We start from the raw sequence: 57,671 nt of genomic DNA on the forward strand, positions 1-57,671 counted from the left end.
TATTATCCTGATCGTTTCCGTCATACACAGGAATTCTTGTGTACATATCCTCTTTGAATACGCGCATCACCTCTGTATAATCGGCATCCGAACTCACACAGCTCATATCAATCCTGGGAATCATTATGTCTTTTGCAAGCGCATCGCTGAAATCAAAAAGGTTAAAGATAATCTTCTTCTCATCACTTTCGATAACGCCGTCCTCATGGCTTACATCAACATACGTCTTAAGCTCATTTTCGGTCACCTTCTGTTGCTTGTTGGTATCAATCCTGAAGATCTTAAGTAATGCAGTCGCTATCCCATTGATAACAAAGCTGAACGGAACCATAAGGATCATAACGGTCTCTATGAGCGGTTCATACAAAAGAGCCATGTTCTCCGCATATGCCTTGGCTATTGTTTTCGGAATAATCTCACCAAATATTAGAACTACCAAAGTAAGCGCTCCGGTTCCGAGCCCTATGTAAAGATTGCCCCACATATCCGTGACAAACACTGTCATAAGCGCAGAAGCACTCAAGTTTACAATATTGTTTCCGATAAGGATCGCAGAAAGCATCTTCTGCGGGTCGTCATATATAGCAAGGATCCGTCCCGCCTTTTTATTCCCATCATCTGCAAGAGCCTTGATTCTGACTCTGTTGATCGTCATGTAAGCTGTCTCCGCGGATGAAAAAAATGCAGACAACAGAACCAATAATACCAAGGTGATTATTCTGACTAAGTGGGTGTCCAATCACATTCCTCCTCTAAGAACCCGGGCCGCTCTGCCTGTCTTATTCAAGCGGCTTGTCATAAAAGTCCCTGAACTCCTCATATCCCTGCTCTGTAAGGCTCTGCTTCTGGAACTTCTTGTTCTTATTCATACGTACAACAAGAACCTGCTTTCCTTCCGCTCTCTCCTTCTGCGCTTCGGATATGATCTCCGCAAGTCTGTCGCCCTTTATACCCTTTTCGATAAGGAAAGCAACTTTTGTGCTCGCGCCGGGAATCTTGAATCCTTCGTCCATCATTATCATGATGATTCTCTCAAATCCGATTGAGAAGCCGCAAGCAGGTGTATCCTGTCCAAGGAACTTTCCTACCATCTTGTCGTATCTTCCGCCACCACCGCAGCTTCCGCCGTACTGAGGCATGGATACTTCGAAGATTGTTCCCGTATAATACGACATTCCTCTTACAAGCGTGGGATCGAATACCATCTCAAACTGTGCCGACTTTGTCTTCTCAACACTGTCGATGATCTCGGTAAGACCTTCACTGACCTCAGCGTCAAGATTATCACTGATCTTGTCTGCAACGGCCTTAAGAGCATCAATTCCACTCTTTCCGCTTATAAGTTCAAAAAGCTCGATATACTTATTTACAGAATCGGCATCATAACCGTCCTTAATAAGCTCTTCCTTTACTCCGTCAAGTCCGATCTTATCCATCTTATCAAGTGTGATGAATACGTCATCGTACTTCTCCTCAGGGAATCCGCTGTATGCAGCCATTGCCTTGAGAATCCTTCTGTCATTGATACGGATCTTAAAATCCTTGAATCCGAGATTTCCGAGCGTTGTGGTTGTCGCAAGAATAAGCTCTATCTCAGCAAGATTTGAAGGCTCTCCCAATATATCAATATCGCACTGCATGAACTGACGGTATCTTCCCTTCTGAGGTCTGTCGGCTCTCCATACATTTCCCATCTGAAGTGCCTTAAAAGGAGCCGGAAGCTCATTTGCATGATTTGCATAAAAACGAACAAGAGGAACCGTAAGGTCATAGCGAAGTCCTGAATCCGTAAGGTCGTTCTCTTCCTTCGCCGTAGCCAGGTTAAGCTTTTCTCCTCTCTTCATTACCTTGAATATAAGCTTCTCGTTCTCTCCGCCCTGCTTACTGTTGAGGTTTGCAAGTGACTCAACACAAGGTGTCTCTATAGATGTGAAGCCAAATTCAGCATATGTCTTCTTAATAATACCTATACAATAGTCTCTAAGTTGCATCTCGGAAGGAAGAATGTCCTTCATTCCGGTAACCGGTTTCTTTATCAGTGCCATACTTTACCATCCTTAAATTATAATCAAGCATAAATTTTACACTCACTAAGCCCCCATTGCAAGGAAATACTGATCAAGTAAGTTCCCCTCAATTATTATTCTGCAGGAACTCAATGAACTGGTCCCTTGGCATAGGTCTTGCATAGAAAAAGCCCTGAATATGGTCGCATCCAAGCCTGATTATCTGCTTTGCCTGCTCTCCGGTCTCAACTCCCTCAGCCACTATTTCTTTTCCGAGGCTCTTAATTATCTTTATCATATTATACATGATCATGTATGAATTCTCTGATTCAAAGGCCGCCTGAACGGTACTCTTATCAAGTTTAAAGATCTTGACCGGCATATCGGCAAGTCTTGAAAAATTCGAATATCCCGTTCCGAAATCATCCATGGAAAAAGTGATTCCCGAACTCATAAGTTTGCTGATATTCTGATCGATCACGGATGTAACATCTTTATCCCAAGTCTCCGTTATCTCAAGATTTATCCTCGAAGGTCCTATATTATACGCTTTCAGAATTTTAAGAATACTCTCTGCAAGATTGGTCTGAATGCAATCGACAACGGAAAGATTGACTTCGACATATTCGAGGCCGTAACTTACCGCCTTCGTAGTTGCCAGCATCTCACATACAGATGAAAGTACAAATCTGTCAATTCCAAGAACCGTTCCGTTCTTCTCAGCTATCGGCATAAATACAGCAGGAGAAATATAGCCCGCCCTCGGGTCCTTGAGCCTTATAAGTGCCTCACATGAAGAAAACTTTCCGGTAACAGGCGAATAGATAGGCTGATAATAAACTTCAAGCAAACCGTTATCAAGAGCATGGCGCACAAGATTTCCGATCTTTTTATCATATTCGATATGCTTAAGATTAAGGTCCGACACCCTGAGCACATATTTACTGTTCCTCGAAAGTGCCTTGTACATCATATTGCTTATCTCATCAAACCGCTCTATCGTTTTGAAATCATCCGGAAATCCTATCGCGCTTGTACTTACATCAAAGCCAACTTCCAAATCTCTTAATTTAAAAGGCTCTTTAAACCTCGCCTTTATGGCATCCGAAAGCTTGTCGATATCCTCCGAATTTGATTTTACATCAGGGATGAGCAGGGCAAAAAAGCCGTCTCTTGGAAAAAATACTTCCGCTCCGAAACAGGACTTTTTCAAAAACTCGGTCATCTGCCTCAAAAGATCGGAAGCCGCTTCCACCGACTCACTTCCGATTGTTATGGGAAGTTTATCCACTCTTATTTCCATGAGTGTGAACGTCTTCTTTTGTAGAAGTTTTGTATATACTGCGAAATTCAGGGCATTTTTTGTACCGACTCCGGACATCCTGTCCACAAATTCACTCGGATTCTGGAAAGTAAAGACGCACAGCAAAAGAGAAATCGCAACGCTGAACTCGAACACAGTCCCCGTCCTGAATATGATCCTCATGGGAACTCCAAGGAGCATCAGAATGTAGTACGTATAGATAGCCATCGTTTTTTCGCTCGCCAGAACTCTTCCGTATTTGATCATCAGATATGACGCAAAGATAAGATACAGAACTATTCCGATACTTACAAGAATCTCATTTGGGAAAAAATAGATAATCTCACCGTTATGATCGAAGTAATAGAAAAAGTCGGTAAAATATCCCAACATCAAAATAAGGATTGTAAACACCGTCGGCAATATTATGACAAGCTTTTTCCACAACTTGTTTAATTGCATACCAAAAATAGCCATCAGATACAGGATGGAAAAGAATGCAACAAGATACGACATCACTTTTTCCACCATGACCACAAGGCAATTCATTTCGTAAGTCAGGCAATCTTTCATCCACCTGTTGTTCACCCACAGAATATGAATTAATCCCATCACATTAAGAATCGTTCCGACTATGATCAATACGCCAAAGATACGACTCTGCTTTCCGTAAGAGAACTCTTCCGAAGAATATATGATTATGATAACTGCCATCAGCACAAGTGCCGATATCGATAAGCAAGCATCATAGCTGTTCGGATCGGTTAAAAATCCCATCAATACCCCTTTTCAAAATACTCATCAATCCTGTTCACGTATGAACTGTCATTTACCGGTTTTCCCATGTAGTTACCTATAAGATAATCGCACCCGATTTCTTCCGCTATATCCTTGTCCTCAGCTGTATCCACTCCTGAAGCACACACAAACAGACTGATATCGTGGAACATATTGACCAGCCCGCTTATAACGTTCATCATCCGCTTTGATTTCCCCGCCATTTTGATCAGGCTCTTTGCAAAATTTATCTGAACCACCGGAAGCGAGATTATTCTCTCGATATTTCCGTATCCGTTTCCGTATTCGTCAACTATAATATTGACATTGATATCACCGAGCATCTTAAGATTTCTTTCAGCCACATTATTCATTGTTGTTATCGCTGTCTCTGTGAGCTTTAAGCTGATCCAAGATCCTTCAACTTTTTCTTCTTTGAGAAGTGCCTTAAACCACCTTAAAAAATCTGTTCTTGATATTCCCGCCTGTGACATCGGGATAATAGCTCTGTACTTACCGTTCTTATCTCCGGCATTCCAAAAAGACAACACTCTCAGAGTATTTTTTAAAACATACTCATCGATGTCGATAATAGTCTGAGTAGATCCGGTATCTTCTATATACTTTCTTACCTCAACCTCTCTCTCGTTATCGTCATATATATAGCAGACCGCTTCGGCCGTGTAATCGATCCTGTAAATTTTGGAAAGAATAGGTCTGAATTTAACGATTGCCTTTTTCTCGGCAATATTTTTCTTTGCAAGTACTTCATAGTCATACGCGCCAAGCTTTTTCTTGAAATCTATCTTATCAATATCGATCACGGCATCTGACCACTGTGCCACATCATCGCTTATAAGCTCAACTTTCGACATAAGCTCCGCAAGATTGCCATACCTGTCGGGATAGCTCATCATAAAGCAATGGCACTCGGCCTTTATGGTCATATCCATATAATTCCAGGGTTCACGGATTCTGGTCGCAATCTTATACATAAGAGACTCGGCTCTTTTTTTATCATTTGTATTTACTGATATCGCAAAGATATTATCACTGTATCTGTAAACATATGTGACAATATTCAGCTCTCTGCTTCCCACTTTTTTAAGATAACCGGCAATTGTCTTGATAACGCCGTCAGCCTGATTATTACCGATCTCGGAGCTAAGGGCTCTTACATTGTCTATTGTCACAAAAACTATATAATGCGGAGTTTTCTTTTTTATCTTAAGACCAAGTGACTCGAAAAAGGCTCTTCTGTTAAGGACATTTATCCTTCCGTCCACCATTTCACCCGGATTCTGAAGAGTTATAAATACCAGGGTTATACTGATCGTGCTGAGGAAATTTTCTATAAGAAGCTGCGGATAGCGGTACTGCAGATAGATTCCCAAAGCAACAAAACCAACATGAGTAAGAATGATCACCTTGGTCTTTAATCTCATCAGATTGCTGTATTTCAGCGTCAAAGTAACTCCATACACAATGTAATAAAAAGCGATCAGATAAAATCCGACTATGAGACTGCCTCTAAAATATATTCCCTTTTCGTCATATCCAAACAAAAGCGGGCTGAACCAGTTCATTATGACCGTTATGATTCCCATGACATAGCCGAGATACACAACAAAGAAGCCCTTAACGGATTTCGTGTCATAAAAAATATCAAGAACAGCCATTATGTACAACAGATAGCAAAGTCCCGATCCCAGATGCGCAAGAAAATAAAAACTTCCGCAGACCATCTCCGCATAGTGATACCATGCTCCCTCATACGGATTCATCTGCAGGAAAGTCTCTATTCTCTCAAAAAGAGTTGACATAAATACAGCAAAAAGAAGCAGCGAATAAACTTTCTCTCTCGATGACGGAACTCTTTTTCTGGACAGAGAGATTATTCCAATCGTTGCCAGTATACATAACGCACATGTGTCAAAGTAAAAATTGTATTGCATGGAAAACTCCGTAGCTTCTATTTTTAGATAAACACAACAGATAATATTATTATACGTCAAATCGTAATATTTTCATACGATATACAATAATTAGCCAAATTTCTTCATGTAATATGAACCCGTCTGAGTGATAAGCCCCTTTCCGCACATATCAAACAACTCCTTAAGAAGGTCCGGAACAGCGATATCTATGCCAACCATGCTAAGCTTGTCAGCTATGTAGGAAAAAGAAACAGGCACAGCGTCAAGCAGATCAAGAATCGCTTTTTCTATATGCGATGCACAGGCTCCGCTCCGGTCTTCATCAAAGCTGTGCGGATCCGCCAAAGAATCTTTTCTGTAATTCCATGACGCAAGTCTTTCTATCACGTCATCAACATCAAGCACAACTCCCGCCCCCTGACATATAAGGCGGTTACATCCGTCACTTAGCCTGTCCGTGACTCTTCCCGGTACCGCAAGAACCTCTCTTCCCTGCTCAAGCGCAGTATCTACAGTTATCTGCGTTCCCGAATGAAGTCTTGCTTCCACAACCACAACAATGTCGGACAATGCGCTTATTATCCTGTTCCTCATAGGGAAAAAAGATGCTTTGGGCATAGTTCCCGGCGCATACTCCGAAATAATTCCTCCGTTTAGTGAAAGTTCCTCGTAAATTTCCCTGTTTTCATCGGGATAGCATATATCCGCGCCGCACCCTACAACAGCATAGGATTTTCCTCCGGCGCACAATGCCGCTTTCTGACTTACGCCGTCAACGCCCTTTGCCATTCCGCTTATAACCTTAACTCCCGCAAGCGCCAATCCTCTACCGAGCTGCCTTGCCATGTACCTGCCGTACTCTGAGCAAAGCCTCGCCCCTATTATTGCAACCGACGGACTGTCGTCTCCCGGAAGTTCCCCTTTTACATAGATAGCAAAAGGTGGATTCGGGATATTCTTTAGCTTCTCGGGAAAACGCGGATCAATCCTTGATATAAACTTTATGTCGCTCTCTGCAAGTTTCTTTTTCTCCTTAGCAAAATCCCAAGTGTATCTTGTATCCAAGACCGCCGAAACCTGCTTCGGTCTTAAAAGTTTCTTAAGCTCCGCCTCTCCCATCTCATATATTTCCCTGCATGTCCTTCCTCCGCATAAGAGTCTGTCAGCAGAGACATTTCCTATGCCCGGAGTTGAAAAAAGCCAGTGAGCATAGTCATTTTCCGTTATATTCTCTGATTTATTTTCTGATACTTGTGCTTTTGCTGTCTGCATCAGCCTTCCTCCTGTCTCCAATATTTTCCGTCTGTCATCCTGTAGCTGACAGCCTCCATCAGATGTATCTCTTTTATCATCTCCTCGCCTTCCAGATCGGCTATTGTCCGCGCAAGCCTGAGAACCTTATGATAGGCTCTGGCGCTCAGATCCATGGAACAAAAAGTCTTTTCCAAAAAAGCTCTCTCCCTCATACCAAGCTTGCAATATTTTCTTATATCCGCAGGCGTCATCTCGGAATTGAACTTGAGGCTCGTTCCCCTAAACCTCTCTTCCTGTTTCTTCCTTGCCAAAAGAACTCTTTCTCTCATGGTCTTACTTGATTCATTACAGGTATCGCTCTTCCCCGAAAGCTCCCTGATATCGACTTTGGGTGCTTCTATGCAGATATCGATCCTGTCCAATATCGGCCCCGATATTCTGCCAAGGTACCTTCGAATCTCATTTGATGTGCACTTGCATTTATTCCTGTCGGGATAATACCCGCACGGACAAGGATTCAGCGCCCCTATAAGTTGAAAGTCCGCAGGGTACATGAAAGTTCCTCTGTTTCGCACGATATGAACCTTTCTGTCCTCAATTGGTTGCCTTAGCATATCAAGTTTTGTTCTGGGGAATTCAGGCATTTCATCCAGAAAGAGAATGCCTCTGTGTGCCAAAGAAATAGCACCGGGTCTTGGAATCGTACCGCCTCCGACAAGCGATGCTTCGGTTATAAGGTGATGCGGACTAACAAACGGCCTCTTTGTTATAAGCGCCTTGTTCTCGCCCATCATTCCGGCAACCGAATAGATTGTTGAAACTTCAATACTTTCTTCAAGAGAAAGACACGGAAGTATCGTAGGAATGCGCTTTGCAACCATACTCTTTCCCGAACCCGGAGGTCCTACGATCAAAATATGATGAAAGCCAGCCGCCGCTACCATCGCCGCTCTCTTAACGGCTGATTGCCCGTTGATATCTGCAAAATCCATGCCTTCACTACTTTCTTCATCTTCAGAAAAAATCTTATCAAGGTTAACCCTTGTTGGCTCTATAAGCCCATCCCTTTCTCTTTCGGGCGTCGAAAGATACATGATAACTTCTTGAAGCGATGATACTCCGACAATCTTCATCCCGCTTACCACAGCACCTTCTCTGGCATTTTTGATAGGAAGGATAACTGTCTTGTATCCTGCTTCTTTTGCCTTTGTAACTATGGGGAGAACCCCTTTTACTTCTTTAATATCTCCGTCAAGTCCGACTTCGCCGAGCACGACCGTATCATCGGCACATCCCGGGCCGACCTCTCCTATTGCCTCCAATATTCCGACGGCAAGCGGAAGATCTACCACAACGCCTTCTTTCTTGATATCTGCCGGGGACAGATTGACGGTTATCTTTGATGCGGGAATCTTTATACCGGCGTTTCTTAAGGCAACTTTTACTCTGTCACCTGCCTCTCTGACATCGCCGCTCATGAATCCCACCATGTTGAATCCGGGAAGCCCGGAAGATACATCCACTTCGATCTGCATCAGATAAGAAATAATTCCTCTGACGCCACCGGATGTAATAGAACTGTACATTTTTCCTCTTTTCCGATATGAGCATAAACAAAAATAGGAAATTATACGCACAACGACCTGCTGATTATACAGCAGGCCGTTCTATAAAGTCTTTAAGATTTTCTTAGTATTTCCTTAAGATTTTATGTAGTTGATTTTATCTTAACTTTTTGCCCCGACAATTATTATCTGAGCATTTTGTTCTGCATTGTCTCAGGATCCTGAGCAAACTGAAGGGCAGCTTCTCTTGTGATCTTCTGCTGCCTGTACAGCTCAATGATAGCCTCATCCATGGTTATCATTCCCTGTTTCCTGTATGTCTGCATGTATGTAATGAGCTGATGATTCTTACCCTCACGAATAAGGTTTCTCACAGCGCTGTTTACATGAAGAACTTCAAATGCCGCAAGTCTTGATGATCCGTCAGCCGCAGGAAGAAGCTGCTGTGAAATAACTGCTTCAAGCACGCTCGCAAGCTGTATTCTCACCTGTTGCTGCTGATGAGAAGGAAATACATCTATTAGTCTGTCCACCGTATTAGACGATCCGATCGTATGAACGGTAGAAAGAACGAGATGTCCCGTCTCCGCTGCCGTAATAGCTGTACTTATGGTCTCAAGATCTCTCATCTCTCCGACAAGGATAACATCGGGATCTTCTCGAAGTGCCGCTCTCAAAGCATTGGCATATGAATTCGAATCGGTTCCTATTTCTCTCTGATTGACTATCGATAATCTGTGCTGATAAGTAAACTCTATGGGATCCTCAAGTGTAATTACATGCGCTTCCCTGTTGTTATTTATCATGTCGATAATGGAAGCAAGTGTTGTAGACTTACCGCTTCCCGTAGGTCCCGTAACAAGCACAAGACCTCTTTTTTTCTTATAAAGATCAATAACAGTCTCAGGTATGCCAAGGCTCTCCGCTGTGGGAATCTCTGTTGCAACAACTCTGAAAGCCATCGCTATGGAGCCTCTTTGCTTAAAGATATTAAGTCTGAATCTGCCAACTCCCATGATAGCGAAGGACAAGTCGTGTTGACCGTTCTCCTCGAGCATCTGCTTCTGTTTATCATTTGTAACTTCATGTGCGATTTCCTGAGTGTCGCTCGGCATCATCTTGCCATAGCTTTCCATGGCTATAAGTTTGCCGTTAAGTCTCATCTTAGGCGGCACACCGACAGTAATATGAACGTCCGAAGCGCCTTTTAACTTTGCTTCCTTCAGGATTTCTTCAATTTTAGACATATACTTCCATCCCTGTTCTGATAAATTCTATTTGTATGTGTCGCAAGTACAGCTATACACCACAGCATAATCCGCACTTTCACACATACTCAGGCTCTTCCACGACAATACCGAGGCCTTTGACTTTGGACAGATCCATCATATATCTGTTATCCATAGTCTTCATAATATCTATAATCTCAATATCACCGTATGCCCTTCTATTCGAAAGGTCGATAATGCTGTTATCCTTAAAACTCAAAACAGTCGGACGCAGGAAATCAAGATCGTTAGTCTTGATAACCAGAGCTTTTTCACCGGTGTTAAGCTCAACGCTGACTCCCGGAACAAGAATGTTTATGGAATCAACAAGTGCCTGAACCACTCTCGGGTCAAAAACATCACTTCTCTGCATCATCCTTCTGATAACAAGAACTTCGGAAATAGGCGCATCATCTACTCTCGCAGCCGTTTCCTTATCAAATATTCCCGCAACTATAAGAATCCTTGCAGATAAAAGAGTCTTGGAAATGTCCACATCATTTCCTTTTCTGTAGTCAAGAAGTACTTTTCTTGCCTGATTACATGCTCTCTTTACATTCGGCAAAGAAGAAAATGCATCGTCAATGATAGGATAGCCCGCCATCTCATGGGCATCTATCGTATTTATCTCTTCAGGTGTACACTTAAGTTTGGACTGAAGTTCCGCAGAAAGAGTAAGTTTTCCGATATCATGTATAACACCGGCCATTACCGCTTCGTTCTGATCGGAAAGCGAAGCATTCAACGAATGTGCGATCATCGCCGAAATAATTCCCACATTCAGGCTGTGTTTGTATATATAATCCTCAGTACTCCTAAGTCCCTGCTGGAAAGTAATCTTCTTTTTTAGATTACCGTAATTCTTTATAATCTGGGCACAAATATTAGGAAACTTCTCCTGTTTGTGCACCTTAACAATATGAGCAAGTTCCTCCATGATATCGTGATACATAACGGTCTGAAAACGCTCAAACTCAATATCGTCCTGAGTCATAGGCGGAACAGGCTCTGCGGGTTCAAGAATAAACACGCCAATAAGCCCAAAGTTCCTGATATTATCAATACTTTGCTCATCCTTAAGGACATGGGCCCTGTCATATAAAAGTGCGCCTTTCCTACTGTATATCGGTCTTGCTAGTCTCATCCCCGGTCTCAGTTCATCACACTTAATAAAAAGCATGGTAAATATTTCCTCCCTATATACAAAGCATAACACCCCAATTTATACACTAATTATCGCGCTATCATGCGGAAAAATCAATAAATAAAGTCTTAAGTTAACTCATCCAAAGTATTTCCGTAAGATGAAAGGAACTCATTTACAAAATCAAGAACCTCGGGAAGCTCCATATACAGGCTTCTCACGGATTTTTCAGTGCTCTCCTTCGCGGTTCTGAACTCATTGTTGCCGGCACTTGTTTCTGCCATACACTTGATAAGTGCGGATAATTTGTCTGCAGCTTTTACAAGACGTCTCATATAGCGCTCATCTTCGCTGTCATCCGCCTTAAACACCTGTTCAAAAGAAGGCTTAAGATCGTCGGGAAGCTTTTCAAGCAGCTTATCATCTGCAATCGCCTCAACCTGCTTATATGCTGTTTTTAATTCCTTATTGTAATATTTTACGGGAGTCGGCAGATCTCCTGTAATGATCTCGGAAGCGTCGTGATAAAGTCCGACAAGAGCCGCCTTATTGGCATCGAGATGCCTTCCGTACCTTGTATTTCCTATAACACAGAGAGCATGAGCTATCATCGCAACCTCCATTGAATGCTCACAAAGATTTTCCTGCCTTGTATTTCTCATAAGTGCCCATCTGTCTATATATTTCATTCTTGAAATAAGTGCAAAGAAATTGTAATTCATTTTTTATTCTCCCAAGTTATACATTCAGAATAAATATATCATCAAAGTAAAAAGTCCGCCATTACCGTATTGCAAACGTCAAATCCCCTCTCGGACAATCTAAGATATGCCGCCTTCTTTTTATCACAGGTGATATTCATATCCTTATCACGAAGCTCAAGAAGCGACATCATAAGATATTTATCGATAACTTCGTCATAGACATCAAATACTGTCTTTCCGAATTCTCTATTAAAATCATCCGTTCTTATGCCTTCCGTAAGCCGAAGCCCAAGGAACATAAACTCTTCCGTCTGTGCCCTTACGGAAAGTTCTTCTCTTTCTCTTTTTATCCCGTCTTTAGATAAGCTTATGTACTCTGCCATGTCACGGGTGTTACTAAAACGCACATTGTCTACAAGAGAGGCAGCACCAAGTCCCAATCCAAGGTAGTTTTCCCTTTTCCAATAAACCTTATTATGCCTGCAATCAAATCCGTCTTTGGCATAATTTGATATTTCGTATCTGTGATATCCGTACTCATTAAGGATTTTGGCGGTCTTGTGATACATATCCCTGTCTGCATCTTCTCCCGGAAGGTCAAGGTCCATGTCAAAAAACGGTGTTCCCTCCTCAATAATAAGGCTGTACGCCGAAATATGCTCAGGGTCTAACTTTACCGCTTTATTAAGAGTATCAATGTAAGATTCCACGCTCTGCCCCGGAAGCGCACTCATTATGTCGATATTTATGTTGTCAAAGCCCGCTCTCACCGCATCTTCGTAGGTTCTAACCGCAGTCTTTGAATCATGTATTCTTCCGAGTCTTTTAAGTTCTTCATCGTTAAAAGACTGTATGCCTATACTTAATCTGTTAAATCCTACATCCCTGTAGCTTCTCATCTTGTCAAAAGAAGCTGTTCCGGGATTAAGTTCAAGACTTATTTCCGCATCTTTGGATAAAATATAATTCTCTTTTATATCGGCTAAAATATTACAAATATAAACCGCATTAGGCAAAGAAGGTGTTCCTCCTCCGAAGAACACCGTTTTTACCTCTCTGTCTCTATAATCGCCCGCACTTTCCTTAAGCTCTTTTGAAAGTGCCTTAAAGTAATCATCCATAAGGCTTTCCTTATCACCAAACGACAAGAAGTCGCAGTAAAGACACTTCCTGACACAAAAAGGTATGTGCACGTATAAAGATAGTTCGTTATTCATTTAGTAATGCCTCATAAAACTTTCAAACAATAAAACCTGATTTTTGCATCACATCAGTCTGTACTGTCAAGCTTAAGAACGCTTAAGAATGCTACCTGCGGAACTTCTACGTTACCGATCTGGCGCATCTTCTTTTTACCCTCTTTCTGTTTCTCAAGAAGCTTCTTCTTACGGGTAATATCACCACCGTAGCACTTGGCAAGGACATCTTTTCTATAAGCCTTTACTGTCTCTCTTGCTATTATCTTGCCGCCAACAGCAGCCTGGATAGGCACTTCGAAAAGGTGCCTCGGTATCTCTTCCTTGAGCTTCTCACACATCTTGCGTCCACGCTCATACGCACCGTCCTTATGAACGATAAATGAAAGCGCATCGACTTCTTCTCTGTTGATGAGAATATCAAGCTTAACAAGATCCGATCTCTCATAGCCCTTGAGCTCATAATCAAATGAAGCATAGCCCCTTGATCTTGACTTAAGCGCATCAAAGAAATCGTAAATAATCTCATTGAGCGGAAGTTCGTACTTAAGAATCGCTCTTGTCTGCTCAATGTAATCCGTACTTATATATTTGCCTCGTCTCTCCTGACAAAGCTGCATTATAGCTCCGACATAATCGGTAGTTACCATGATCTCGCCGTTTACCATAGGCTCTTCCATGTACTCTATCTCTGTAGGATCGGGCAAATTGGAAGGATTGGTAAGATCAAATACTGTTCCGTCATTCTTATGCACCTTATACACAACGCCGGGCGCTGTAGTAACGAGGTTAAGGTCATACTCTCTCTCAAGTCTCTCCTGAATAACTTCAAGATGGAGGAGTCCCAAGAATCCCGCTCTGAATCCAAATCCGAGAGCCTGTGAAGTCTCCGGTTCATAGAATAAAGAAGCATCATTAAGCTGAAGCTTTTCAAGTGCATCTCTAAGATCTGAATAATGCGCCGAATCTGCAGGGTAAAGTCCGCAGTAAACCATCGGCATAACTTTCTTATATCCGGGAAGCGCCTCTGCGCAAGGGCTTGCAGAATCAGTTACCGTATCACCGACTCTGGTATCCTGAATATTCTTGATAGAAGCCGTGAAGTATCCGACATCTCCGGCTGTGAGCTCATCGTTCGGAATAAATCTTCCGGGTCCGAAATATCCAACTTCAACTACTTCGGATTCTGCGCCGGTAGCCATGAAACGTACCTTCATGCCCTTCTTAAGAACACCGTCTCTTACTCTTACAAATACGATAACTCCTCTGTATGAGTCATATATACTGTCAAAAATAAGCGCTGTAAGAGGCTTTCCTGCATCTCCGTTAGGAGCGGGGATTTTCTGTACGACCGCCTCAAGAACTTCCTCGATTCCTATTCCGTTTTTTGCCGAAATAAGCGGAGCGTCCTGAGCCTCAATGCCTATAACATCTTCTATCTCATCCTTAACTTCCTGTGGCTGTGCACTGGGAAGGTCTATTTTATTGATAACAGGAAAAACATCCAGATCATGGTCGAGCGCCATATACACATTTGCAAGTGTCTGAGCCTCTACACCCTGCGTAGCATCGACAACAAGAATTGCTCCGTCACATGCCGCAAGACTTCGTGAAACCTCATATCCAAAATCTACGTGTCCGGGAGTATCTATCATATTAAATGTATATTCTTCTCCGTCCTTGGCCTTATATATCATTCTTACGGCCTGAGACTTGATGGTAATTCCTCTCTCCCTCTCAATATCCATATTGTCGAGGACCTGGTTCTGCATCTCTCTGCTGGTAAGAACACCCGTCTTCTCGATCATTCTGTCTGCAAGAGTCGATTTACCGTGATCGATATGTGCAACTATACAAAAATTTCTAATTTTACTCTGATCCACAAAGCTACCTCTATTCCTATTCATCTTTCATTACATCATCATATGATACCATGACAAAAGGCAAAAATCTATTGACAGTTTCTTGAAATTCATCTAATATATTTACCGTATGTAGCATTAACTGTCCGTGTCCGGCTTAATGCGCACACGAACTTACAAATAATAATCATATTATTTTTCGGAGGTAACTATGGCAAATATTAAATCCGCCAAGAAAAGAGTTTTAGTTAATAAGAAAAAAGCAGAAAGAAATCAGATGATCAAGTCAGCAGTTAAGACTGAGATCAAGAAAGTTAGAACTGCTATCGATGCAGGTAACAAGGATGAGGCTGCTAAGGCTCTTCTCGCTGCTACATCTGCAATCGACAAGGCTGAGTCAAAGGGTGTTTTCAAGAAGAACACAGCTTCAAGAAAAGTTTCTCGTCTTGCTCAGGCTGTAAACAAAATGGCTTAATTATTTTAAAAATGTGTATATAACAAAACCTCATGTCTTCTCACCGACATGAGGTTTTTTATTTCTTTGATTTTTGTTCTGTTTTTATTTCTTACGAATGTTTGAAACCTTTTCTTTTATTTCTTCCAAGCTAAGCTTAAACTTCTCTGATACCATACCCGGATTTCCCTGAATAGTCTTTTCCCTGTACCATTCAAAGAATCCCTTTATAGGCTCGGGAGTAAGCTTGGACATAAGGATTCTGTACTTTGCATAAAGCTCGGATATCTCATCCTTAACATCATTCACATAGCCTGAAGGATTCACGTTTATCTTTTCCCTTATCTTCTTAAAAGAGCTGTCGAGCGTTGCACTGAGCGCATCAACTCTCGTTTCGATTCCGCCTCTCACATTCTCACTCTTGGATGTAATAAGTGCATCAAGCCTCTTCTGCATCTTTCTCATCTCATCCTTGGCTTTCTCCATATAGATAAGAACATCTCTAAGATCGAGAGCAGTCTTAAATGCTATCATGAAATCTCCGCCAAGAAGGAAAGTAACAATAAGAGTAACTATAGAGAGCACGTGATAAGGAATCGCACGTACCAGATGCTCTATGGGAATCTGGAAAAAGTGCGAAAACACTACCGTCAGAACTCCCCAAAAGAGTGTTGATTCAAGACAGATATGCCCCTTGAAATTAAAAGGCTTATGAGAATAATCCCAGTATCTTACCTTAAACAACGCCTCCATGGTAACTCCGGTGATATATTCAAGCAGAGTTGCTCCAATGCAGCCGGCAATATATACCATAAGTATATTGTTGTAGAAAGGCTTTGATACAACAAGCATCATTACTCCGCCACATCCGTATAACGGCAAAAAGGGGCCTCTCATAAAGCCCCTGTTTACCAACTTTTTCTCTAAAATTGAAACATATGCAGATTCGAAACACCAACCAAAAAAGCTGTAGAAATAAAACAGAAATAACCACTGTATTGGAAGATATTCAAACATATAAGCTCCTGTTTTTACATATATTATTGCTGAGGATTAGAGAAATCAATTACAGGATACTCGGGAGCATCCGTCTTCTCTATGGAAAGCGCCTCAAGAACCGGTCCTTCCCCGTTGTACTCGGGAACAAATTTCTTTGTAACTTTGGCAGTCACAAGAATCCATTCTTTTTCTGTAAGAGTATCTACTTTGTCATACTCACAGGCAAATCCAAGGAACTGCATATCCTCCGCACAACAAGTCATAGCCATTCTTCCCGGAACAAATCTGTTCTTAGGGAACTCAGGCGGTATAAGTACCATCGCCTTGAACTTAACGTTCTTTCCTTCATATCTTTCAACATGCTCAAGAGCATCCAGATAGAACATTCCGTATCCGAAATTATTGAGCTCTATGGGATCTGCGTTAAGGTCAAAAGGAAGATCCTCATCAAGTGTAACATCAACCTCGCCGTTCATATCTTCAAATATGATATCAGCCTTCCGGTTGATTGCTTTTACATTTCTCTTAAACGAAGCAAGATCTCTTATTCCGTCACATCTGTTGAACAAAATGAGGTCAGAACCACGAAGCTGTTCTGCCAAAAGAGACTTCATGTTATTGAAATACAACTCAAAATTGGAAGCATCTATAACAGTGATCTGCTGTTCCAGATTCCACATAACGGGAAGCTTCAGATTCTTATAGTTCCACATTCCGTTGTACTCGATAAGAATACGTTCCGGATTGTACTTGGCGTCAAGTTTTACCAGATTATCGGGATTAAGCTCCTCTTCATCTTCTATCTTCTCAAGAATAGTATTTGTAGACTTAAGAAGTTTCTCTTCATAATCATTCTCACCCTCTTCACACACCAAAAGAAGAGTCTTACCTCTGGTCCTGAAATAAGGCTGAGCTATTGTATAACGGAAAAAATCAGTCTTTCCGCTGTCAAGGAATCCATTGATAATATATACCGGTTTCAATTTCTTTCTCCTTATCAAAGTTTGCGGAAAAGCTGTTCAAGTTTATCTTCGTTAAGACCTGAACCGATTACGCAGATCTTTCCTGTAACATCGGCAGCGCCGCTTCTTACATCAGCTTCGCCGGGAACATAGTCAAATTCAATCCATGTGCCGTCTGTTGCGGGAACAACGCCCTTAGAACGAAGAACAATTCCGTAATCAGAGTCTTCATCAAGCTTCTCAAGCATATCCTTGATCTCGTCAGCCGTATACTTAACGGGAGTTTCCATTCCCCAGCTTGTAAACACCTCATGAGCCGCATGATCGTGATCATGCCCGTGACCATGACAGCAGCAATGATCGTGCTCTTCTTCGTCCTCATCGTCATGATGATGATGGCAACAATGTCCATGTTCTTCTTCATCTTCATCGTGATGATGGTGGCAGCAATGTCCGTGCTCCTCTTCATCCTCATCGTCGTGATGATGGTGGCAGCAATGTCCATGCTCCTCTTCATCCTCATCGTCGTGATGATGGTGGCAGCAATGTCCATGCTCTTCTTCATCTTCATCGTCGTGATGATGTGCTCTGTATACTACAGAACCATCTTCGTTAACCTCTTTGTGGCTTCCGTGATGATGATGGTGATGGTGATGTTCCTCAGCCTCTTCCATTACAAGCTTAAGGAGCTCTGCCTCAAGATTGCTGTTTCCTTCGAATGTATCAAGGATCTCTTTTCCTGTTATCTCATCAAGAGGAGTTGTTATAATGGTAGCCTTCTCATTGTGGCTGCGGATAAGCTTAACCGCCTCCTCGATCTTCTTCTGATCTGCCTTATCTGTTCTTGAAAGAATAATGGTTCCGGCATTCTCAATCTGATTAATAAAGAACTCACCGAAGTTCTTGATATAAACCTTAGCCTTAGATACGTCAACAACAGTAACCGCGCTGTTAAGTTCCATATTGTCATCTGCATCGGCAATATTCTGAATTGCTCTCATTACATCTGAAAGTTTACCAACTCCCGAAGGCTCAATGAGAATTCTCTCAGGAGCATATGTTGTCATAACTTCCTTAAGAGATGTCTCAAAATCTCCTACAAGCGAGCAACAGATACAACCTGAATTCATCTCTGTGATCTCTATTCCGGACTCCTTCAAAAAGCCGCCGTCGATACCAATCTCACCAAACTCATTTTCAATAAGAACAACCTTGGTTCCGTTAAGCGCTTCCTTAAGAAGTTTCTTTATAAGGGTGGTTTTTCCGGCACCCAAAAATCCTGATATAATATCAATCTTTGTCATTTGTACTCCATTCCGCACATGTTAGTCTGTGCTACATCTACTACAACAAAGTATATTCTATTAACACAATATCAAAATGTCAAGGAAACGCTATATCACTGACTTTGATTCCTATTTACTCACCCGCGCCCCGTTCCGGTAACGTAGTCTCACAATCCTCTTTTTCTTCGATACCACTACTCTGTTCAGCATTTCCACTATAATCTGCAGTTTCTTCGCTACTATCCGCCGATGCATCTTCCTTTTCCGGTACATCATTACCATTATTCAGATTTTTTATCAATTCGCTCGCCACGCCTGTTTCCATATTTGATTCAGCCGTTCCTTCTTTGTTACATGTTTTATCATCCGGCTTTTCGCAGACATTTTCGGCAGTTCCTGCGTTCTGAGTAACTTTCTCATCTTCGCTATGTACATCTTCTTTTATACTCTCAGGTGCGGAAATTTCCGGAGAATCTGAATATTCACTGTCGCTACCATCGTTATCTGAAGACTCCTCATAGTCTTTTAATGCATCAATACGTGATTGCATCTCAGAATTACTAAGCCTGAAATCCCCAAAGGGCGCTGTCACGGCTCTTGTAGCTATGTTACTTGTCCTAAGTGACCTCGATGCATTTATTGCAGGCACTGTCGAATTATATCCCGAATACCTGCCATTGAACTTAATGTGAGCCGAAACCACCTGTCCATGAGCAAAACCGCAGGAAGGAGAATACCCTTCAACGTAGCTCTCATTTTTATTACATACCATTATTGTCTGTGAATTAACTCTTACTACAACGCCATCCCTATCCTTAGCTTCATCAAGTGAATAAACAGTTTCTTCATGCCAGCCGTTGGTATTGTTAAACCTTATTCCACAGTGCTTACACTCATACGAAAAAACCGGTGTTCCGTCCGAATAATCTTTTACATGACCGCGTCGCCTTGTATCTTTATTTGTACTGATGACATACACGTTACTTGTACTATAGCACGCATCGGTATGTCTGTGATATACAGGTGTCGTGTAACATCCGCCATATCTGTCCGTTGATACATAATTATCGCCGCAGGTCTGCCCTCTTCCGTCTTTATGATAGTGATAATCATACTCGATACTTGCCGCGGTATCACCGGAATCGATAACAACCTGTGCAGGTATGTTCTCTATGGCTCTTACAAATTCCATAAATGTGGCATCCTCTTTTATCTTTACACCCTTAGTGAGTAATGCGGATGCCAAAAGCTTTTTGCCATTACTCACACGCTGAAAAACCTGGTCGAGCTTGTTGTTTATTCCTGCGGATTTCGCATCGATATAGCCCTTAATACCATCCATATTTGTGCTTATATTTTTGTTTATGTCGGCATTGATATTGGTAATTCTTTGGTCAATCTTATCGCCTCTTGCCTTACTTTCAGAATTGTAGTTTTCTATCTTTTGGCCAAGCGCATCTCCGCGTGCTTTGCTTTCCGAATTATAATTTTCAATCTTCTGTCCGAGAGCATCTCCCATCGCCTTATTATCCGAATTATAATTCTCAATTCTTTGTCCAAGGGATTCGCCTATAGCCTTATTGCCCGAATTGTAATTCTCTATCTTTTGACCGAGAGCATCTCCCATCGCCTTATTATCCGAATTATAATTCTCAATTCTTTGTCCAAGGGATTCACCTATAGCCTTATTGTCCGAATTGTAATTCTCTATCTTTTGACCGAGTGCATCTCCCATTGCCTTGTTATCTGAATTATAATTCTCTATCTTTTGGTCAAGCGCTTCGCCCATCGCTTTATTCTCAGAATTATAATCATCAATCTTTTCATTTATCTCTTTTCCGAGGTTTTCACTCAAAGTTTGAAATTCACTCTTTAAATCCGAAACAGAATCCATATTTCTTTTTTCAAGTTCCTTATCTAACTCTGTAAGCTTCTTTAGGAGCTCCTCATATCTTGTAAGTGAATCCGTTGATATCTTGTCATCGCCATTCTTCACCTCGGTTCTGATCTCATTATCGAGGTCTTCCATCAGCTCTTTATTCTGCTTCTTTACATTTTCATATTCATTTTTTATATTCTCAAGCTCTCTTCCAATCTCATCAAATTCCTTGGCTGCCTTTTCTCTTGTCTCGCCGTTCCCGTTTTCGATAAGCTCTTTAAGGCTCTCAATTCTGGTCTCTGTGCTGTTTACCGAAGTATGAATATCTTTTAGATTCGTACCAAGTCCGGTAACCTTCTCACTGACCGCATCTGTATTTTTATCACCCTCAAGGCGATCATTCCTGGTCTTTTCATAATAAGAATCGATTCCCTTCTGATTCTTAACGATCATCTTATCAATATCCGTCAGGTAATTATGAAGTTCATCAAGCTTCTCAGTAGTCTTTTCGTTATTCTTGTTTTCCTTCTGCACAACCTGATCCCTTGCGCTCGCCGCAACAACGGGAGTACTCATATAGATAAGTCCTCCGCACAAGACAAGTGCAATAACAACCGCCACAGTTACAACAAAAGTGTCGTGTCTTCTAAGTTTCTTCATAAGCAGTTTGACTGAATTATTCTGCTTTTCCCAACGTTCTCTTAAATTCATTTCGTTCCTTTCCATACTCATCAAGCACGGAAAAAAGCAGACTTTTACCGCGCCAAACAGTAATAAATAATATTGATTAAAAAATGTGGAATTATCCCGGATGAATATCCAAGATTTCGTCAGCAGAAAACTGACAGAAATTTATTATACATATAAAAAACAAAAATGCAACCCGTTTTTTCAAAGACGAAAACAATTACCACATTCATAATTGAAATGCTATTTTTGCAATGTTTTCTGATATACTTTAGTGTGAAATTATTTATATGAGAGGCTTTTAGTGGATAAAAAACTATTCAAAAAAAATGATCTTATTCTCATAATCTTTTTAACACTTACTTCAGTCGTCATGCTGATCGGCATCTCTCTTTTTTCCAAAAAAGGTGCAACAGTAGTCGTCAGTGTCGACGGAAAGGAAGTCGCATCTTTTCCCCTTGACGAAGATACCGTTTACAACATCGGCGGATATCACGGAGGCGAGAATATTCTTGAGGTAAAAGACGGAAAGGCTCATCTTACAGATGCATCATGTCCCGACAAGCTTTGTGTCAGCATGGGCTATATCAACAAAAGCGGCCAGTCTATCATATGCCTTCCCAACAAAGTAGTAATCGAAATAAAGGGAAATACCAAAGATAACAATAACTTTGACACCATATCGGAGTAAAAGAATTTATGAATATAAAGACCAAAACAAGTAAAACAGCAATCTACGGCGTACTTACCGCACTCGCAATAATCCTAGGCTATGTAGAAATGCAGCTTCCGGCCTTCTTTGCCGTTCCGGGCATCAAACCCGGTTTTACAAACATCGTAGTAGTAGTCGCCCTATATTCTATGGGTGAAAAGAGCTCACTCTTTATCAACTTCGTCAGAATTGCCATAGTATCCATGCTCTTCGGAACCCTAATGGCTTTCATGTTCTCACTGGTAGGCGGTCTACTCAGCACCATAATCATGATTCTTTTTAAAAAGACCGGCAAATTCAGTCCCATCGGTGTAAGTGCCGTAGGCGGTGTAACCCACAACATCGGTCAGATCATCGTAGCTATGTTCGTAACCGGCACCACCAACGTCCTCTGGTACTTGGTTGTCCTGTGGATTACCGGCACCGTAAGCGGAATCATCGTCGGACTCATTGGTGGGCTAATCTGCAACCACCTCGATATTAGTAAGATATGTAAAAACTGATTTTTGCATAATCCTGATTTCGTTGACAGCCCTGTCCCAAGCTATCCGTTTAGAAACGTAGATATTTCACCATAAGGCAATAAGGCGGATTTTCGCAGTATTTAAGTATGTTGCAATATTCAAGAGCAATAAAAAGACTTAAGCTTTCATTCTGTTCTCGCTCCAACTGTTTGAGCCCATTTATGGGCGAGTTTTGGAGCGAAGAATAAAAGCTTAAGTCTTTTTATGCCTTGAATATCAACATACTTGGCAACAAGAAAATCCGCCTTATTGCCTTATGGTGAAAAACAACCGCCTTCAAACGGATAGCTTGGGACAGGGATCGAGTAAGTAAAGGCTGCCGCACCAAATTGGTGTGACAGCCTTTATATGATTTAATATTTTATGAAGAATACTTATTAAACAATACCCTGAGCCTTCATAGCCTCTGCAACCTTAAGGAAGCCTGCGATGTTAGCACCTGCAACGTAGTTGCCTTCCATGCCATACTTCTTAGCTGCATCATCAATGCTGTGGAAGATGTTAACCATGATCTGCTTAAGCTTAGAATCAACCTCTTCGAATGTCCATGAAAGTCTCTCGCTGTTCTGTGACATCTCAAGAGCTGATGTAGCAACACCACCTGCATTTGAAGCCTTACCACAAACAAAGAGAACCTTGTTAGCCTGAAGATACTCAGTAGCCTCGATAGATGTAGGCATGTTAGCACCCTCACATACAGCCTGAACACCGTTAGCTACAAGCTGCTTAGCATCCTCAAGAAGAAGCTCGTTCTGTGTAGCGCAAGGAAGAGCTACATCACACTTAACTGACCATACACCCTTACCTTCGTGATACTCAGCAGACTTTCTTGCTGCAGCATACTCTGTAAGACGTGCTCTCTTAACTTCCTTAACTTCCTTAAGAAGCTCAACATCGATTCCTTCGGGATCATAAATCCAACCTGTTGAATCTGAACATGTTACAGGCTTAGCACCAAGCTGCTGTGCCTTCTCGATAGCGTAGATAGCAACATTACCTGCACCTGAAACTGCAACCGTCTTACCCTTGATATCAGAGCCGTTGCACTTAAGAAGCTCCTCTGTAAGGTAAAGAAGTCCATATCCTGTAGCCTGTGTACGAGCAAGAGATCCGCCATATGTAAGGCCCTTACCTGTAAGTACGCCTTCGTATACGTCTCTGATTCTCTTGTACTGACCGTACATATATCCGATCTCACGTCCGCCAACACCGATATCTCCGGCAGGAACGTCTGTATCAGCACCGATGTGTCTGTAAAGCTCTGTCATGAAGCTCTGGCAGAATGCCATAACTTCTCTGTCTGACTTACCCTTAGGATCAAAGTCAGAACCACCCTTACCACCGCCGATAGGAAGGCTTGTAAGAGAGTTCTTGAAGATCTGCTCGAAACCAAGGAACTTGATGATACCAAGGTTTACTGAAGGATGGAAACGAAGTCCTCCCTTGTAAGGTCCGATAGCTGAGTTAAACTGTACACGGAAACCGTTGTTAACCTGAACCTGTCCCTTATCATCTACCCAAGGTACTCTGAAGAGGATCTGTCTCTCGGGAGTTACAAGTCTCTCAAGAAGAGCATCCTTACGATACTCGTCCTCGTTAGCTTCAATAACAACACGAAGTGACTCAAGCACTTCTTTTACTGCCTGATGAAACTCAGGCTGTGCAGGATTCTTTGCTACGACATAGTCGTAAATCTCATCTACATATGACATTTTTTGGTTCTCCTTCCTGTGCAAAAGCACATAAAACATTTAATTACTGAGTAAAAACTCATATTAACGCAATTCATAATGTATCTGCACACCGTCTTTTCTTAATAGAAAAAGGGCGTAGGAAACCAGTGGTCTCCACGCCCCATTGCGCAAACATCATTGTCTGAATGGTATTATACGCTTTAGACTTTTAAAGTGCAATAGTCTTTATTACATTAAATCAAAAAAATCTTTCCGTTTTTTTCAAGTGAAGATATTTACTCGTCATCGCTGTCATCCTCATCGTTCGAATCATCATCTGAATCATCGCCATGGTTTTCTTCTTCATTGTTCTCTTCCGCAGGAGCTTCCTGATTCTGTTCAGGCTGTGGCTGCGCTTGCTGCTCCTCTGGCTGTGGTTCTTCCGGAGGTTTCTCCTTGACAACCCACTTGTAAAAGAATGCATGATTACCTACCATGGTGTACTCAGCTATTCCATAATGATCGGCCCAGTACCTTGTCATAAAGAAAAGATAATCACCTGTACGGGCGCCACCCAAAACTGCCTGTGCTGCTTTTAAGCACATAGTATTGGGACCTCTACCCATAATAAGTTCAACTTTACCCGAGCGATATGATGCAAACTGCATATTCTGAGTAATAACACCGACAACATCATTAGGAAAAGCCGAACTCTTTACCCTGTTCATTATAACAGAACCGACACCAAGCTTTCCTTCATAGGACTCTCCGTCAGCTTCCGCCTGTATTGTAGCCGCCAGCCACAAAAGTTCGGAATCCGAAGCGGCATAAGCACCACCTGTATTCTCTTTAGGTCTGTTGGTAAGTCTTTTTGCATACTCAGCCTGTGCGGAAGCAACTTTAGCAGCCAGTTCCTTCTGAAGCTGGTCAAGTCTTGCAAGCTCTTTATCATAGTCCGCAAGCTTTCCGTTTTCGTCACTAAGCGTTTTGTTTGTCGACCGTAACTGTCCGTTGACAGTTGCTGTCAAAGATTCCAATGTATCCTGCTTATTATCAAGCTCATTCTGTATGGACTGAAGTCTTTCTTCTTCATGCTTAACTTCATCGGTCTTCGCTTCTATCTCTCTCTGTAAAGCCTTGTATTCGCTGATTTTCTTATTATCATAGGCAACTACCGCATTTAAGTATTCAAACCTTGTCAAAAAATCACGAAAAGAGCCGGAACCCAAGAGTGTCTGCAATACACCCTTATCTCCGCCTTTTTCATAAGTTGCCTTTATACGAAGCTTAAGATTCTTATAGCGCTCTTCTTCCTGCGCTTTTGCTTCGGAAAGCTCATTTGACAACCTGATTATATTTTCCGAAACCGCATCCATCTCAGCTTCGTTGTTCGATATTTCCTTACTTATAACATTTAATTTGTTGGAATAATCATTGATCTGATTCTGAAAACCTTGTTTTTGATTCTTAAGATTTTCTACGTTCGACTTTGTCTTCTCTTTTTCACCCTGAAGATTTTCTATAGCTTTTCTGGCTTCATCAGTCTGCCTCTGCAGATCGGAGATCTCTCTCTCTGACTCTGCGATCTTATCATCATATTCATCGGCATGACCGGACACAGGAAAACTAACCCACAAGAATATAAATACAAGTGTCCCCAAAAAAAACTCTTTTTTCATATTTCTTCCGCTCAACTGACTTTTTTACCGTTTAATTATAGCTTATTCAAAATCGTCCTCTTCGGCTTCTTCATAAAACTCATCTTCATCTATTTCATCAATTCCTTTCCACTCCCCGGGGAATGTTATATCATTTCTTTTCCTAATAAAATCCATAAATTTGAGCATCATGAGAGACTCAGAATGAGGCATTTCGGAACATTCCGTCAATTTCTGCTGTATAGCCTTCACACAAGCATCAATCTCATATTCGTATCCGGTCTTCTGCCTGTGACGCTTATGATAAGCAACCTCATTGTGATTCTCATCATATACCGAAATTCCTTCGATATTATTGATGTTATCTACGATAATATAGCCTTTGCTTCCATAAATGACACCACTTCTGTCGCTCATAGAAAGCGCAGAAGCATTGAGCACAGCCATCCTACCATCCTTATATTTTATGGTGATGCTGTCATTCATGTCCATTCCTTCATCGTTATAGGTGCAAACGGAAATAATATCATCAACATCATTGCCAAACACCATAGAAGCAAAATTAAGCGTATATACACCAAGATCAAGTAGAGCACCGCCTCCAAGCTCCGGTTTTGTTATCCTGTCTTTATCGGCAACGTTATATCCAAGGCTCGCAGTAAGCATATTGGGCTCACCGATAACGCCGCTCTCAAGTATTTCCTGAAGCTTCTTACGCATAGGATGAAATCTTGTCCACATAGCCTCAGAAAGAAAAATACCGTTTTCCTCGGCGTAATTAAATACCAAATCCGCCTGTTTCTCATTAAGCATAAATGCTTTTTCACATAATACATTTTTTCCGGCTAAAAGAGCCAGTTTTACGTTCTTAAAATGCTCAGAATGAGGTGTCGCAATATAGATAAGGTCTATCTTGGGATCTTTTACCAATTCCTGATATGAACCGTATGCTTTTTTTATGCCTAACTTCTTCGCAAAGCTGTCGGCACTTTCTTTTGTCCTGGAACCAATAGCATAACATGACACATTTCTCATTGATTTGAGTGTCATTGCCATGAGCTCAGCCATCCTGCCGGTGCCCATGATTCCCACCTTAAATCGTCCAAACATTCAACAACCTCCGTATTACTGGTCGATAAATTCACTCTTAATATATCCTGTCTGTCCCTCATATTCAACTTTTGACCATCCGGATGGAAGATTCTCAAGCACTTTAACAGTTGCTCCCTTATCCATGCTGGTCAGAATAGCGGAATCTGTTCCCTGTCCGCTACGAAGTCTGACTGAATCTCCATTTACAGTCTTTGTCTCGCCTTTTCCATCTGATTTGTTATCTTTAGTATCAGTGTTTTTATCATCAGTGTCTTTTTTATCTGACGAACTATCTTCTGCACTGTTATCTGTAGATTCTGAAGAAGCATCATTTGCAGCATCTTCGGATTGCTCATCATCTGCACCGGATCCGTCATCGATAAGCTCAAAATACTCCGACTTTACATATGCTTCAATGGTCTCTCCATTTCTCTCATAAGAGATCTTGCTCCATCCGTTGGGAAGTTTCTCGATTTCCTGATATTCCTTACCTATCTCAGTCTTCTCAATAACTTCTGCCTCTGTACTGTCACTCGCTCTGATATTTACAATATCGGTAGCTCTGATAATACGCACCTGGTGCGCATCAATATTTTGCCACTCTTCTTTCTTTTTCTCATCAGCAATTGCAGCATTGGCCTTTGCCTTATCTTCCAATCCATCTTCCACTTTCTTCTTGATTGCAGTGCTCTTTGCCGCAAGAAACGATGAAAGAGATTCATCAGAATTTAGTATCTCATTATATTCAGATGAAACCTTATTGTTAAGATCGATCACATCTGCCTGGGCATTCAGTGCTTTAACATACTCAATGACTGTCTGATCATCCGTATCACCGCATATGTATAACTCTCCGTTTTCCGTGTTGGTACAAATATACAGCGTTTCCAAACCGGGTAATGCTTCGTCGTAATCAGCAAGCTTTACCAGCTGATATATAAATGCAATATAACTGTTGGGAACGGGACCGGGCTTAGTATATACCCTGATTGAATCATATCTCTCGATGATTTCGCTTAAAGCCTCAGCCTTTATTCCCTGCGAATTATCAAATCCTTTGTAGATACTGTTTACTTCATCCGCATTGCCTTCAATGATAGCAGTATAGTACCTGCTGATAAGATTAATTATATCGGGATCAGTACACTCTTCAAGAGCGCTCTCCTCAATCTGATTTGATCCGCCCATGGAGGCTTTACCGGCCTTAAGTGCAGAATTGGACACCATAAGATTTGCCTTATATGAAACTGCTACAGTTACAAATGCAGCGGCAAAAAATATTATAGGCATAAAAATGTTTTTATTGTCGGAAAAAAACGACCCTTCTCTATGCCTTACATTTCTCACTTCTGCAGATTGATTTTTCTTTTTTCGTTTCATGATCTACCCCTGCCCGACGACGACTTACTTATCAGCCGTCGATAAACTCGCTCTTAATATATCCTGTCTTTCCATCATATTCAACTTTTGACCATCCGTTAGAATATCCCTCGATTACCTTAACAGTTGAGCCCTTATCCATAGTAGCCAGGATAGCTGAATCGGTTCCCTGTCCCTTACGCAGTCTGACAGAGTCACCTTTTATCTTCTTGCTTTCATTTTTGGCTGTCGCATTACCGTCTGCTGAATTCGATGCAGCATCTGATGATGTATCTGCCTGTCCCTCACCAACTTCGGTTCCGTTATCAATTCTTTCAAAGAATTCTGTCTTTACAAAAGCTTCGCCGCCGTTATATTCGATCTTACTCCAACCATTTGGCTGTGCTTCAATCTCTGTAAGTTCATCACCGGCTTCAACCTTACCGATTTCCTCGGCGTCCGTACTGTCGCCTTTTCTGACTTTTACATTATCCTTAGCTTTGATAGTGTGAGTAGTCGGCACCTCAGCGTCCATAGAAGCTCCGTCTGAAGCAGCCTCTCCCGAGTTGTCCGCAGATGCATCTCCTGATGACTGATCAACCATTGCTTCAGCCACCTTAGCCTGAATATCTTTTCTCATGTTTGTAAGCTGTGCCGCAAGATTTTCATCGTCATTAATCATCTCGTTATATTCAGACGCAACCTTATTGTTAAGATCGATTACATCAGCCTGAACACTAAGAGACTTAATATAATTAATGATGGTCTCATCCTCTGAATCACCATTAATATACACTTCTCCGTTCTCATCTGTACATACATAAAGTGTTTCAAGTCCCGGAAGAGCCTTGTCATAATCATACAGCTTAACCATATTATAAACATATGCTATATAACTGTTCTGAATCGGCCCCGGCTTTGTATATACCTTGATTGAATCATATTTTTCGATAAATCTGGATATAGCCTCTGCCTTAAGTCCCTGCGTATTATCAAGTCCTCTGTAGATATTATTGACTTCTTCCTTATTTCCGTCAGCCATAGCCTGATAATATCTGTTAACGAGATCTACTATGTTCTGATCTTGGCATTCTTCCATTGTGATTTCCTGAATCTCATTCACTTCTCCAACCGAAGAATTATCACCCGCCAATGCATCTTCAGAAGCCGTGCGGTTTGCCTTAAATACAATTACTACAGTTATAAGGACCGCAATAAAAAAAATAACCGGCATGAGAAACTTCTTATTATCGGCAAATATCGCCAAAATACCGGTTCTATCATTTCTCCAGCCTGTAACTTGACTACGCTTTCTTTGTTTCATGCTCTACCCCTGATCGTTTCTTAATAGAGAATGCATTACACTCTCAAAGCAAATACACCCGACAGGAATCGAACCTGCATTAAAGGCGTCGGAGGCCTCCGTTCTATCCATTAGACTACGGGTGCATACCCAACAATAATACCATATGGGCATTGCAATGTCCAACCGGAGCGAACTTACAGGTTTAATGATTCCAGCCGATGTGTATATTTTTTAAATCTTTAATTACCTCCGTATCACTGCTCAATAAATTCTGTCTTTACGTAACCTGTCTGTCCCTGATACTCAACCTTTGACCAACCGTTATCGCAATTTTCGATAACACTTACGGTTACTCCCTTGTCAAGGCAAGCAAGTACAGCAGAATCCGTTCCCTGTCCTTTACGAAGATTTACTGCATCATTTTTGATCTTCTTGTTTCCTAATTTTCCATTTGCACTATCTGCATTATTATTAGCTTCCGTTGTATCGGATGAATCATTCTGTCCATCACCCGCCTGCTCATCAACACGATCAAAGAACTCTGTCTTTACGAAAGCTTCTCCGCCATTGTATTCGATCTTACTCCATCCGTTAGGCTGAGCTTCGATCTCTACAAGTTCCTGGCCGGCTTCAGTCTTACCAAGTTCTTCGGCATCTGTGCTGTCTCCTTTTCTGATTTTAACAACTTCTCTTGCTTTAATAGTATGAGTAGTAGGCGCCTCCGGTTCCTGTGATGCCTCTTCAGAAGCAGCATCACCCGCCTCATCTGTAGATGCATCGGCATTTGCCTGATTAACCATGGCTTCTCCCATAGCTGACTTAAGATCATTCCTCATAGCTGTAAGCTGTGCTGCAAGATTCTCATCCGAATTTATAAGTTCATTGTACTCAGACGCAACCTTATTATTGAGATCGATAACATCAGTCTGTACGCTAAGAGATTTAATATAATCAATGATCATCTGATCTTCAGAATAAGCATCAAAATATAAATCCCCGTTTTCATCTGTACAGATGTACAACGTTTCAAGACCGGGCAGAGCTTTATCATAATTTACCAGTTTAACCATATTGTACACATATGCAATGTAACTGTTGGGAACCGGACCGGGCTTAGTATATACAGTAATAGATTCATACTTCTCAATAAACTGTGATATTGCCTCTGCCTTAAGTCCCTGTGTATCATCAAGTCCCTTGTAAATACTGTTTACTACATCCTTATTTCCTTCAGCCTGTGCCTGATAATATGAATTAACAAGATCGATTATTTTCTGATCCTTACACTCTTCCATCTTGATCTCTTCAACTTCTTTTACATCTTCCATGGAAGCCTTGTTTACTTTCAGTGCCGACTCAGATGCCATAGTATTTGCCTTATGTGCTACAGCTACAGTTATAAGAACTGCTACCAAAAAGATTCCAGGCATAAGAAACTTCTTGTTATCGGCAAACACTGCCAATACCCCCTGTCTGTCGTTTCTCCATCCTGTTACTTGATTTCTTCTTTTTCGTTTCATGATCTACCCCTACCCTCTATGCGTTGTTGTGCATAATATTTTGTTGCAAAACAATTAATCTAATTACAATATATATTTTAACATTTAATGAAGATAAAATAAAGTATAATATATATTCAGTATTTATGCACGTTTCAGCGCACACTTATTCACAAACGGCGAGATTTCCTACACTTTTTTCATAGTAATAAATCTTATCGCTCAAAAATTCTTCTCTTGTAAGCACTCCTGCGTTGACTTGGCGCACTATTGATTCAAGCATTTCTGCTTCATTTTCATCGCCTCGTTCCGGCAAAACCAAGACTTCATGCACCGATGCAGGAAGAACATACAGGTTTTTCCCGTATTTATCGGATATTTTCTCAAGTACTCCCGGATATAATATGGCACCTGCTCCATAATTCTGTTCTTTGTTAGAAACTATGATGATATTTTGTAAAAACCCAGAATCGTTAATATATTCTTCACCAAGAAAATCAGACATACTTACCAACTTTATCCGGGATATTTTTGCAGCATTCTCTATAAGGTTTTCCCATAATCTGTCATAGGTTATTCCCCAAAGATCCAGATGCGAATTCTTTATGGTAATATGTCCTTCTCCTATTTCAGCGTTTCTTACCATACATATAGGCACCATTGCAAGATCTTCAAATTTACGGTAGGGAATATCTTCAAGATACTCCAAATTATCTTTAATACCAATTAATTTAAATGACAATTTATCCTCAACGCCATCAAAGCTTCCAAAGAAACTTAAATCAATATTTCCATTATTTACTATAATATTTCTCATTAATATCTCTCCTAAAAATAATAAAAGACAATAGCTTGCGCATATATAAATGCGAAATCTATTGTCTTACATTTGTTTCTTTATAAATTTAATATGACCGTTTTACGTGTCAGTTAGGTATTGTGTCCAGATTATACTCTTGAAAGATACTCGCCGGTTCTTGTATCAATCTTAATTACGTCTCCTTCGTTAACGAAGAGAGGAACTGCTACTGTAGCACCGGTCTCAACTGTTGCAGGCTTTGTAGCACCTGTTGCTGTATCACCCTTGAATCCGGGCTCAGTCTCTGAAATAGTAAGCTCTACGAACATAGGAGGCTCAACTGCGAATACGTTTCCGTTATAAGAGTTAACCTTGCAGATCTCGTTTTCTTTAACGAACTTGAGAGAATCTCCGATCTGATCTGCTGTAAGTCCGATCTGCTCATAAGTCTCGGAATCCATAAAGTTGTAAATATCTCCATCCTGATAAAGATACTGCATATCCTTCTTGTCGATACGAGCTGCAGGGAACTTCTCAGTGGGGCGGAAAGTTGTCTCTTTAACACCACCGTTGATAATATCCTTGAGCTTAGTTCTTACGAAAGCAGCGCCTTTACCGGGCTTAACGTGCTGGAATTCAATAATCTGACATACATTGCCATCGATTTCGATGGTCATACCATTTCTGAAATCACTTGCAGAAATCATATAATAATCCTCCTAAAACTTTACATCAAACAACTAGTTTATATTAAACTATAGGATTTGATTTTTCAACTATTTTTTTCATCTTCTCCGTTATTATCTATATCAAATATTGAGCTGCGTATCATATTTGTATAGAACGGATTCATGCTGTTTGCAGCAATTTCTCTCTGTGTCTGATGCTCCGATACTTTAATTACATCAGTATTAAATCTACTGTGTGAAGCGATATTGTCAGCGATCATGCTGCCTATATCATACTTGGGAAACGGAACGGTTGTATCTATACGCCTTGCACTATCCGATTCAGCTGTAGTTGCTGTATTTTTTGCAGGCGAAATATCTGCCTTATCATAATTATATGGATAAGCTGCCGGGGGATCCATGCTACCAAGCAACGACTTAAATGCGCCTTCACCTGAAATGCCCTCGGTTTTCTTCTGCGTTTCATCAAGCATAGCCTTATTAAGATACTTTTCAAAAAGGCCGCTCAGATTGGGATCAAAAGCCGTCTCGCTTTTTTTCTGCGCAAGAAGCTTATTGGTATCGGATATAGAGTTTAAATACTTATTTACCGATCCTGTAATTGCAGACAGATCAATTTCCATCTCATTTCCCCTCAAAATATTTTAGTGAACGATAACCGCCGTACCTACGTCTATCATATCATACAATTCGTAAGCCGTCTCGGTAGGAAGATTTACACATCCGTGAGATCCGTCGGATTTATAGATATTTCCGCCAAATTTGCTTCTCCATCCGGCGTCATGCAGTCCGACATTTCCCGTAAATTTCATCCATCTGTCAACCCATACGTTCCATGTAGGTCCGACAAGATATTTTCCCGGAATCTTGGTTCTTAAAACAAAACTGCCCTTCGGAGTTGAATTACCCGTGTTTGGATTACCTGTAACACAAGATGATGATAAAACGACCTCTCCGTCTTTGTAAAAGGTCATCGTCTGGTTTGCGATATCAACATCAACATATGTATCGATTGAACAAGAAGCCACGCCTGTTGCCTCTTCTGCAGCATTCTTAAATCTTCCCTCATTCATTCCGAAATTGAGGTAATGACAGTAAAGATCTATCGGTTTGCTTCCAATAACCGCACGAACATCGGGATATGCATTGGCATAATATTCTGCATCAAAATCATCTGTATCACTCGCGTGTGAAGGCACTGTACATATTATGTTCAAAAATAATACCGCGAAAACAAGTGCACTCATTCTTATAATTGTTTTCATACTATAACTCCTTTAAAGAAATATTTATTCACATACGTAATATCTCCTTAACAATTTAACACATTATAAGCATAAGTCAATCATTCGTGGTTATATTTATAAATTATTTTTTTAGAAATCATTATCTAAAGCGTTCGTTTAGCCTTATATAATATATTTATTTAAGCTTGATCTCTTTAATATAATCAATCGCTTCAAGATAACCGTCAAGACCGTGTCCATATATCTGCTTATCGCAGGCAGGTGCTGTCACGGACACTTTTCTAAACTCTTCTCTGGAACTGATATCCGAAATGTGCACTTCCACTTTTGTGATATTCTCAAGACTCTTTAGAGCATCGTGAATGGCATAGCTGTAATGTGTATATGCGCCCGGATTTATTACTATTCCGTCGGTTCCGTCAAAATACGCTTCCTGGAGCCTGTCTATTATCGCTCCCTCGTGATTTGACTGAAAAAGTATGACTTCGTCTTTTTCCGAATCCGCTTTTTCTTTTATCATATTGCAGAGATAATCATAGTCCTGATTACCGTAGATTGCTTTTTCTCTGATTCCCAGAAAATTTAAGTTTGGTCCGTTTACCACAAGTATTTTCATTGTTCTGTTCTCCCCTGTCATTTTCTTAATATTATATCCAAGTAACCCTAAGATTCCTATACTCAGCTGTAAGCTCGCTGCTTTGCTTAAATCCGATGCTTCCGCCCGTAAGTATATCTCCGCTGGTAATACCGTCATCCCTGAAATCAAGAATAACTGTCTCATTTTCTGAAAAAGTCACCCTGTTTCCCTGCTTAATAACGCACATTCTGTACCATGGAAGATCTTCCGACGCATCGGGAATAGGATCCGGCCCTTCCGCCACGATAAACTCCCCTTTGTCCTTTATGAGTTTACACATATGAAAAGCCCTGTCTTTATCGTTTTTTCTTCTGAAATATGAGACATAAAAAGCATTATCATCCTTAATCGCAAAAATAAACGTAGCTTCTCCGGGCTCCTTAAGCGGTCTGAACTCCCATTCAACCTTGATATCTGCAGGAAAAGAAACAGGACACCACAAAACTACCGGCATATCATTTGCTCTTTTGCCCGAAAGCCTCATGGCATTGTTCTCAAAAGATATCTCGGCGATGTGCTCACACACAAAATCTTTAATATTTTCTTGTATTCCAAGCGGATTTTCGTAGATTAATTTAGACATATTTTTTCCCCATAGCTCATTGCATAATTATAGCATATCTTGGCGCTTCTCGGGGAATAAATGTTAAAAAGAAATTTATATCATCACATTTTCAGAATAAAAAATTCCCGGCCTTAACCAAATAAGACCGGGAATTAAACTACTTAGAAATATACTGATTTTAACCAGTTATACTTAATATTTTATATACTTTAGCACCGCTTAAATCTTTGCGATATCAACAAGCTCAAGTCCTTCTTCCGTGCTCTCGTTCTCAAGACTTGTAACAAGGGCTTTTGCGGTATCAAGGGCTGTAATAACATTTACGCCTGTCTCGATAGCGGTTCTTCTGATAAGGAATCCGTCACGGCTCTTATCTCTTCCCTGTGTAGGTGTATCGATAACAAGATCGATCTTGTGTCCGAGTATAAGGTCGATGACCGTAGGTGATTCCTGGTTGATACGATTGATCTTTCTTGCCTTTACGCCGTTCTCTGTGAGCGTATCAGCCGTTGATCTTGTAGCGTAAATGATATAGCCAAGCTTCTCATAACGTCTTGCAATATCGATGATCTCGCCCTTATCGGAATCCTTAACAGTGATTATCATCTGCTTATATTTAGGAAGGTTGACTCCCGCACCAAGGAATGCCTTATAAAGAGCTTCGTTAAAGTTCTTACTGATGCCGAGACACTCACCTGTAGACTTCATCTCAGGTCCAAGACTGATCTCAGCGCCTCTGATCTTCTCAAATGAGAATACGGGCATCTTGATAGCCACGTAACCCGCTTCAGGCTGAAGTCCGGGTGTATATCCGAGGTCTTTGAGCTTCTTTCCGAGCATTACTTCTGCAGCGAGGTCAACGATTGGAATACCTGTTACCTTACTGATATAAGGAACTGTACGTGATGATCTCGGGTTAGCCTCGATGATATAAACATCATCCCCTACAGCAATGAACTGTACATTTATAAGTCCGATTACATGAAGTGCTTTTGCAAGTCTTCTTGTATACTCTGCAATTGTCTGCTTAACCTTATCGGAAAGAGACTGTGCGGGATATACAGAGATTGAGTCACCTGAGTGGATACCCGATCTCTCGATATGTTCCATGATACCGGGGATAACGATATCTTCTCCGTCGCAAACCGCATCAACTTCAGTCTCAACACCCTGAAGGTACTTATCTACAAGGATAGGATGATCCTGCGCATATCTGTTGATGATGTTCATGAACTCTTCTATCTCTTCATCGCAAAGAGCAATCTGCATGCCCTGTCCGCCAAGTACGTAAGAAGGTCTTACGAGTACGGGATATCCGAGGCGGTTGGCAACTTCTTTTGCTTCCTCTGCAGTATAAACAGTAGCACCCTGTGCGCGCTTGATCTGAGTCTCTTCAAGAATCTGATCGAAGATCTCTCTGTCTTCTGCAGCATCTACATCCTTAGCATCTGTTCCGTAGATCTTTACGCCCATCTTCATGAGATCCTGAGTGAGCTTGATAGCTGTCTGTCCACCGAACTGAACAACTGCTCCGTCGGGCTTCTCAAGTCTTACGATATTCTCAACATCCTCGGGTGTAAGAGGCTCGAAATAAAGCTTATCGGCAATATCAAAGTCTGTACTTACAGTCTCCGGGTTGTTATTTATAATGATTGTCTCAAATCCGGCTTTCTTAAATGCCCATGTTGCGTGAACAGAGCAATAGTCGAACTCGATACCCTGTCCGATTCTGATTGGGCCTGAACCGAGTACAAGGATCTTTTTCTTGTCAGTGCTACTCTTAAGTGCTGCCTCATCCTCTGAATCGGGTCCGTTGTAAACTGAGTAGTAGTAAGGTGTCTCAGCCGCAAACTCAGCCGCGCAGGTATCAACGATCTTAAATGTAGCCTTGATGTTGTAGTCATATCTGAGCTCTTTTAACACATCCTCAGAGAAGCGTGTAAATCTGCTGATAACAGCATCGGGATACTCAAGACGCTTAGCCTCAAGAAGTGTCTCAAAGCTGATGATCTTCTTTGCTTCCGCAAGGTCTGCATCCTTACCCATTGTATTCTTCTCACCGATTCTAAGAAGCTTAAGTTCCATCTTAACAAGTGAATGAAGCTTATCAATGAACCAGATGTCGATGAGTGTGATGTCATGGATCTCTTCATGTGAGATTCCTCTTCTGAGTGCCTCTGCGATAACCCAGATTCTCTGGTCGTCTACAACTTTAAGACGCTCTCTGAGTTCTTCATCATCAAGCTCTGAGAAATCATAGCTTGTAAGGCAGTCAACATGCTGCTCAAGTGAGCGGATAGCTTTCATCATGGCACCTTCAAAGTTGGTGCAGATACTCATTACCTCACCTGTAGCTTTCATCTGCGTTGTAAGAGTTCTCTTTGCAGTGATGAATTTATCGAAAGGAAGTCTCGGGAACTTAACTACGCAGTAGTCAAGTGTAGGCTCGAAACTTGCATATGTTTTACCTGTAATTGCATTCTTGATCTCATCAAGTGTATAGCCGAGCGCGATCTTAGCCGCAACCTTAGCAATCGGATAACCTGTTGCCTTAGAAGCAAGTGCAGATGAACGGCTTACTCGAGGGTTAACCTCAATTACGCAGTACTCGAAGCTTGTGGGGTGAAGAGCGAACTGAACGTTACATCCACCTGTGATCCGGAGCTCATCAATAATATTGAGAGCTGCGCTTCTGAGCATCTGATATTCCTTATCGGAAAGTGTCTGAGAAGGAGCAACAACTATGGAGTCACCTGTATGTACACCGACGGGATCGATGTTCTCCATGTTACATACCGTGATGCAGTTTCCTGCTGAGTCACGCATTACCTCGTACTCAATCTCTTTCCATCCTGCAATACATCTCTCTACAAGAACTTCGTTTGCACGTGAAAGTCTGAGTCCGTTCTCAAGTATCTCCTCGCACTCAAGCTGATTGTGAGCGATACCGCCGCCCGATCCACCAAGTGTGAACGCAGGACGAAGAACTACGGGATATCCGATTTTGTTGGCAAACTCAACACCGTCCTGTACGTTATGAACAACGAGTGATGCTGCGCAAGGCTCACCGATTCTCTCCATGGTGTCCTTGAATTCCTGCCTGTCCTCGGCCTTTCTGATTGTCTCGGCTGTTGTTCCGAGAAGCTTTACGCCATGTGACTTAAGGAATCCTGACTCATCAAGTTCCATACCAAGGTTAAGTCCTGCCTGCCCTCCAAGTGTGGGAAGGATTGAGTCGGGCTTTTCTTTTTCAATGATCTGCTCAAGGACCTTGACTGTAAGAGGCTCGATATAAACCTCATCGGCAATGTCCTTATCTGTCATGATTGTAGCGGGGTTGGAGTTTACGAGGATAACCTCTACTCCTTCCTCTTTAAGTGAACGACATGCCTGAGTTCCTGCATAGTCAAACTCAGCAGCCTGTCCGATTACGATAGGTCCTGAACCGATTACCAGTACCTTTTTTACATCCTTATTCTTTGGCATCAGTTCTTACCTCCTACTTTTCCTTTTTTCATCATATCTATAAATCTGTCAAACAAATAGCTTGAATCCTGTGGTCCGGGGCATGCTTCGGGATGGAACTGCACTGTAAAGATGTTCTTACCAACATAAGCAAGTCCTTCGTTTGTTCCGTCGTTAACGTTTATGAAAGCAGGCTCAGCCACGTTCTTATCAAGTTTGTCCATGTCTACTACATAGCCGTGGTTCTGTGATGAGATGTAAACTCTGCCGTTTGAAAGGTCTTTTACCGGGTGGTTACCACCTCTGTGACCATACTTCATCTTGAATGTATCCGCACCTGTTGCAAGAGCCATGAGCTGGTGTCCAAGGCAGATTGCAAAAATAGGTGTCTCGGAATCGTAGAGTTTTTTCACCTCTTTAATTACATCTACACACTCCTTCGGGTCTCCGGGGCCGTTTGAGAGCATGATTCCGTCGGGAGCGTCCTCGAGGATCTCCTCAGCCGTTGTATTTGAAGGATAGATTGTAACATCACATCCTCTTGCTGCAAGTGAATCTGCAATATTCTTCTTGGCGCCTACGTCGAGAAGTGCTACCTTGAGGCCTTTTCCGTTAAGCTCTTTAACAATTGCAGGTCTCTTTTCTCTTTTTGAATGATCTCCTGCAAGATCGGCCTTGTAGTTCTCTGCGTTAAATACCGCACTTCCTGAAAGAGGTCCATTCTCTTCAAGGCTTGAAACACCCTTTAAGAACTTCTTTTCTTTGCAGGAAACCTTGCTTACAACATCGCCTGTTGTATAAGCGTGAAGTTTTTCCTTGATATCATCGTACTTTAAGTTCTTGTTTGTTGTGATGATACCGTTCATTGTTCCCTTTTCTCTGAGGATTCTTACAAGTTTTCTTGTATCGATTCCTTCGATTCCGGGAATCTCGTATTTATCCATAAAGTCCTGAATGGACATGTCACAGCGGAAGTTTGAAGGTATATGAGAAAGCTCTCTTACGATGATCGCATCAACCCAGGGTCTCTCTGATTCCATATCATCGAGACAAACTCCGTAGTTTCCGATAAGAGGATAAGTCATGCATACTGCCTGCCCTGCATATGAAGGATCTGTGAATACCTCTGTATAACCTGCCATAGATGTGTTAAAAACGATCTCGCTTATCACATCTTTATCTGCACCTATGTGCTTGCCTTCAAAGACTGTGCCGTCTTCTAATATCAAAAAAGCTTCCATTACTACCTCCGATTTTCTAAGCTAAAGTTCTGTCTTGCTAAAGTACTTCGGTCTCAGTATAACCAAGACCGAAATTTTTTCAATTACTTGAAGTACTTAACACCTGACTCAAATATCTTAATATCCTGATCTCCGAAGATGTTTACGGCTACGCCGTCGCCTCTTCTCTCTGAGTGAGCCATCTTACCAAGGCATCTTCCATCAGGTGAAAGAATACCTTCAACTGCTCTGTAAGATCCGTTGATATTCCACTCATCATCCATTGTTACATTGCCTTCAAGGTCGCAGTACTGTGTTGCAATCTGGCCGTTCTTGAAAAGTTCATCAAGAACCGCATCGGGAGCAACAAATCTTCCCTCTCCGTGAGAAGCAGGGTTTGTATATACTCCGCCGAGCTTTGCTTCCCGGAGCCAAGGTGAATTGTTTGAAACCACCTTGATATATGCCATCTTGGAAATGTGTCTTCCGATGGTATTGAATGTAAGTGTAGGTGAATCCTGAGTCTGGCCTGTAATCTTTCCGTTAGGAACAAGTCCGAGCTTTATCATAGCCTGGAAACCGTTACAGATACCAAGCGCAAGGCCGTCTCTATTCTGTAAAAGGTCTTCAACTGCCTCTTTTATCTCCTGATTCTGGAACGCTGTCGCAAAGAACTTAGCACTTCCGTCAGGTTCGTCACCGGCTGAAAATCCACCGGGGAACATGATGATCTGTGCATCCTTTATAGCTTTCTTAAACTCTGCTACAGACTCCACGATATCCTCTGCATTTCTGTTCTTGAATATCTTGATGTTTGTATTTGCGCCTGCTCTCTCGAATGCCTGGGCACTGTCGTACTCACAGTTACTTCCGGGGAAGACAGGGATAAATACTGTAGGCTTTGCAACCTTATTCTTGCATACGTATACGCTGTCAGCCTTGAAAAGAGGGCTTTCTACAGCTGTCTTTTCCTCGTTTACGGTTGAAGGGAATACCTTCTCGAGGCTTCCTTTCCATGCCGCAAGAGCTTCATCCATTGTGATAACCGCTCCCTGAACCTCGAATGCAGCATTGTCCGTAACTTCACCGACAAGGCGTGCACCTGCTACTTTAAGAGCATCTGTAAGCTTATCTGCGCTTACTTCCGCAACGATGTCAGCCATATCGTTTGTAAAGAGTTCTTCTGCCTTAACACTGTCGTCAATCTTTACTCCGAGGCCGTTACCGAATGCCATCTTACTTACTGCAGCGGCGATTCCGTAGCTGTCCTCAGCATATGCTGAAACGATACTTCCGTTTCTCATAAGCTCTGTAATTGCACTATATATCTCCATGACCTTATCGTAATCGGGAAGGTCATATGAATCTCTGGGAAGCTTGAACTGTACAAGCTTGTTTCCTGCCTTTTTAAGCTCAGGTGTGATAACATCCGAAAGCTTTGCAACATCTACCGCAAAAGAAACGAGTGTAGGCGGAACGTTGATTTCATTGAAGGATCCTGACATTGAATCCTTACCACCTATTGATGCAATTCCGAAGCGAAGCTGTGCTTCAAAAGCTCCAAGGAGTGCTGTGAAAGGCTCGCTCCAACGCTGCGCATCTTCGGTCATTCTCTTGAAGTATTCCTGGAATGTGAAGTGGAGCTTCTTATAATCACCACCTGATGCAACTATTCTTGATACAGACTCTGTTACTGCATAAGCAGCTCCATGATAAGGGCTCCAACTTGAAAGATAAGGATCGAAGCCGTAGCTCATCATTGTTACCGTGTCAGTCTTTCCTGAAAGAACAGGAAGCTTTGCGATCATTGTCTGTGTCTCTGTAAGCTGGTACTTTCCACCGTAAGGCATAAGAACCGATCCTGCGCCGATTGATGAATCGAACATTTCTACAAGACCTTTCTGTGAGCATACGTTGAGGTCCTGAAGCTGCGCTATCCATGCAGCCTTAGCGTCATTACCTGAAAGTGCAGACTTAACTTTATCTGATGCTACTTTATTGAAGTAGTTATCATTTTCCTTAGGAAGGTCAACTTTAACCTTTGTCTCCTGATGTGCTCCGTTTGTATCAAGGAATGCTCTCTTTAAGTTAACGATCTTCTTGCCTCTCCAGTTGAGCACAAGTCTGGGATCTTCTGTTACAACGGCAACCTTAACCGCCTCAAGGTTCTCCTCTGCGGCATAGCCAAGGAACTTCTCTGCATCGGCAGGAGCAACAACAACTGCCATTCTCTCCTGTGACTCAGAAATAGCAAGCTCTGTTCCGTCAAGACCTGCATACTTCTTGGGTACAAGATCAAGGTTGATATCAAGACCGGGTGCAAGCTCACCGATTGCTACGGATACACCGCCGGCACCAAAGTCGTTACATTTCTTGATAAGTTCACTTACTTCAGGTCTTCTGAAAAGTCTCTGGAGTTTTCTCTCTGTAGGTGCATTACCCTTCTGAACTTCTGCTCCGCAACTTGTAAGTGACTTTGAATCATGAGCCTTGGAAGAACCTGTAGCTCCGCCGCAGCCGTCTCTACCTGTACGTCCGCCAAGGAGAATAATGATATCTCCGGGATCGGCCGACTCTCTGATAACATGCTCCTGAGGAGCAGCACCCATAACAGCACCGATCTCCATACGCTTTGCAACGTAGCCGGGATGGTAAACTTCTTTTACATATCCTGTTGCAAGTCCGATCTGGTTACCGTATGAAGAATAACCTGATGCAGCACCGCGAACGAGCTTCTTCTGTGAAAGTTTGCCCTTCATTGTCTCGGCAACGGGAACTGTAGGATCTGCAGCACCTGTTACACGCATAGCCTGATATACATATCCTCTTCCTGAAAGCGGATCTCTGATAGCACCGCCAAGACATGTTGCAGCGCCACCGAAAGGCTCGATCTCAGTTGGATGGTTGTGTGTCTCATTCTTGAAGAATACAAGCCAATTCTCTCTCTTTGTTCCCTCGCCGTAATCTACGTCGATAGGCACAACAACTGTGCAGGCGTTGTTCTCTTCAGACTCTTCCATGTCTGTGAGCTTTCCGTCTTTCTTGAGCTTCTTCATACCCATGAGGGCGATATCCATAAGAGAAATGAACTTCTCTTTTTTCTTCTCATCTGTCTTGTAAAGGTCTTCTCTTGCTGAAAGATACTCGTTGTAAGCATTAACGATAGGCTCTTTGTAGAAACCGTCTTCAAAGTCAACTTCCGTAAGCTCTGTTCCGAATGTTGTGTGGCGGCAGTGATCTGACCAGTATGTATCAAGAACTCTGATCTCAGTCATTGAAGGATCGCGGTTCTCATCATCGTGGAAATATGTCTGGATCCACTTAAAGTCATTGAAAGTCATTGCAAGTCCGAGTGACTCGTAGAGCTTCTTAAGCTCAGCCTCATCCATATCCTTGAATCCGTCAAAGATTTTTACATCTTCAGGTTCGTCGAATACAGAAACGAGTGTCTCAGGCTTCTTGTCAGCTGCGATTCTTGAATCTACAGGGTTCATTGTGTAATCGCAGATCTTTTTAACTTCTTCGTCGGAGACGTTACCGATAAGCATGTATGTAACTGCTGTCTTGATGACAGGCTCCTCGTCTCCCTTTATAAAGCGAACGCACTGTTCAGCTGAATCAGCTCTCTGATCGAACTGACCGGGAAGTGCTTCTATGCTGAATGTTTTGGCATTAGCCGGAACTTCGATCTCTTCTCTGTAAAGAATGTCTACAGGAGGCTCGGAAAATACTGTTGTGCAGGCTTTCTCAAACACTTCATCAGAAACATTTTCAACATCGTATCTGATGAAGATTCTTACATCCTCAACACTCTTTATTCCAAGGTAGCCCTTGATCTCAGCCTTAAGCTCCTTAGCCTTGCCTGCGTAAGGTGCTTTTTTTTCAACATAGATTCGTTTTACAGTGCTCATAATATCTCCTTGTTTATCATAAAAATTTATAGCTAACTCATAATAATAGAGTGCCTTAAAAAAAGCACTCTCTATTAATCATCATTAATATTTAATTCTTTGGGCACTAATCCCTCTAAAACATACATTAGTTCTTTGTCAATGGCTTCTTCTGAAATGCCGACAGTCTTGGAAGTGATCTTGAGTCCTTCCACAACGTACATAAGATTGCGAGCACACCCCAAAGGGTTCTCACAATAAAACTCACCGCTCTCGATGCCGTTTTCAATTAATCTCTCAATAATCCTGACAGCAGTATCAAACTGGTCTTTCAAAGGATTATCTTTTGGCGATACTTTATTAACGGAAAAATATTCATATGTTGCGACAGTAAGATTATTCTTCTTTCTGAGAATTTCTTTCTTCTGTTCCTTCAAAAAAAGAGCCAACATATCACCGGCAGTTGCAGTTCCTGTAAGAGCGGCAGTAATGGTCTCTTCATCATCCTCATCGGTCTCTGAAGAAAGAACCGAAAGGAATAATTCATCCGTACTTGAGAAATAGAGATAAAGACCCCCACGACTTATCTCGCAGGCATCAACTATATCTTTCATTGTTACATTCTTAAAACCTTTATCAGCAAAAACTGTTCTTGCTTTATCAAGAATGTACTTTTTCTTGATCTCGGACTTTTCTCCCATTCTTCGCTATCCTTACTTACAGTCTAAAACTATTTGATGTACCTTCGCCCTGTCCCCAGAACTCTACAAGCTCATTCATCTTATTAACTACGCTGTATAAAACTCCGTTATTAACACCCTCGGCCCATACGGTACCCTTGGTCATACCGGAAAGTATATACTTGGATAAAATTCCGGAAAGCTCATCCATTTCGGTGATTCCGGCTTTTTCTATAAAAAGAAGTTCATCCTTGTAGTTACGAAGACGATTTCTGCTGTAAACATAGACATAATTGCGGTCGAGCAGATTTGTACTCTGTGCTGCCTTTACAAAAGCCAACAGATTGGAGTCGTATATCGGAAAAGACATAGACTTAAGCTCGCTGTTGGAATATGCCTGCGCTACATCAACGCTTGCGTTACTCCTAAGCCATTTCAAATATGGAGTCAATTTCTTGAGCTCAGGACGATATCTTTCAACGACATCTTCGACACTGCCTTCATTGACATTGTTGTCATTTTCTAAATTCATGAAAACTCGCTCCTGTTCTGGCTTTCAGCCACATGCCACCCGATTTTTTGCATTCAAAAAAACTCCCAGTCAGAGTTCTTGAAACATTATAACAAGGTCGTTTGGTAATATCAACTAATTTTTGCTAGAATAAAAAAAGAAAAAAGGAGCAAGACATGACCAACAACCTTGAATATTACAAAGTATTTTATTATGTAGGAAAACTCTCAAGTATAACTCTCGCATCCAAGGAATTGTCCATCTCACAGCCTGCCGTGAGCCAGTCAATCCACCAGCTGGAAAAGGCGCTTGGATGTACTCTTTTCCGAAGGACCGCCAAGGGCGTACATCTCACAACGGAAGGAAGCCTTCTCTACAGATACATAGAAAGAGGCTATGAACAGATAGAGCTCGGAGAACAGCGCCTTAAACAGCTCCTTCATCTTGACGCCGGCGAAGTCAGGATCGGCGCAAGCGACATGACGCTTAGATTCTTTTTGCTCCCTTATCTTGAGAAATTCCACGAACAATATCCAAACATAAAGGTTACGGTCACAAACGGCCCGACTCCAGAGACTCTTGATTATCTTTCGGATGACAAGATCGATTTCGGTGTGGTCTCGACTCCTTTTATAATGAAAGAAGACATTTCATCTCTCCCTGTTGCAGAGATTGAAGATATATTCGTTGCGGGCAGAAAGTTTATCCAATATAAAAATAAGATGCTTGATTTCTCAGATCTTGAGAAAGTTCCTCTCATAATGCTTGAGGGCAAAACAAGTACAAAGAACTATATCAGTTCTTTCCTTGCAGAGAACAGAGCCGATATACGCCCCGAATTTGAGCTTGCAACAAGCGATATGATCGTTCAGTTCGCGCTCAGAAACTTAGGCGTAGGCTGTGTCGTAAAGAGTTTTGCGGAAGAATATCTGGAAAGCGGTGTTCTCTTTGAACTTCGCTTTAATAAGATCATTCCAAAAAGAGAGATCTGCGTCATCACCGATGACACGAGACCTCTCTCAATTGCCGCAAGTAAATTATATGAACTTATAAAAGAAGATATTTCAAAAGAAAAATAAACTTCCTTAATATATAACTCCGAGTGCTTCAAGTTCTTTTTTGGTGCTCGCATAGTCCTTGTACACGATTCCGTTCCAGCCAAGTTTTTTTGCCGCATCGATATTTACCTTGGTATCATCGATGAACACGGTCTTTTCCGGAACAAGGTTGTAACGCTCAGCAAGCAGGTTATATATAGCATGATCGGGTTTTACGACCTTATCTCTGTAGCTTAAGATTCCGCCGTCAGTCTCATCGATAAATGCCATTGCATCGGGACAAGCTTCAAGAACCTGCCATGAAAAGTTTGAAAGATACAATACCTTATATCCTGCTGCCTGAAGAGCCTTTATCCAAGGAATCGCATTATCCCTCTTGGTAACTATATCGGTAAGGTCCTCGAAGGTCTTCTCTATCACATCCGCAATCTCGGGATCGTTTTTCTTAAATCCGTCAATTATCTCTTCTGTAGAAAGAACGCCGCGGTCATATTCCGTCCACTCTTTGCTGTGAACAGAGGCGTCTGCGATTCTTTTTGCCAGCTCTTTATCAGAAACTTTTTTCTCAATAAAATCCATATAAACAAAGTCTGTGAGCACATTTCCGATATCGAAAACAACCGTATCGATCTTGCCCTCAGGCACAACGTTTCCTCTTAAATCGTGTTGCTTATTTGAAGTCAGAGGATCAAGCGATGCGATCGTATGTCTTCCGGTTATACTGCTGAAAGCCCAGATGCAGATCCATGTAAAAATGGGAATAGCGACCGTAGCCACAACAGCGCCCATAAAGTAATCAAACGGCGTGCCGATGATCGCCATCACAAAGAGAATCACGTAAGTTGATAAAAGAGCGATTATTCCGATTATCGCGATCACTCTTTTTGCCATAGGTGTCTTGTTATTATCCGTCATTTTAAAACCATCCTTCTATATATTACTGTACTTCATTTTGACATTTATATCGCGGTTGTAATTTCCAAAGCCCTTGCCGAATATCGTAAGACCCCCGACGTGTTCTGCGTTCTCGGGAACTTCGAGCCTTAGTTTAAGCGGCGTCTTATGAGTCAGCTTGAGTTTGTCGACTGTGACATCAGAGAGCTTCTGTCCGTCTATAAAAACGCCCTCATGATTTATGACAAGCATCTTAAGTAGACCATACTGATTCCACAACGGGAACCACCAGTCCGGTGTAAAAAGACCTTTCACATCGCCGAAATCCCCCGGAGAAGTCCATGTTCCGAGCAATGTGCCATTCAGATAAAAGTATATGTCGGAAGGGTAATTATTATTATATCCGGGCGCCTCTGAGCACATCTCTGCCGCAATACTAAGCTCATCTATCTTCTGATTAAACGGCACAAAATTGGGAATGTCATATTCGACATAGCCTCTTGTAAACCAGAGAATGTCGGCATCGAATCTCTCGCCATGCGCAAAGTATCTTGGATCGTCGACTTCTCCTATAACCTTCTCCGAAGAAGCAAGTCCGCATGTCGGCTCTATATGGCAGTCCGAAAAATGTCCAACCTTTATGTCAGTCTCATAAATAGCCTCATTCTTTTTAGGTGACCTTATATCAATAAGGATATTGTCAGGCTGAACTGAGCATATTTTCTGGTTGCCATGCCCCGTTGTTTCCGAAGTAACCTGAACAATACCGCACTCTTCAAGCTTCTTGATATGGCTTGTAAGCGCACCGTTTGTAATCTTGAGGCGCGTCGCGAGATCATTCATATTTGAACTTCCCTCAGAAACAAGGATCTTCACAATCTCAACTCTTATGTCCGATCCAAGCGCCTTAAAAAGCGCAAGTCCTTCGTCCAATGATTGTATATGAATCATAGTTATATACCTTTCAGTTATATACTTTTAATAAGATATATTGAATATGTCTGCAATACGAACATTATAAAGTAGAGCTTTTGTAAAAGCAAACAGACAATGGAAAAAGTCCCCCACGCAGACCCTGTCTACGCAAAGGACTTTCTGTAACTACCCCAAAATACATTTAGGATATGCAATTAACTGCTTATTGTAAATTTTCCGATGAGGTCGTTGAGACTCTCTGACTGTATCGAAAGTTCCTTGGATACTTCGCTTGACTGCTCGGCTGTCTCGGAGTTCTTCTGAACTACTCCCGAGATCATCTCAATTCCCTTATCGATCTCTTCCATGCTCTGAGCCTGTGCCTGAGCGAGGTTTCCTGTATTCTTGATCATTTCCGTGATCTCTTCTACGCTGTGTTGCATGGCATCAAGCGCATCCGTTGTCTCGGCAACAACCGCATTTCCGTTCTTGATTTCTTCCATTGTATCTGCAATGAGCTGATGCGTATTCTTTGCAGCTTCACTTGACTGATCTGCAAGCTTTCCTATCTGATCGGCAACAACCGCAAATCCTTTTCCTGTTTCACCTGCTCTTGCAGCCTCTATCGAAGCATTGAGGGCAAGGAGCGATGTCTGGCTTGCAATCTCTTCAATTGTATTCGTAACCTGCTCAATCTCTGCAGATGCTTCCGTAATCCTTGTCATGGCGTCGGTAACAAGATGCATCTTTCTGGCACTGACTTCCGCCTTGTCCTTAACATCTCCCGCCATGCCGTGGCTTCTCTGTGCAACTTCCGCAAGCTGTCTTGTCTGATCTGTAACGGAGTTTACAGATGCCGTAAGTTCCTCAACTGCAGCCGCCTGATCCGTAGATCCTTCCGCAAGGTCCGTTGCCCCTTGTGACATATTAAGAGCGCCGTCCGAAACAAGCGTAGATGAGTTTCTTACTTCAAGAAGTGTATGACTTAAGTTACTTGAAATATTTCTAAAAGCCTCTTTTATCTGAACATAATCACCTATATAGAGCTTCTCATTTCTTGAACCGCAGGAGAAATCTCCGGTAGACATGCGATTGAGAGTATCACTTATATCTTTTACAATATCAGCGATAACATCGGTCGAATATGTTATATCATCAGCAAGCTTTCCGAGCTCATCTTTTGAATCGGAAGGAACCTTGATGTCAATCTTACCTTTAGCCATATCATCGGCAGCTTCTGAAAGAGCCTTTATAGGATCAAGGATATTACTTGCAAGTGCGGCTTTCGCCTTATTTGAATAAAGAATTGCATATATAACGATAGCCATTGAAAGAACCGTAAGTATGATAACTATCGTAAGTGCTCCGTTATATGCCTTCTGAGCCTGCTCCTTGGCAGATATTCCAATTTCTTTAAAATCTTTTACAACTATCTTGATAGCTTCATTTACATTAGCAACATAGTATTCATACAATTCAGTGTGCGATGCGCCCGATGAAAACATGCCGTTAAGAGTCTGCCCGTAGTTGTCTATATCAGCGATATGCGAATAGACCGTAGTAAGATCGTCTTTATAAACTTTACTCAGCGTTCCGAGTCCGTCATTCAATTCCTGGATCTTTTCGGAAGCTCCTTTCATCTGTTCATCGCGGTCGGCGTCATCCTCGGCATTAAGCGCCCAGAGATAATACTTTGCAAGAGCCTGGATTGTTATACGTATCTCACCCTGCTGCGTATTCTGTTCATAGAAAACGTTATATATACTGTGCAGATTGAATATTGAAAAAGCATCTATCAATAGAACCACAATAAAAACCAGAACCAGGTTGTTCTGAAGTCTATAAAAAACTTTTTTGAGCTTATCCGCTACAGAAAGATTTTTAAATGTCTCGTTACCAAACTTCTTCTTATCGTCGATCGCTTTTGCCATACTGACCTCCTGATACTATTGAATAAAGGGCTTCTGTGACTCTTTCACGCACGAATTAATCTAATGTACAGCCACTTACAGATTATATGTATAATTGTAGCGCTTTTTTGACGAAAATGTGTCAATAAACTGTATAATTTTATATAAAATTTCGAAAAATAAGCAATACTTATATCATTCATAAAAAATATTGATTTTACTTATATTTCTTTTTCCGTTATTATACTAATGTACGATTTTAATCATGTTTTCTATTAAGGAGGAACAATAAATGGTAAAAGCAGTCGTAGGCGCTAACTGGGGCGACGAAGGAAAGGGCAAGATCACAGACACTCTTGCAGACAAAGCCGACGTTGTAATCCGCTTTCAGGGAGGTGCCAACGCAGGACACACCATAGTTAACGATTATGGTAAGTTCGCACTTCACACAATGCCTTCAGGCGTTTTCCATCAGAATATAATGAACATCATCGGAAACGGTGTTGCTTTTGATATTACAAAGTTCATGAACGAGCTTAACGAAATCACATCAAAGGGCGTTCCCGCTCCTCAGATCATGATTTCAGACAGAGTACAGGTTATGATGCCTTACCATGTTCAGTTTGATTCCCTTGAAGAAGCAAGACTTGCAGGAAAGTCATTTGGTTCAACAAAATCAGGAATCGCACCTTTTTATTCAGATAAATATTCAAAGATTGGCTGGCAGATCAACGAATTTTTCCAGGATGACGATGTTATCAAGGAAAAGATCGACAGAATTGCCCAGATTAAAGATGTAATCCTCGTTAATCTCTACCATGCAGAGCCTATCGACAAAGAAGCGCTCTTTAATCAGATCGTTGAATGGAGAGAGCAGGTTAAGCCTTATATCGGAAACGTATCTCTCTACCTCGATAAGGCAATCAAGGAAGGAAAGACAATCCTCTTAGAGGGACAGCTCGGAACCATGAAGGATCCCGATCACGGAATCTATCCTATGGTTACATCATCTTCTCCTCTCGCAGCTTACGGTGCTATCGGAGCAGGTATCCCTCCTTATGAGATAAAAGAGATCGTAACTGTTTCCAAGGCTTATTCTTCAGCTGTAGGAGCAGGTGCATTCGTATCTGAGCTCTTTGGCGATGAAGCGGAAGAACTCAGAAATCGTGGCGGAGACGGCGGCGAATATGGCGCAACAACAGGACGTCCAAGACGTGTAGGCTGGTATGACTGCGTAGCAAGTAAGTATGGATGCAGACTTCAGGGAACAACAGATGTAGCTTTCACTGTACTTGACGTACTCGGCTACCTCGATGAGATTCCTGTATGCGTAGGTTATGACATTGACGGAGAAGTAACTACAGAATTCCCTGTTACTCACCTTCTTGACAAGGCTAAACCCGTATACAAGACTCTTCCCGGTTGGAAATGCGAGATCAGAGGAATCAAGAACTACGAAGATCTCCCTGAGAACTGCAGAAAATATATAGAATTTATCGAAGAGCAGATCGGTTATCCCATCACAATGGTAAGTAACGGTCCCGCAAGAACAGATATCATCTACAGAAAGAGCGCTCTTAAAAAGAACTGATATTATCTGATTCATGTGAAAAGTAAGAAGCCACCGCGGTTAAGCGATGGCTTCTTTTTAGTGGGGGATACAATTAAAATTTTATGTTTATTTAACCTGCGGAATCCTGCCACATGAACGCAGCAGAACGTTCATGTGACTTTTTACAGGAATAAACTGCATTATTAAACGTGCTTTTTAAGAGTTTCTCTTACAGCACCTGTGCCTGCGATAAGTTCCTCGAAATATCCAATGATGATATCTGAAAGGCCTGCAGCTTCAAGATCTGTTCCAAAGATTGTAGCATCCTTAAGAAGAGGAAGAACCTTGCTCTTAAGTGTCTCTTTGTCATAGTTTCCGCCAAGCTCGATGTCTTTTACATAAGACTGTGCCTTCTCAAGAAGCGGATCGGGGCTGGGCTCAAAGTTGTTGCCGTTATCGTCAACACCCATGAGGTAACGAAGCCATCCTGCATGTACAAGAGGAATGCACTTAAGATCAGCTACATTGAGCTTATCTGAAGCCATGTAAGCCTTAATTGTCTCACCAAATCTGATTGCAAGCTTCTGTGATGTATCTGTTGCAATTCTCTGAGGTGTATCAGGCATAAACTTGTTAGGTATTCTTACATTTACTACTGTATCGATGAATTCCTGAGGCTTGATAACTCCGGGATCTGTAACAACGGGAAGTCCCTCTACATATCCGATAGTCTTAACGAGCTTTACAAGCTCCTCATCCTTCATCTCTTCTGAAATCTTGTCATATCCAAGGAGGCATCCGTATACAGCAAGTGCTGTGTGAAGAGGATTAAGGCATGTGCAAACCTTCATGCGCTCAACCTTATCAACTGTCTCCTTCTCTGTGAAGATAACACCAACTTTCTCAAGTGCAGGTCTTCCGTTAGGGAACTTGTCCTCGATTACGAGGTATTCGCTCTCCTCAGCGTTTACGAAAGGAGCAACCCAAGTCTTCTTAGAAGTAACTACAGGCTCAAGCTCTTCTACACCGTCGTTCTTAAGAATCTCATTAACTGAATCATCAGGTCTGGGTGTAATCTTATCTATCATTGACCAAGGGAAGCTAACCTTGCTGTCATCCTCGATGTAAGCAACGAATCCTGCCTCTGCCTTGCCGTTTGCAGTCCACTCTTTTGCGAACGCATGAACAGCATCAAAAAGCTTATCTCCGTTGTGTGAGCAGTTATCTGTGCTCACCATAGCAATCTTCTTCTCTCCTGCAAGGAATCTCTCATAAAGAAGAGCTGCAACCTTACCGATATAGCTCTGAGGCTTTGAAGGTCCGTTTACGAAATCGTCCTTAACAGCTGCAAGAAGCTCGCCCGCGGGATTTACAAGTGAATATCCCTTCTCTGTGATTGTGAAAGTAGCAAGCTGAAGAGAATCGCATCTGAAGATCTCTTTTAATCTGTTGAATTCCTTATCATCGTTTGAATCAAGAATGCATGACTCAGCGATGCTGGCAATAACTGACTTCTCAACAGAACCGTCTGCCTTAAGTGTAACAAGAAGTGAAAGATTGTCATGAGGTCTGTACATCTTCTCGATGATCTCATAATCAAATCCCTCTACTACTGTAAGTCCCTTGTCGTTCAAGCCGCCATCAAGCATTCTCTGAGCGAGATTAGCCTGAAAAGCTCTGAAGATGTTACCTGCTCCGAAGTGTACCCACTCAGGTGCCTCAACTGTCTTCTTTATCATGTCTTCCTGGTTAAAAGTAGGGATATAATATCCTTTCTCTTTCCAAGTGCTGTCTGTTGCTACGCTATTAGCATTTAATTTCATTGTTAACCCTTTCCGCTTTATCCTTTATCCCATATAACAAAGCTTATGTTTAAATTCCACGCTGATGTGACTTCTCAATAGCCTCCCAGAGACCGTTGATGTATGTTGCACCGAGTGCTCTGTCATAGAGGCCGTATCCGGGCATTGCTACTTCTCCCCAGATCATTCTTCCGTGGTCGGGACGGATAGGTCCGTCAAATCCTGTCTCGTAAAGAGCCTTAACTATCTCATACATATCGAATGTTCCGTCAGATGAAAGGTGTGCTGACTCCTCGAAGTTTGTAGGAGAAATGAACTTAAGGTTACGAACATGTGCAAAGTGAATTCTTCCCTCAAGTGCTCTGATCATGTGAGGAAGATCGTTCTCAAGACTTGTTCCGTATGAACCTGAGCAGAATGTAACACCGTTGTGTACATCATCTACAGCCTTCATAAGCTTAAGGATGTTCTTCTCGTTGTTGATGATTCTGGGAAGTCCGAATACAGACCAAGCAGGATCATCGGGATGGATAGCCATCTTGATGTCATATTTGTTACATACGGGCATGATTGCCTTTAAGAAGTAAACGATGTTCTCGAAAAGCTTCTCTTCGTCGATTCCCTTGTAGAGTTCGAAGAGCTCCTTAACATGCTCCATACGCTCAGGCTCCCAACCGGGCATAACAGATCCGTTTGTGTCACCTGAAAGTGTCTCAAACATCTTCTCGGGATCGATCGCATCGATTGCTTCCTGTGTATATGCAAGAACTGTTGAACCATCGGGTCTCTTTCTTGCAAGCTCACTTCTTGTCCAGTCAAAAACGGGCATGAAGTTGTAGCAAACCATGTGGATATCTTCCTTACCAAGGTTCTCAAGTGTCTTGATGTAATTATCTATATGCTTATCTCTGTCCGGTGTAGCTGCCTTGATGGCATCTGAAACGTTGACAGACTCAATTCCTGCGATGTGCATATTCTCAGCTGCAACTTCGTTCTTCAGAGCCTTGATCTCGTCCTGCTCCCAAAGCTCGCCTGCCTGCTTGTTGTAAAGAGTTGTGATAACTCCCTTTACACCGGGAACCTGTCTGATCTGCCATAACTTAACAGTGTCATATTTGCTGCCATACCAGCGAAGTGTCATTTCCATTGATACTAAATACTCCCTTCGTCTAATAAATCATTTCCTACTTTGTTAAAAAAACAGTTTTCGAACGTTAATATCCGTATACATATACAATAACTTTTTAAGCAAAAAAATAGAATTGAATATTTTGTTTCACACCTTGCAAAAATTGCCACAGGTAGTTATTATGTATTTATGAAAAATAAATTACGATCATCATTTAACACAAGACAATACATGGTATCATCGGATTTCGAGGTCTACTACTATTCCGACAAGAACTTTACAACCTTGAAGCCGCACGCCCACGACTACTACGAATGTTACCTTTTCATCGAGGGTGATGTCACCATGGAAATATTCAATGCGGAAGGAGTTGCATCAAGATACAAGATGTCTCCCGGCGACCTCATGCTCGTTCCTCCGGGAATAATGCATCACGCCCTTATGAACAATCCCGAGGCAAACTACAGACGTTTCCTTTTCTGGATAAGCAAAAGTTGCTGTAACAGGCTAATGCAGGAATCTGTGGACTATATGTATCTGATACAGAAAGCGGAGGCATTCCACAAGTACATATATCACATGACTCCCGCCCAGTTCCACATGATCGAGTCAAAATTCCTTCGTCTTCTTGAAGAAGTATCGAGCGAAAGATATGGAAGTTCGGCCTTTATACACCTGTGTCTGTGCGACCTCATTCTCACCATCAACAGGATTGTTTACGATGAAGAGAATATGAAAAACTCAAGCGATGAGCTCACTCTTTTCCAGAATATCATTTCATACATCGAGGGAAATATTGAGGAATCGCTCACACTTGACGATATTGCGGGTAAATTCTTTATAAGCAAATACTACGTTGCCCATCTGTTCAAAGATACGCTCGGTGTCTCGCTCCATCAGTATATTATAAAAAAACGTCTCGATGAATGCCGAAATGCTATAACAGGCGGAGCAAGCATTACGGGAACTTACGAGAAATTCGGCTTTAGGGACTATTCAAGTTTCTTTAAAGCATTCAAAAAAGAGTACGGTATGTCGCCGAAGGAGTACCAGAGCTTGTACTCGCACAACCTCATTCCGTAATGTGGCACAATATATGAAAAATAAGGAAGTGCTGATTCAATCAGTGCTTCCTTTGATACATTATTTATGGATAAACAATCCAAGATACAAGGACAGACTATGATTCAGGATATTTCACCGGCACATCTTAACAATCACTACGATCCGACAAAGACTGCGGACGAAAACTCAATAATATTGTTTTTTACAAAAGAAAAAAAGCTCCTGGGGCGCCTTGACGACGGCACTCAAGAGATTTCTTTTCCAAGATTTAATGATGTAAAAAATATTTCAAAAGAAAAACTCACTTATCTTTTCAGTATATATGATGAAGATTTCTTTTTGATGATCGCAGATTCCGAAAATATGGACTTTTTGGATGTCTCTGCACAAGATTCGGATTCCTACATGTTCCATGATTTCAGAAAATTCAGAAGTGCCTACTACTATCCGCAAACATACGTGTACGCTGCATTCACGGCATATCAACTTGCCGAATGGTACATGGTCACAAGATTCTGCGGTAAGTGCGGTGCAGAAAACGAACACTCTAAAAAAGAGCGCGCCATGATCTGCCCAAAGTGCGGAAATATAATATATCCGAGAATTAATCCCGCTGTGATAATCGGAGTAATCGACAAGGAAACCAATAAACTCCTTGTTACCAGATACAGAGTCGGCTACGGCCACAACGCTCTCGTGGCGGGCTTCACCGAAATCGGCGAAACTCTTGAAGAAACCGTAAGCCGTGAAGTCATGGAAGAAGCCGGCATCCATGTAACCAACATCCGCTACTACAAGTCACAGCCATGGGGCATCGCAAGCGACATCCTCGTAGGTTTCTTCTGCGAGGTAACCGGAAGCCGCGAGATCACCATGGACAACAACGAACTAAAATTCGCAAGCTGGCTGTCCCCCGAAGAGATTGAACTCCAACCACTTGAGTACAGCCTTACCAACGAAATGATGAAGGTATTTAAAGAAGAGAGGTACACTGATTAAAATGTGCACCTCTTTTTGACAACCTTGTTTGTGCAAATCTTGTTCAATGTAACATCCTTTTCCGCAAAAAAGCTTATAATCGCAACTGTTACATACATTATTATTCTTTTGAGTATATTCAAGAATACTATTAACTATGTCTTGCTGAACATCTATCTTAGTTTCATACACCGATAACAAAGAGCCATTGGCTTATTCTTTTAGCATCTCACAAGATGCTTTTCACATTTTATAGCACTCTTACTTCCTTGACAGCATGAGCATCTACTCCATGAATAATCTGCACTTCGTAAGCTCTGTCCCAGAATTCTTCCCGGTAATGATTATTCTGAAGCTTGGACGATTCATTTATCTCAAGCGGAATATTTCTCCGGCGAGCACTGTCAATTATATGATCAGCCATTGTAGCCATACCTTCCGACCAGTCCTTACGCTTCCTGAAGATTCTGTCAGGATGCGCGACCACATCAAAGTATCCGGTATCAATAGCCTGTATCTGGGCATTTCCAAGGGCTATATATTCTTCAGAGCATAACCTTTCTTTATCCCAGGAAAAAGTATATTCTCCGGGGCCTGTCTCTGCCATGTGCTGACCAAGCAGCAACATCTCAAAATTATCTTTTGCTTTAAGCTCTTTGTAATAACCGTCCTTATCAAAAAAAGGAAAATACTCTATTTCAAGACCTATATGAACACTTATAACGCCTTCATATTTCTTCTTTAATTCAAAAAGAGTACCAATATATTCATCAAGTTCAGAATACTTCATCCTATTCCCAAAAGGATCTCCGGGAAACGGAGCATGATCCGTAAACCATATCCCTGAAGCACCAAGCGAAACAGCTTTTTTTACATATTCTTCGTCAGATACATTTTCAGCATGTCCACAGCGGTAAGTATGCACATGGAAAATATCTTTTTCACTAACGTTCATCACCATCAACCTCAACTTGTTCTTGATATACTCTTACTCAAAAAATTGTCATACGCCGCATTGCAGCGCATGACAATAATACTGATGTCAATTAAGATCATTCCACCACTTTAAGCAAGCTGCTTACGCAGTAAAGTGTCTGTCCGTTATACTCAACCCTTGACCAGCCGACATCATTATTGATACCTGTTCGGGTAGCGTTCTCACCTGCTTTGAGCGTTGCTGCAACAGTTGCATCGGGATCGGTAACACTGGGCTTCGTTCTGAGGTTAGCCTCTTCTTTGGCTGTTACCGTCTCGTTGCAAGAAGCAAACTTAGTCTTAAGACCCGAGTTATCTTCTACAGGTGCAGCTGCCGACTGCTGCTTAGGTGCACTTAAGTCGGTCGTCAAAAAGCTTGATACCGCGTAAAGATTCCTGCCGTTATAAGTAACCCTTGACCAGCCGCTCGAACTTACTCCCGTGCGCTGCGCTGTCTGGCCGTTCTGAAGCGTCTCAACAACATTACTGTCTGCTCCCTGGCTCGGCTTATCTCTTAAATTCGTCACGCTCTTAGCTGTGACTGTTTCATCCACAGGATCAAACTTCATAAGTGCTTCAACATC

General features: G+C 41.8%; 46 protein-coding genes and 1 tRNA gene (2 of these 47 cut by a window edge). 7 read left to right on the forward strand and 40 right to left on the reverse strand.

Annotated features, from left to right (window positions below; genetic code table 11):
• From G628_RS0105020 to lepA, 11 genes are all read right to left on the reverse strand, one after another.
• Positions 1–739 carry the 5' portion of an HlyC/CorC family transporter gene (locus tag G628_RS0105020; protein ID WP_026655476.1) on the reverse strand. It extends 542 nt beyond the left edge of the window, so 739 of the gene's 1,281 nt are visible here — the first part of the coding sequence; it begins with the start codon at positions 737–739; its stop codon lies off the left edge, out of view.
• Between the two features lie 40 nt (positions 740–779).
• Positions 780–2,045, reverse strand: coding sequence for a histidine--tRNA ligase (gene hisS, locus G628_RS0105025; RefSeq protein ID WP_026655478.1), 1,266 nt, complete (start codon positions 2,043–2,045; stop codon positions 780–782).
• Between the two features lie 88 nt (positions 2,046–2,133).
• Entirely contained in the window at positions 2,134–4,086 is a 1,953-nt protein-coding gene (locus tag G628_RS0105030) for an EAL domain-containing protein (protein ID WP_027208620.1), read from the reverse strand.
• Entirely contained in the window at positions 4,086–6,041 is a 1,956-nt protein-coding gene (locus G628_RS0105035) for an EAL domain-containing protein (protein WP_026667723.1), read from the reverse strand. Before G628_RS0105035 ends, G628_RS0105030 begins: the two co-directional genes overlap by 1 nt.
• Positions 6,042–6,131: 90 nt before the next feature.
• Positions 6,132–7,295 carry a DNA-processing protein DprA gene (dprA, locus tag G628_RS0105040; RefSeq protein WP_051199036.1) on the reverse strand — a complete coding sequence of 388 codons (1,164 nt, stop codon included), beginning with the start codon at positions 7,293–7,295 and terminating at the stop codon, positions 6,132–6,134.
• A complete protein-coding gene (locus G628_RS0105045; RefSeq protein ID WP_027208622.1) occupies positions 7,295–8,863 on the reverse strand; it encodes a YifB family Mg chelatase-like AAA ATPase in 1,569 nt (522 codons plus the stop codon). The genes dprA and G628_RS0105045 overlap by 1 nt, the downstream gene beginning before the upstream one ends.
• A 164-nt stretch (positions 8,864–9,027) precedes the next feature.
• Positions 9,028–10,089, reverse strand: coding sequence for a type IV pilus twitching motility protein PilT (locus tag G628_RS0105050; RefSeq protein WP_026655483.1), 1,062 nt, complete (start codon positions 10,087–10,089; stop codon positions 9,028–9,030).
• 79 nt (positions 10,090–10,168) lie between these two features.
• Entirely contained in the window at positions 10,169–11,290 is a 1,122-nt protein-coding gene (locus G628_RS0105055; protein WP_026655485.1) for an HD-GYP domain-containing protein, read from the reverse strand.
• A 92-nt stretch (positions 11,291–11,382) separates the two neighbouring features.
• Entirely contained in the window at positions 11,383–11,976 is a 594-nt protein-coding gene (gene yfbR / locus G628_RS0105060; RefSeq protein ID WP_026655486.1) for a 5'-deoxynucleotidase, read from the reverse strand.
• Positions 11,977–12,017: 41 nt separating this feature from the next.
• On the reverse strand, positions 12,018–13,175 hold the full coding sequence (gene hemW / locus G628_RS0105065) for a radical SAM family heme chaperone HemW (RefSeq protein WP_027208623.1): 1,158 nt from the start codon (positions 13,173–13,175) through the stop codon (positions 12,018–12,020).
• A gap of 53 nt (positions 13,176–13,228) precedes the next feature.
• Positions 13,229–15,061, reverse strand: a complete 1,833-nt coding sequence (lepA, locus tag G628_RS0105070) for a translation elongation factor 4 (RefSeq protein ID WP_027208624.1) — start codon at positions 15,059–15,061, stop codon at positions 13,229–13,231.
• A 166-nt stretch (positions 15,062–15,227) separates the two neighbouring features.
• On the opposite strand from lepA, the gene rpsT reads away from it, so the two are divergent.
• Positions 15,228–15,491 (forward strand): 30S ribosomal protein S20, encoded by a 264-nt coding sequence (gene rpsT / locus G628_RS0105075; RefSeq protein ID WP_026655489.1) that lies wholly within the window; start codon positions 15,228–15,230, stop codon positions 15,489–15,491.
• A gap of 84 nt (positions 15,492–15,575) precedes the next feature.
• Here the strand turns inward: rpsT and G628_RS0105080 are convergent, their stop codons facing one another.
• The 4 genes from G628_RS0105080 to G628_RS0105095 all read right to left on the reverse strand — a co-directional run bounded on the left by G628_RS0105080 (position 15,576) and on the right by G628_RS0105095 (position 21,322).
• Complete coding sequence (locus tag G628_RS0105080; RefSeq protein ID WP_026655490.1) at positions 15,576–16,487, reverse strand: putative ABC transporter permease; 912 nt, start codon at positions 16,485–16,487, stop codon at positions 15,576–15,578.
• Positions 16,488–16,510: 23 nt separating this feature from the next.
• Positions 16,511–17,452, reverse strand: a complete 942-nt coding sequence (locus tag G628_RS0105085; protein WP_026655492.1) for a GTP-binding protein — start codon at positions 17,450–17,452, stop codon at positions 16,511–16,513.
• A gap of 14 nt (positions 17,453–17,466) precedes the next feature.
• Positions 17,467–18,735: a CobW family GTP-binding protein gene (locus G628_RS0105090; protein WP_026655493.1), complete on the reverse strand. Its 1,269-nt coding sequence runs from the start codon at positions 18,733–18,735 to the stop codon at positions 17,467–17,469.
• Between the two features lie 115 nt (positions 18,736–18,850).
• On the reverse strand, positions 18,851–21,322 hold the full coding sequence (locus G628_RS0105095) for a hypothetical protein (protein WP_196803707.1): 2,472 nt from the start codon (positions 21,320–21,322) through the stop codon (positions 18,851–18,853).
• Positions 21,323–21,587: 265 nt separating this feature from the next.
• Between G628_RS0105095 and G628_RS0105100 the strand changes: the two genes are divergently transcribed.
• Together G628_RS0105100 and G628_RS16480 are read left to right on the forward strand one after the other, a co-directional pair.
• Positions 21,588–21,974 carry a NusG domain II-containing protein gene (locus G628_RS0105100; RefSeq protein ID WP_027208626.1) on the forward strand — a complete coding sequence of 129 codons (387 nt, stop codon included), beginning with the start codon at positions 21,588–21,590 and terminating at the stop codon, positions 21,972–21,974.
• An 8-nt stretch (positions 21,975–21,982) separates the two neighbouring features.
• Positions 21,983–22,498: a Gx transporter family protein gene (locus G628_RS16480; RefSeq protein ID WP_034462035.1), complete on the forward strand. Its 516-nt coding sequence runs from the start codon at positions 21,983–21,985 to the stop codon at positions 22,496–22,498.
• Between the two features lie 398 nt (positions 22,499–22,896).
• On the opposite strand, the gene gdhA is transcribed toward G628_RS16480, so the two are convergent.
• The 18 genes from gdhA to G628_RS16495 form a co-directional block, all read right to left on the reverse strand.
• Positions 22,897–24,231, reverse strand: coding sequence for an NADP-specific glutamate dehydrogenase (gdhA, locus tag G628_RS0105110; protein ID WP_026655495.1), 1,335 nt, complete (start codon positions 24,229–24,231; stop codon positions 22,897–22,899).
• Positions 24,232–24,488: 257 nt separating this feature from the next.
• On the reverse strand, positions 24,489–25,871 hold the full coding sequence (locus tag G628_RS0105115) for a cell wall hydrolase (RefSeq protein WP_027208627.1): 1,383 nt from the start codon (positions 25,869–25,871) through the stop codon (positions 24,489–24,491).
• 42 nt (positions 25,872–25,913) lie between these two features.
• Positions 25,914–26,960, reverse strand: coding sequence for a Gfo/Idh/MocA family protein (locus G628_RS16485; RefSeq protein WP_051199037.1), 1,047 nt, complete (start codon positions 26,958–26,960; stop codon positions 25,914–25,916).
• 15 nt (positions 26,961–26,975) lie between these two features.
• Positions 26,976–28,232 carry an SH3 domain-containing protein gene (locus G628_RS0105125; protein ID WP_196803708.1) on the reverse strand — a complete coding sequence of 419 codons (1,257 nt, stop codon included), beginning with the start codon at positions 28,230–28,232 and terminating at the stop codon, positions 26,976–26,978.
• 121 nt (positions 28,233–28,353) lie between these two features.
• Positions 28,354–29,625, reverse strand: coding sequence for an SH3 domain-containing protein (locus tag G628_RS0105130; RefSeq protein WP_026655499.1), 1,272 nt, complete (start codon positions 29,623–29,625; stop codon positions 28,354–28,356).
• A gap of 53 nt (positions 29,626–29,678) precedes the next feature.
• Positions 29,679–29,750, reverse strand: a tRNA-Arg gene (locus tag G628_RS0105135).
• A 111-nt stretch (positions 29,751–29,861) separates the two neighbouring features.
• Positions 29,862–31,127 carry an SH3 domain-containing protein gene (locus G628_RS0105140; RefSeq protein WP_026655500.1) on the reverse strand — a complete coding sequence of 422 codons (1,266 nt, stop codon included), beginning with the start codon at positions 31,125–31,127 and terminating at the stop codon, positions 29,862–29,864.
• 145 nt (positions 31,128–31,272) lie between these two features.
• Positions 31,273–31,923 (reverse strand): DUF5688 family protein, encoded by a 651-nt coding sequence (locus G628_RS0105145; RefSeq protein ID WP_026667713.1) that lies wholly within the window; start codon positions 31,921–31,923, stop codon positions 31,273–31,275.
• Between the two features lie 131 nt (positions 31,924–32,054).
• Positions 32,055–32,612: an elongation factor P gene (gene efp, locus G628_RS0105150; RefSeq protein ID WP_026655502.1), complete on the reverse strand. Its 558-nt coding sequence runs from the start codon at positions 32,610–32,612 to the stop codon at positions 32,055–32,057.
• A gap of 65 nt (positions 32,613–32,677) precedes the next feature.
• Positions 32,678–33,217, reverse strand: a complete 540-nt coding sequence (locus G628_RS0105155) for a hypothetical protein (protein WP_026667712.1) — start codon at positions 33,215–33,217, stop codon at positions 32,678–32,680.
• A 21-nt stretch (positions 33,218–33,238) separates the two neighbouring features.
• Positions 33,239–33,859, reverse strand: a complete 621-nt coding sequence (locus G628_RS0105160) for a L,D-transpeptidase (protein WP_026667711.1) — start codon at positions 33,857–33,859, stop codon at positions 33,239–33,241.
• A gap of 157 nt (positions 33,860–34,016) precedes the next feature.
• Positions 34,017–34,457 (reverse strand): type II 3-dehydroquinate dehydratase, encoded by a 441-nt coding sequence (locus G628_RS0105165; RefSeq protein WP_027208629.1) that lies wholly within the window; start codon positions 34,455–34,457, stop codon positions 34,017–34,019.
• A gap of 31 nt (positions 34,458–34,488) precedes the next feature.
• Complete coding sequence (locus G628_RS16490) at positions 34,489–35,061, reverse strand: DUF1961 family protein (RefSeq protein ID WP_051199038.1); 573 nt, start codon at positions 35,059–35,061, stop codon at positions 34,489–34,491.
• 201 nt (positions 35,062–35,262) lie between these two features.
• Positions 35,263–38,529, reverse strand: coding sequence for a carbamoyl-phosphate synthase large subunit (carB, locus tag G628_RS0105175; protein ID WP_026655507.1), 3,267 nt, complete (start codon positions 38,527–38,529; stop codon positions 35,263–35,265).
• Positions 38,529–39,749 carry a carbamoyl phosphate synthase small subunit gene (locus G628_RS0105180; RefSeq protein WP_026655508.1) on the reverse strand — a complete coding sequence of 407 codons (1,221 nt, stop codon included), beginning with the start codon at positions 39,747–39,749 and terminating at the stop codon, positions 38,529–38,531. The genes carB and G628_RS0105180 overlap by 1 nt, the downstream gene beginning before the upstream one ends.
• 83 nt (positions 39,750–39,832) lie before the next feature.
• The gene (locus G628_RS0105185; protein ID WP_027208630.1) at positions 39,833–43,639 is read right to left on the reverse strand and encodes a phosphoribosylformylglycinamidine synthase; all 3,807 of its coding nucleotides are present in this window, start codon (positions 43,637–43,639) and stop codon (positions 39,833–39,835) included.
• Positions 43,640–43,713: 74 nt separating this feature from the next.
• The gene (locus tag G628_RS0105190) at positions 43,714–44,319 is read right to left on the reverse strand and encodes a TetR/AcrR family transcriptional regulator (protein ID WP_027208631.1); all 606 of its coding nucleotides are present in this window, start codon (positions 44,317–44,319) and stop codon (positions 43,714–43,716) included.
• A 16-nt stretch (positions 44,320–44,335) separates the two neighbouring features.
• Entirely contained in the window at positions 44,336–44,830 is a 495-nt protein-coding gene (locus G628_RS16495; RefSeq protein ID WP_051199039.1) for a hypothetical protein, read from the reverse strand.
• 155 nt (positions 44,831–44,985) lie between these two features.
• Between G628_RS16495 and G628_RS0105200 the strand changes: the two genes are divergently transcribed.
• A complete protein-coding gene (locus G628_RS0105200; RefSeq protein ID WP_026667707.1) occupies positions 44,986–45,888 on the forward strand; it encodes a LysR family transcriptional regulator in 903 nt (300 codons plus the stop codon).
• Between the two features lie 6 nt (positions 45,889–45,894).
• On the opposite strand, the gene G628_RS0105205 is transcribed toward G628_RS0105200, so the two are convergent.
• The 3 genes from G628_RS0105205 to G628_RS0105215 form a co-directional block, all read right to left on the reverse strand.
• On the reverse strand, positions 45,895–46,782 hold the full coding sequence (locus G628_RS0105205; protein ID WP_051199040.1) for an HAD family hydrolase: 888 nt from the start codon (positions 46,780–46,782) through the stop codon (positions 45,895–45,897).
• A gap of 15 nt (positions 46,783–46,797) precedes the next feature.
• Positions 46,798–47,712 (reverse strand): ArsR/SmtB family transcription factor, encoded by a 915-nt coding sequence (locus G628_RS0105210; protein ID WP_026655513.1) that lies wholly within the window; start codon positions 47,710–47,712, stop codon positions 46,798–46,800.
• 179 nt (positions 47,713–47,891) lie between these two features.
• On the reverse strand, positions 47,892–49,607 hold the full coding sequence (locus G628_RS0105215) for a methyl-accepting chemotaxis protein (protein WP_027208633.1): 1,716 nt from the start codon (positions 49,605–49,607) through the stop codon (positions 47,892–47,894).
• 271 nt (positions 49,608–49,878) lie between these two features.
• On the opposite strand from G628_RS0105215, the gene G628_RS0105220 reads away from it, so the two are divergent.
• Positions 49,879–51,177, forward strand: a complete 1,299-nt coding sequence (locus G628_RS0105220) for an adenylosuccinate synthase (RefSeq protein WP_027208634.1) — start codon at positions 49,879–49,881, stop codon at positions 51,175–51,177.
• A 164-nt stretch (positions 51,178–51,341) separates the two neighbouring features.
• Here G628_RS0105220 and G628_RS0105225 read toward each other — a convergent pair whose 3' ends face one another.
• Entirely contained in the window at positions 51,342–52,961 is a 1,620-nt protein-coding gene (locus tag G628_RS0105225; RefSeq protein ID WP_027208635.1) for a mannitol dehydrogenase family protein, read from the reverse strand.
• A gap of 49 nt (positions 52,962–53,010) precedes the next feature.
• A complete protein-coding gene (gene uxuA / locus G628_RS0105230; protein WP_026655518.1) occupies positions 53,011–54,087 on the reverse strand; it encodes a mannonate dehydratase in 1,077 nt (358 codons plus the stop codon).
• A 171-nt stretch (positions 54,088–54,258) separates the two neighbouring features.
• Here uxuA and G628_RS0105235 point away from each other — a divergent pair, with 171 nt between their 5' ends.
• Complete coding sequence (locus tag G628_RS0105235) at positions 54,259–55,152, forward strand: AraC family transcriptional regulator (RefSeq protein WP_026655519.1); 894 nt, start codon at positions 54,259–54,261, stop codon at positions 55,150–55,152.
• Positions 55,153–55,218: 66 nt separating this feature from the next.
• Positions 55,219–56,133 (forward strand): NAD(+) diphosphatase, encoded by a 915-nt coding sequence (gene nudC / locus G628_RS0105240; protein ID WP_242827176.1) that lies wholly within the window; start codon positions 55,219–55,221, stop codon positions 56,131–56,133.
• 229 nt (positions 56,134–56,362) lie between these two features.
• On the opposite strand, the gene G628_RS0105250 is transcribed toward nudC, so the two are convergent.
• Positions 56,363–57,067 carry a PHP domain-containing protein gene (locus G628_RS0105250; protein WP_027208637.1) on the reverse strand — a complete coding sequence of 235 codons (705 nt, stop codon included), beginning with the start codon at positions 57,065–57,067 and terminating at the stop codon, positions 56,363–56,365.
• Positions 57,068–57,164: 97 nt separating this feature from the next.
• Positions 57,165–57,671, reverse strand: partial view of a GH25 family lysozyme gene (locus G628_RS0105255; protein WP_081670571.1) — the 3' portion only. 1,065 nt of this gene lie beyond the right edge of the window; 507 of the gene's 1,572 nt are visible here — the last part of the coding sequence; the start codon falls outside the window, past its right edge; its stop codon occupies positions 57,165–57,167.

The sequence above is a fragment of the Butyrivibrio hungatei NK4A153 genome (genome assembly GCF_000424465.1).
GTDB lineage: Bacteria > Bacillota > Clostridia > Lachnospirales > Lachnospiraceae > Butyrivibrio > Butyrivibrio hungatei_A.

Excerpts from the sequence above, each read along its gene's own strand:
- G628_RS0105050 (WP_026655483.1), bottom strand. The coding sequence starts at position 10,089 with ATGTCTAAAATTGAAGAAATCCTGAAGGAAGCAAAGTTAAAAGGCGCT.
- G628_RS0105030 (WP_027208620.1), bottom strand. The coding sequence starts at position 4,086 with ATGGGATTTTTAACCGATCCGAACAGCTATGATGCTTGCTTATCGATA.
- G628_RS0105160 (WP_026667711.1), bottom strand. The coding sequence starts at position 33,859 with ATGAAAACAATTATAAGAATGAGTGCACTTGTTTTCGCGGTATTATTT.
- G628_RS0105205 (WP_051199040.1), bottom strand. The coding sequence starts at position 46,782 with ATGACGGATAATAACAAGACACCTATGGCAAAAAGAGTGATCGCGATA.
- G628_RS0105125 (WP_196803708.1), bottom strand. The coding sequence starts at position 28,232 with ATGCCTATAATATTTTTTGCCGCTGCATTTGTAACTGTAGCAGTTTCA.
- gdhA (WP_026655495.1), bottom strand. The coding sequence starts at position 24,231 with ATGTCATATGTAGATGAGATTTACGACTATGTCGTAGCAAAGAATCCT.
- nudC (WP_242827176.1), top strand. The coding sequence starts at position 55,219 with ATGGATAAACAATCCAAGATACAAGGACAGACTATGATTCAGGATATT.
- G628_RS0105080 (WP_026655490.1), bottom strand. The coding sequence starts at position 16,487 with ATGTTTGAATATCTTCCAATACAGTGGTTATTTCTGTTTTATTTCTAC.
- G628_RS0105035 (WP_026667723.1), bottom strand. The coding sequence starts at position 6,041 with ATGCAATACAATTTTTACTTTGACACATGTGCGTTATGTATACTGGCA.
- G628_RS0105220 (WP_027208634.1), top strand. The coding sequence starts at position 49,879 with ATGGTAAAAGCAGTCGTAGGCGCTAACTGGGGCGACGAAGGAAAGGGC.
- carB (WP_026655507.1), bottom strand. The coding sequence starts at position 38,529 with ATGCCAAAGAATAAGGATGTAAAAAAGGTACTGGTAATCGGTTCAGGA.
- G628_RS0105045 (WP_027208622.1), bottom strand. The coding sequence starts at position 8,863 with ATGTACAGTTCTATTACATCCGGTGGCGTCAGAGGAATTATTTCTTAT.
- G628_RS16490 (WP_051199038.1), bottom strand. The coding sequence starts at position 35,061 with ATGTCTAAATTAATCTACGAAAATCCGCTTGGAATACAAGAAAATATT.
- lepA (WP_027208624.1), bottom strand. The coding sequence starts at position 15,061 with ATGAATAGGAATAGAGGTAGCTTTGTGGATCAGAGTAAAATTAGAAAT.
- G628_RS0105210 (WP_026655513.1), bottom strand. The coding sequence starts at position 47,712 with ATGATTCATATACAATCATTGGACGAAGGACTTGCGCTTTTTAAGGCG.
- uxuA (WP_026655518.1), bottom strand. The coding sequence starts at position 54,087 with ATGGAAATGACACTTCGCTGGTATGGCAGCAAATATGACACTGTTAAG.
- G628_RS0105090 (WP_026655493.1), bottom strand. The coding sequence starts at position 18,735 with ATGACAAAGATTGATATTATATCAGGATTTTTGGGTGCCGGAAAAACC.
- hisS (WP_026655478.1), bottom strand. The coding sequence starts at position 2,045 with ATGGCACTGATAAAGAAACCGGTTACCGGAATGAAGGACATTCTTCCT.
- G628_RS0105225 (WP_027208635.1), bottom strand. The coding sequence starts at position 52,961 with ATGAAATTAAATGCTAATAGCGTAGCAACAGACAGCACTTGGAAAGAG.
- G628_RS0105250 (WP_027208637.1), bottom strand. The coding sequence starts at position 57,067 with ATGAACGTTAGTGAAAAAGATATTTTCCATGTGCATACTTACCGCTGT.
- hemW (WP_027208623.1), bottom strand. The coding sequence starts at position 13,175 with ATGAATAACGAACTATCTTTATACGTGCACATACCTTTTTGTGTCAGG.
- G628_RS0105055 (WP_026655485.1), bottom strand. The coding sequence starts at position 11,290 with ATGCTTTTTATTAAGTGTGATGAACTGAGACCGGGGATGAGACTAGCA.
- G628_RS0105185 (WP_027208630.1), bottom strand. The coding sequence starts at position 43,639 with ATGAGCACTGTAAAACGAATCTATGTTGAAAAAAAAGCACCTTACGCA.
- G628_RS0105145 (WP_026667713.1), bottom strand. The coding sequence starts at position 31,923 with ATGAGAAATATTATAGTAAATAATGGAAATATTGATTTAAGTTTCTTT.
- G628_RS0105180 (WP_026655508.1), bottom strand. The coding sequence starts at position 39,749 with ATGGAAGCTTTTTTGATATTAGAAGACGGCACAGTCTTTGAAGGCAAG.
- G628_RS0105155 (WP_026667712.1), bottom strand. The coding sequence starts at position 33,217 with ATGGAAATTGATCTGTCTGCAATTACAGGATCGGTAAATAAGTATTTA.
- G628_RS0105165 (WP_027208629.1), bottom strand. The coding sequence starts at position 34,457 with ATGAAAATACTTGTGGTAAACGGACCAAACTTAAATTTTCTGGGAATC.
- G628_RS0105200 (WP_026667707.1), top strand. The coding sequence starts at position 44,986 with ATGACCAACAACCTTGAATATTACAAAGTATTTTATTATGTAGGAAAA.
- G628_RS0105115 (WP_027208627.1), bottom strand. The coding sequence starts at position 25,871 with ATGAAAAAAGAGTTTTTTTTGGGGACACTTGTATTTATATTCTTGTGG.
- G628_RS0105095 (WP_196803707.1), bottom strand. The coding sequence starts at position 21,322 with ATGGAAAGGAACGAAATGAATTTAAGAGAACGTTGGGAAAAGCAGAAT.
- G628_RS0105215 (WP_027208633.1), bottom strand. The coding sequence starts at position 49,607 with ATGGCAAAAGCGATCGACGATAAGAAGAAGTTTGGTAACGAGACATTT.
- efp (WP_026655502.1), bottom strand. The coding sequence starts at position 32,612 with ATGATTTCTGCAAGTGATTTCAGAAATGGTATGACCATCGAAATCGAT.
- G628_RS0105130 (WP_026655499.1), bottom strand. The coding sequence starts at position 29,625 with ATGAAACAAAGAAAGCGTAGTCAAGTTACAGGCTGGAGAAATGATAGA.
- G628_RS16480 (WP_034462035.1), top strand. The coding sequence starts at position 21,983 with ATGAATATAAAGACCAAAACAAGTAAAACAGCAATCTACGGCGTACTT.
- G628_RS0105190 (WP_027208631.1), bottom strand. The coding sequence starts at position 44,319 with ATGGGAGAAAAGTCCGAGATCAAGAAAAAGTACATTCTTGATAAAGCA.
- rpsT (WP_026655489.1), top strand. The coding sequence starts at position 15,228 with ATGGCAAATATTAAATCCGCCAAGAAAAGAGTTTTAGTTAATAAGAAA.
- dprA (WP_051199036.1), bottom strand. The coding sequence starts at position 7,295 with ATGCAGACAGCAAAAGCACAAGTATCAGAAAATAAATCAGAGAATATA.
- yfbR (WP_026655486.1), bottom strand. The coding sequence starts at position 11,976 with ATGAATTACAATTTCTTTGCACTTATTTCAAGAATGAAATATATAGAC.
- G628_RS0105140 (WP_026655500.1), bottom strand. The coding sequence starts at position 31,127 with ATGAAACGAAAAAGAAGAAATCAAGTAACAGGATGGAGAAACGACAGA.
- G628_RS16495 (WP_051199039.1), bottom strand. The coding sequence starts at position 44,830 with ATGAATTTAGAAAATGACAACAATGTCAATGAAGGCAGTGTCGAAGAT.
- G628_RS16485 (WP_051199037.1), bottom strand. The coding sequence starts at position 26,960 with ATGTTTGGACGATTTAAGGTGGGAATCATGGGCACCGGCAGGATGGCT.
- G628_RS0105235 (WP_026655519.1), top strand. The coding sequence starts at position 54,259 with ATGAAAAATAAATTACGATCATCATTTAACACAAGACAATACATGGTA.